Genomic DNA, 55,564 nt, shown 5'->3' on the forward strand with positions numbered 1-55,564 from the left:
GGTGATCAACTATACCGGCGGGACCTTCGTCGCCGGCCAGCGCTACACCATCCTGACCTCGACCGGGCTGACCGGCAGCTATGGCGGCGACCTGACGCTGTCGGCCTTCCTCAGCCTGCGCAACAGCAGCGACGCCACCAACGCCTATCTGACGGTGGTCCAGACCGCGACGGCCGGCAATGTCGGCGGCACCGGCAATGAGCAGGCGGTCGGCAATGCCGTCGACAGCCTGCCGAGCGGCAATGCCGTCCAGACCGGCGTCTACAACCAGCCGACGGTCGAGGCGGCGCGCGGCGCGCTCGGCCAGCTCGCCGGCGAGATCCATGCCTCGGCCCGCACCGTGCTGGTCGACGAGAGCTGGCTGCTGCGCTCGGCGGTGAACGATCGCCTGCGCTCGGCTTTCGGTGCGGTCGGCGCCGCCCCGATGGCGACGCTGTCCTACGGCTTCACCGCCGATCTCGCGCCGGCGGTGAAAGGACCGATGCCGAAGCCGCCTTCGGCCGAGCGCTTCGCCGTCTGGGGCCAGGGCTATGGCTCCTGGGGGCGCACGCGCAGCGATGGCAATGCCACCAGCCTCTCCCGCTCGACCGGCGGCCTGCTGGTCGGCGCCGATGCCGCCGTCTTCGACAATTTGCGCCTCGGCGTCGTCGCCGGCTTCAGCCACAGCAAGTTCGACGTCAACGGCCGGCTCTCCTCGGGCGAGAGCGACAACTACCATCTGGGCCTCTATGGCGGCGGCCAATGGGGCGCGCTCAGCCTGCGCACCGGCCTGAGCTACACCTGGCACGACCTCTCGACCCGCCGCAGCATCGTCTCGGCCGGGCTCGGCGACACCTTGCGCGCCGATTACGATGCCGGCACGGCGCAGGCCTTCGGCGAGCTCGGCTATCGCATCGATCTCGGCCAGACCGCCCTGGGCCAGGTCGCGCTCGAGCCCTTCGCGGGCCTGGCCTATGTCGTGCTGCGCAGCGATCGCTTCAGCGAGCGCGGCACCGGCGCTGCGGCGCTGTCGGGCGCGAGCGACGACACCAGCCTCGGCTACACCACGCTCGGCCTGCGTGCCGCGACGACGACCCGCCTCTCCGGCATGGATATGACCCTGCGCGGCGGGCTCGGCTGGCGCCATGCCTTCGGCGATGTCGATCCGAAGACGACGCTGGCCTTCGCCGGCAGCAACCCGTTCGCCATCGCCGGCCTGCCGATCGCCCGCGACGCCGCTCTGGTCGAGGCCGGACTCGATCTTGGGCTCGGCCCGAACGTCACCCTCGGCGCCTCCTACACCGCCCAGCTCGCACAGGACGCGCAGGACCACGCCTTCAAGGCAAACCTCGCCGTCAGGTTCTGAGAGGGAAACGCGAAAAGCGAGCGTCCGCTATGAGTCGATTGTGTTGAAAAAGTCCGGCTGACGCGAAACGCCTCGGATACCAATGCGGGCATAGAAGAACGTTCTTCACGCTCCGGAAGAATGGCCTCGATGCGGGGCTGTTCCGTCGGTGGAGGGATGAAATTTCCACGTTTCGGCCGGGCAATTTCACGCAAAGTATTGCTGCGGACTTTTTCAACACAATCGGTCGATAGCTGAGTTGCGACTTGTTTGAGAAAGCTACGTGCCTGCCTCCTGCCGATGTCTTCGGGAGGAGCATCATCCGGCTCACCCAGCCAGTATGAGCCTGATCCGCGTCATCCCATCCTCTCGCAACAAGGTCAGCTCACCCTTGTGAGCCCGCGCCACCTCCGCCGCGATGGCAAGGCCGAGGCCCGAGCCATGCGACGCTGCGCCCTTGGCGAAGGGCTGGGCCAGCTCCGCCAGCGAACCGCTGAAGCCGTCGCCATCGTCAGCGACCTCGATCCAGACATTGCTGTCGTCGGCGCCGACCGTGACGAGGAGGCGGCTATGGGAGCCATGGGCGAGGGCGTTGTCGATCAGGTTGCCGAGCGCCTCGCGCAGGCTGACGGCATCGCCGGGGATGATCGGCGTCGGCACGGCCGGTTCGAAGCTGATGTCGACCTCGCGCGGCAGCGACAGCGGCACTGACGTGCTGAGCACGGTTTTGGCCAGCGCGTTGAGATCGACCGGGGCGAGGGCGGCGGCATCGGCCCGGTGGATCACCATGGCATGGTCGAGGAGCTGGCCGGTCAGCCGGCCGAGCTCGGTGGTGCGCTCGCGGATTCTGCCGACCGTCTCGGTCTTGCGCCGTGATGGCGCGGTCGCCGAGAGGATCTCGACCTGCGCGTCGAGCGCCGCCAGCGGCGTGCGGATCTGGTGGGCGGCATCGGCGATGAAGCGCTGCATCAGCGCGACGCGGTCGGAGAGGCGGCGCATGAAACCGTCGATCGCCTCGACGAGGTTGCGGACCTCGACCGGCGGCTCGGCCTTGATCGGGCTGAGATCGTCCGGGGTGCGCCCTGCGATCTCCTGCTCGATGCGGGCGAGCGGCTTCAGCGCGAGCCGGACGGCAAAGCCCGTGGCGATCAGTGCGAGCGCGCTCATGATCGCGATGACGCCGAGCGCCTTCAAGGTCAGGTCGCGCGCCAGCGCCAGCCGCGCCTGGGTGGTCTGCGCGATCACGATGGTGGCCCAGCCGCCGGCGAGTGGATCGTCGAAGCGGCGCGACAGCGTCGCGATCCGGACCGGGTGGTCCTGATAGGTGCCATCCTCCAGCACGACGCCGTTGCGCGTGGCCTCCCAGGTCGCCTGCGACTGCAGGTCCTCATAGCCGGCGACGACGACGCCGCGGGGATCGACGACCTTGTAGAAGACGAGATCGTAGTCGGAGAGCGTCGCGATCGCCGAGGCCGGCGGATCGAGCGTCAGCACGCCGCCCTGGAGATAGACGTTCTCGGCGATCTGGACGGCGCCGCCGGAGAGCAGCCGGTCATAGGCCTGCTGGGCCGCGAGCCCCGCGGAATGCCAGGCGATCAGGCCGAGCGCCACCGCTCCGCTCGCGAGCACCGCCGAGAGCACGGCGATGATGCGGGCCCGCAGCGAGAGGCGCAGGTCAGAGAGCGGCAAGTTGGTAGCCCAGCCCGCGCAAGGTGCGGATTTCGATCGGCGCGTCGGCGAGCTTGCGCCGCAGCCGCGCCACGAACTGCTCGACGGCGTTGGGGCTCGCCTCCTGCTCGAAATTGAAGAGCTGCTCGACCAGCTCCTCCTTCGGCACGATGCGTTCGGGCCGGGCGGCGAGGATCTCCAGCACGGTGAGCTCGCGCCGCGTCAGGTTGAGCGGGCGCTCGCCGATGCTGGCGATGCGGCCGGCGCGGTCGATGACCAGCGGGCCCACGCGCAGGAGATTGTCCGATTGCCCGGCGCTGCGGCGCAGCAGGGCGCGGGCGCGGGCTTCGAGCTCGCCATAGTCGAAGGGCTTGATCAGGTAGTCGTCGGCGCCGAGGTCGAGCGCGCCGATGCGCTCGTCGACATGCGAGCGGGCGGTCAGCACCAGCACCGGCGTTTTGATCTTGCGGGCCCGCATGCCCTTGAGGATGGCGAGCCCGTCCTGGCCGGGCAGTGTCAGGTCGAGGATGACGAGGTCGTAGGTCTGGACCTCGATCAGCTCGGCGGCGGTCTGGCCGTCCTGTTCCCAGTCGACGGCGTGGCCGATCTTTTCGAGCCGCATCACGACGGCTTCGGCGATGTCGGCCGTGTCTTCGACGACGAGGATGCGCAAGCCCTGGGTCTCCGTTTCCCTGAGTCAGGTTGGTGTCAGCGGAGCAGGCTATCCCATCCCGCAAGCGCCCATAAGTGCGCTGGGAAACGAAGCAAGGGAGGGCTCATGCTAGCTCCGTTCGATGCCGCATCCGCGACACCGCTCCTCTCCGTCGAGGGCGTGACGCTGCAATACAAGACGCCCGACGTCGTGGTCACCGCGACGCGGCAGGTCTCGTTCGACGTCTACCCCTCCGACCGCTTCGTCCTGCTTGGCCCCTCCGGCTGCGGCAAGTCGACCCTGCTCAAGGCGATCGGCGGCTATCTGACACCAGTCGAGGGGCAGATTTCCCTGAAAGGACGCGCGGTCACCGGCCCCGGCCCGGACCGGATGATGGTGTTCCAGGAGTTCGACCAGCTGCTGCCGTGGAAGACGGTGCGCGAGAACGTCGTCTTCGCGCTGACGGCCTCGGGCCGGGCGTCGCAGGCCGAGGCCGAGGAGCGGGCGCGCTCCTATATCGAGAAGGTCGGTCTCGCCAAGTTCATCGACAGCTATCCGCACATGCTGTCGGGCGGCATGAAGCAACGCGTCGCGATCGCCCGCGGCATGGCGATGGAGCCCGACGTGCTGCTGATGGACGAGCCCTTCGCCGCGCTCGACGCGCTGACCCGCCGCAAGATGCAGGACGAATTGCTGCGGCTCTGGGACGACACGCGCTTCACCGTGCTCTTCGTCACCCATTCGATCGAGGAGGCGATCCGCATCGGCACCCGCATCCTGCTGCTCTCGCCCCACCCCGGCGAGGTCAAGGCCGAGCTCAACAGCGTGCCGCCCGAGGAGATGGGCACCGGCAAGCAGGCCGAGCTCGAAACCCGCATCAACGACATGCTGTTCGCACATCACTGAGCCGGAGGTGACCGACATGACCGATCTCGTCAGCTTCCGCCCCGAAATCATCCGCGAGGTCCATTCGAGCGACGCGCCCGTGGTGGCCAAGTCGATCGGCCTCGCCGAGCGGATCTATCGCATAGGCTTTGTCCGCAAGGCCTTCATCCTTGCCGTGCTCGCCCTGGCCTGGGAGCTCTATGGCCGCTGGCTCGGCAACCCGCTGCTGTTCCCGACCTTCGGCCAGACCGTCGAGGCCTTCGTCGGCAACATCGTCAACGGCGTCATTCCCCAGCGCATGCTGGTCTCGCTGCAGACGCTCGTGATCGGCTACGGCATCGGCATCGGCCTCGCTGCGCTGCTGACCACGCTGGCGATCGGCTCGCGCATCGGCGCCGACCTCTTGGAGACGCTGACCTCGATGTTCAATCCGCTGCCGGCGATCGCCTTGCTGCCGCTGGCGCTGATCTGGTTCGGGCTCGGCACCGGCAGCATCATCTTCGTGCTGGTGCATTCGGTGCTCTGGGCGATCGCGCTCAACACCCATGCGGGCTTCCGTTCGGTCTCGAACACGCTGCGCATGGTCGGCCTGAACTATGGCCTGCGCGGGCTGAAGCTGGTGCGGCTGATCCTGATCCCGGCCGCGTTCCCGGCGATCCTGACCGGCCTCAAGGTCGGCTGGGCTTTCGCCTGGCGCACGCTGATCGCGGCCGAGCTCGTCTTCGGCGTGTCCTCGGGATCGGGCGGCCTCGGCTGGTTCATCTTCGAGAACCGCAACCAGCTCGAGACCGCCAACGTCTTCGCCGGCCTGTTCACGGTCATCCTGATCGGCCTGTTCGTCGAGAACATCATCTTCGCCACCATCGAGCGCAAGACCATCCGCCGCTGGGGCATGCAGCACTGACCACCCGCATCAGAAGGCCGAACGGCCAAGGTTCAAAGGGAGAGACTCCAATGACGATCAAGACCTGTCTTCGTGCCGCGATCGCGGCCCTGGCGCTCGGCGCCGCCTTCATCGCCCCGGCTCGCGCCGAGGTCAGCGAGGTCCGCATCTCCAAGGGCTTCGGCATCCTCTATCTGCCGCTGATCGTGATGCAGGATCAGCAGTTCCTGGAGAAGCGCGCCAAGGCGGCCGGGCTCGGCGACGTCAAGGTCAACTGGCTGATGCTCGACGGCGGCAATGTCATCAACGACGCGATGATGGCCGGCACGCTCGACTTCGCCGGCACCGGCGCGCCGGGCTTCGTGACGCTCTGGGCCAAGGCCAAGGGTATTCCGGGCGTCGAGGTCGTCGGCGTCTCCGGCATGAGCTCGACCTCGCTCTGGCTGATGTCGAACAAGCCGGAGCTGAAGGCGCTGAAAGACTTCACCACGGCCGACAAGATCGCGCTGCCCGGCATCAAGACCTCGCTCGCCGCCGTGGTGCTGCAGATGATCGCGGCCAAGGAGTTCGGCGATGCCGCTTACGCCAAGATGGACCCGATGACGGTGAGTCTGCCGCATCCGGAGGCGCTGGCGGCGCTGATCGGCGGCAAGACCGAGATCAAGGCGCATTTCACCTCGCCGCCCTTCCAGTACATCGAGGCGAAGAGCCCCGGCATCCACCGCGTGCTCAACTCGGTCGACTATCTCGGCAATCTGACGCTCGACGTCACCTTCGCGCCGAAGAAGTTCGTCGACGCCAACCCGAAGATGACCCAGGCCTTCATCGACGCGATGGACGATGCCACCGCCCTGATCGCCAAGGACAAGAAGCTGGCGGCCGAGATCTTCGCCAAGAGCTCGAAGGTCAAGGTCGATGCGGCCGACGTCCAGGAGATGATCGAGGACAAGGATGCGCGCTTCACCGCGACGCCAGAAGGTGTGATGCAGTTCGCCGAGTTCATGCACAAGGCCGGCTCGATCAAGGTCAAGCCGACCAAGTGGAGCGATATGTTCGTGCCGCAGCTCGCCGGCCGTTCGGGCAGCTGACGCCCTCGCACGGCGACGACGACAAGGCGCCGCCGCAGGTCCTGCGGCGGCGTTTTCATGTGGGGAGACTCAGGCCTTCGGTTCGCCGCGGCCGGCTCTCGGTCCTTCCGCCAGCGACTTGAAGACGCCGCGCAGGGTGCGTGCCTCCTGCTCGGTCATGTCGAGGCGATGCAGGATGTCGCGCAGATTGGCGGTCATGATCGGCTTCTTGCCGGGCGGGAAGAAGCCGCAGCGATCGAGCTCGCCCTCGAGATAGTCGAACATCGAGAGGACGGTGGCGCGGCTCGCCGGCGGGGAGGGATTGTTCTCGCGGAAGGCCGGCTCACCGCCATTGGTCTTCAGCCATTCATAGCCGCAGAGCAGCACGGCCTGCGCCAGATTGAGCGAGGCGAAGGCGGGGTTGACCGGGAAGGTCAGGATCGCGTCGGCGAAGCTGATCTCCTCATTGGTCAGGCCGATGCGCTCGCGCCCGAACAGGATGCCGACGCGCTCGCCGGTCGCGATGCGCTCGCCGAGGCCGGGCATCGCCTCGGCCGGGGTGAAGACGCGCTTCATCTGGCCGCGCTCGCGCGCCGTCGTCGCCAGCACATGGTTGAGATCGGCGATCGCCGAGGCGGCATCGGGGAAAAGCCGGGCATTGTCGAGGATGTGGGTCGCGCCGGAGGCGGCCGCCGTCGCACCCTTCTTCAGGCCACCGCCACTCGGCCAGCCATCGCGCGGCGCGACGAGCCGCAGCTCGGTCAGGCCGAAATTCGCCATGGCGCGCGCGCACATGCCGATATTCTCGGCGAGCTGCGGTTCGACGAGGATGACGATGGGGGCCTGTCCCGCGATGGACGGGCGGGTGCGGTCGGTACCGGAACCGGTCATATGATGAAGGCTGCGTCCTGAAAGAGGGCGCAGCCATGCGCCGGCTGTACCGCTCCCGTCAACCGCTCAGCGGTGATCAAGCGCGGCGACGTTCGCGGTAAACGTCAACGGCGGGGCTGCCGCCATCATGCGTCCGGAACGCTGCGACCAGGCCGTTCAACCGCTCGATTTGCTGCGCCAGCGCCGTGGCCGAGGCGGCGCTCTGTTCGGCGAGGGCCGCATTCTGCTGGGTCATCTCGTCCATATGGGCGATGGTCTGGCTCATCTCGTCGATGCCGCTGGCCTGCTCGGACGAGGCCGACGAGACTTCGGTGACGGTCGTCGCGACGCGCTGCGAGGCCTCGACGATCTGGCCGAGCACGGCGCCGGCCGAGCGCACCAACTCGACGCCGTCGCCGATCTGCGTGTTCGAGGCCTTGATCAGCGCCGAGATGCTCTTGGCTGCCTCTGCCGAGCGCTGGGCGAGGGTTCGTACCTCGCTGGCGACGACTGCGAAGCCCTTACCGGCATCTCCAGCTCGCGCTGCTTCCACTGCCGCGTTGAGGGCGAGGAGGTTGGTCTGGAAGGCGATTTCGTCGATCACCGAGGTGATGTCCGAGATCTGGTGCGAGGCCTTCTCGATCCGGGTCATCGCCTGGACGGCATCGTCGACGATCGCGCCGCCCTTGCGGGCGATGCCGCTGGCTTCATGCGAGAGCTGGGCGGCCTGGCGCGAAGCGTCGGCCGCAGCCTTGACCGAGGCGGCGAGCTCCTCCGTCGTGGCGGCGCTCTCCTCCAGCGAGGAGGCCTGCTCCTCGGTGCGCTTGGAGAGATCGTCGGCGCCGCTGGTGATCTCGCGGCCGGCGGTCGCGACCTCGATCGAGGTCGCCTTGATCGCATCGACGGTCCCGGCGAGGCGCTCGATCGCGCTGTTGAAGTCCTGCTTCAGCGTCTCGTAATCCTGCGCGACCGCATCCTCGATCCGCACGGTGAGGTCACCCCGCGAGAGGCGGGCGAGCGCCTCGGCCAGGAGAGCGACGACCTCGCGCTGCTCGGCGAGCAGGGAGCCTTGCGCGGCGGCAGCCTCCTCGCGTTGCCTGACGATGGCGAGGTTCTGGCGCTCGGCTTCGGCCCGGCCTTCGCTGGTTTCGGCCTCCAGCCGCTGCACGGCGAGCCCGTTTTCCTTGAAGACCTGCACGGCCTGCGCCATCTGGCCGATCTCGTCGCGGCGCGACAGGCCGGCAATGGCGACCTCGTAGTCGCCGGCGGCAAGCCTGAGCATGGCGTCGCGCAGGCGGCGCAGGGGCACGGCGGTTGTGCGGCCGACGATGAAGGCGGCGATCAGGCCGAGCACCAGCGCGGCGGCGATCGTTCCCAGGATGATTGTTTGAGTCCAGCTCTGGGCCTGCGAGAGGCGGGCGCCGGCCTGGGCTTCCTCAGCGGAGAGGCGGGCTTCGAGCTCCTGCAGCGGCGGGGCGATCAGGTCGAACTCGCCAGAGAGCTTTTCGCCGGCGAGCATGAAGTCCTTCTCGGCCTTGCTCCAGACCGGGACGATCTCGGCATAGGCCTTGAAAGCCGGCTCGATCTCGGCCCTGGCCTCGGCGGGAACGCCCGGGCGGCCGAGTGCCCGCTCGAAGCGGCCCTGCTCGACCTCCCATTGCCCGAGCAGGCTTTCGTCGAGGGAGAGGCGATAGGCGGCGTCGATCCGGCGCAGCGCTGCGAGGATACCCGGGAGGCGCGCGAGGTCGGGCGAATCAGAGCCCATGCTGTTGGAGCGGACCTTGGTTTCGAGTGCTTCGGCGGCGTCTTCCAACTGGGCGGCGAGACCTTCCGGAGCAGCCGAACGCAAGGCGAGCTGCATCGCACTGATCGCCTTGAAGTCGGCTTCGATCGCTTTCAACGGGGCATCGAGCGCGGCGATGCCATCCCGCACGCGCTCGGCGCCATTGGCGCTGCCGAGGCGGGCGATCGCCTGCTTCAGTGATTCAAGACCGGTGCCGAAGTCCTTGATATCCGTCGTTTCCTGGCGGAACCGGACATCGCGGCTCAAGGCCTTCAGTGCGAAGCTCGCGGCACCAACCTCGCGCGAACGGGCGGCGAGGGCGGAATAAGCCTTGTGATCCTCGAAGGCGGCGGTGAGGCGACCGCTGCCGGTCCAGGACGCGATGCCGATCAGCACGAGGCCGAGGACGAAGACAACGCTGACGAGCGCGATCCGAAGCTGGATCGTCAGGCGCGATGCGGCCGAGCGCGATTGTGCGGTAGACAACGCCATGACCCTCACACCTGTCGAGATCGGGCGAAAGCGTGCCAAAACAGGCTTAATGTTCCGCTAAACGAAAAAAGGCGCGGCCCCGAGGCCGCGCCCGCTTTTTCCGAGACGGCCCGTGGGCCTCAGAACTCTTCCCAGCCGGACTCGTCCGAGCGGGTATTGGCCTGCCTGCGGGCCGGAGTCTGGCGCGGCGCTGCCTTTTTCTGCTCGGCGATCGCAGCCGCGAGCTTGCGCAGGCGTTCCGGCTCCGCGCCTTGGCCGTTCGCGATCGCTGCGAGGTCGGAGGTGCGCAGGGGCGGGGGAGCATAGGGAGCAGCCGGTGCCCTGGCGACCGGCGCGAGCTCGTCGCCGGTCCTGAACGTCGCGACCAGCGCATTGAGCTCGGCGATCTTGCCGGCGAGCGCATTGGCGCTGGCGGCGCTCTGCTCGGCGAGCGCTGCGTTGGCTTGAGTCATCTCGTCCATATGCGCGACGGTCTGGCTCATCTCCTCGATGCCGTTGGCCTGTTCGCTCGAGGCGGTCGCGACCTCCGAGATAGTGGTCTGGACGCCGCGCGAGGCCTCGACGATGCGGGTCAGGGCATCGCCGGCCTGGCGGACCAGCTTCACGCCGGCCTCGACCTCGCTGTTCGAGGAGGAGATCAGGCCGGAGATATCCTTGGCAGCCTCGCCCGAGCGCTGGGCCAGGGTGCGAACCTCGGAGGCGACGACGGCGAAGCCCTTGCCGGCATCGCCGGCGCGGGCCGCTTCGACCGCCGCGTTGAGCGCGAGAAGATTGGTCTGGAAGGCGATGCCGTCGATCACCGAGACGATCTCGGAGATCTTCTTGGAGGCCCCCTCGATCCGGGCCATGGCCGCGACCGCCTCGCCGGCGATCGCGCCGCCATCCTGGGCGACCTGCATGGCCTGGCCGGCCTGACGCACCGCCTGCTGCGAAGCCTGGGCGGATGCCTTGACCGAGGCGGCGAGCTCTTCTGTGGTCGCTGCGCTCTCTTCCAGCGAGGAAGCCTGCTCCTCGGTGCGCTTGGAGAGATCGTCGGCGCCTGTCGAGATCTCGCGGGCGGAGAGGCCGACATCGGAGGCGTTGGCCTGGATCGTCCGCATCGTGGTCGAGAGCCGTTCGGCGGTCTGGTTGATCGCCTCCTGCAGCGCGGCGAAGCGGCCGCGATAGCCGGTCGTCACGCGATGGGTGAGATCACCGCCGGCGAGCGACTGCATCGCGTCGGCGAATTCGGTGGTCGCGGCATCGACGACGGCGTTGATCTCGTTGACGCCCTCGACGAGCTCGCGCAGCGGGCCCTCGACATCGCCGGCCTCGGCCTGGCCGGAGAAGTCACCGGCGCGGGCGGCCGCGACGATCTGCGCGACTTCGCCGACGAGGGTGCGGACCTTGGCGGCCTGCTCGGCGTCGGCCAGCATGGCGACCTCGCGGTCGCGCCGGTTGGTTTCGAGCGCGAGCGCGTTCTGGCGGTAGTCCTCCAGCGCTTCGCTCAGCGTGCCGATCTCGTCGGGGCAGGGCGGGGCCGGTATCTTCTGGGCGAAGTCACCGGCCTGCATGCCGGCGAGTGCGGTCTGCAGCTGGACCAGCGGCCGGGTGATGCGGCGCTGGACGCCGCGCCAGCTCACGACGCAGATGGCGAGCAAAGCGAGGAAGAGGCCGCCGGTGATCGCAAGCCGGGTCCAGGCCCGCGTCAGCGTCGCCTGCGTCACGTTCTCCATCTCGTCGAAGGACTCGCCTACGGCGGCGAGAATGGTGTTGAACGGACCGTTGCACTGCTTGGTCCATTCCTCGGCGCCGACGACCGGGCTGCTGCCCTGGCCGACGCGGCCGATCTGCTCGTCCATCAGGCGGTTGGCGGCGGTGACCTCGCTGTTCATCGCGCCGATCTTGCGCACCAGCTCGGGGCTGACGCCCGGGCGCGCCGCGAGCTGGGCCAGCTGCGCGACGCTGGCGTCGGAGGCACCACGCATCTCGCCGAGCCGGCGCAACTGCGCCGCATCCATCGGCTTGTTGCTGCCGAAGACGGGACGGAGCACCGAGCACTGCGTGCCGTAGCTCGACCGCACGCGCCAGCCGGCCGCCTTGAAGTTCTGCAGGTCGGCGAGCGCCGGATCGGACATCCGGACCGCGGTCGAGGTCGCGTCGGAGGCCGTCGTCATCGCGGTCTCGATGTCGCCGACGCCATTATACCAGGGCATCGTCGCGGCGAGGCTGCGCTGCGGCTTCGGCTTGGCCGCCTCGGCATAGATCTCCGGCAGCTTGCTCGCGGTCGCCTTCTCCTTCTGGTCGATCGCGTCGGCGAGCGCCTTGCGGTCGGAAAGGTCGGTGCTGCGCAGCAGCGCCATGGCGCTGGCGAGCGCGTCGCGATTGGCTTGCTCGATCTTCTTCAACGTCGGTGCGGGATCGTCGGCGACCTGGATCGCGGTCTGGGCCTGGCCGCGATTGGAACGGATCGTGTTGCCGGCGTTGAGAAGAGCCTCGTCGGCCGCGACCAGCTCGACGAGGCGCCGGCTGGTCAGGACGTCCTCGACGGCCTGTTCCGCGAGAAAGGCGAGTGCGCCGAGACCGGGCACGCACAGGCATGCCATGGTGGCGACGAGGTAGTTCCTGATCGAAGCGGGAAAGAGATTCACGGGCGCTGTCCGGGCTGTTCTGGCGCGGACAGGGAGGAGTTAGCGCTCCATCCCCGTTCGCAATGTCGGGTCCGGCAGCGTTGTCAGCATACCCTTAAAATTTTGCCTCAATTTTGCCTTGTCGATTGCCGCGCTCAGCGCGCGGCAACACGCGCGACCGAGCGCATCAGGCGGAGCATGTTGCCGCCGGCGAGCTTGGCGAGGTTCTCGTCCGACCAGCCGCGCCAGACCAACTCGGCGATCACGCGCGGGAAGGTCGAGGCATCTTCCAGCCCCTCGGGATTGAGGCCGCCGAAGAAGTCGGAGCCGATGCCGATATGGTCGTGGCCGATCCGCTTGGCGAGATATTCGACATGGTCGCAATACTGCGCCAGCGTCGCCTTCGGGCGCGGGCCGGTGGTGCGGACGATCTCGGCCTCGGCCTTCTTGTAGTCGAGCCCCTCTGGCGTCTTGCCATACTGGTCCTTGGCCGGCCGATGCCAGTCGCGCGAGGCCTGGCTGATGAAGTCGGGCACGAAGGTCGCCATCACCAGCCCGTCGTTGCCGGCGACCCGGTCGAGCACGTCGTCCGGGACATTGCGCGGGTGGTCGCAGAGCGAGAAGGCGTTGGAGTGCGACCAGACCACCGGCGCCGTGCTGACGTCGAGCACGTCGTGCATCACCTTGGGCGCGACATGGGCGAGGTCGACGACCATGCCGAGCCGGTTCATCCGGCCGATCACCTCCTTGCCGAAAGCGGCGAGCCCATTGTGACGCGGCGCGTCGGTGGCCGAATCGCACCAGTCATGGGTGTCATTGTGGCAGAGCGTCATCAGCCGGACGCCGAGGTCCCAATAGGCGTCGAGCGCGTCGAGCTCGTTGTCGAGCGCCGAGCCGTTCTCGATCGTCATGAACAGGGCGATGCGGCCTTCCTTCTGCGCCGCTTCGACGTCGTCGGCCGAGAGGCCCGGCCTGAAGACGTCGGCATGGCGCTCCCAGATACGGCGCATCAGCGCGATCTGCGCCAGCGCGAAGCCGGCAGGCTTGGGGTGATTCGGCGGGACATAGGCCGCGAAGAACTGCCCGGCGAGCTTGCCGGCCTGCATGCGCGGGATGTCGGTGTCGGTCTCGGGATGGACCTTGCCGAGATCGTAGGCGGCAAGATCGCCCTTCGCCGTCCGGTCGAGCCGCACGACGAAAGGCAGGTCGTTGTGCCCGTCGATCAGCGGGACGCGGTCGAGCAGAGCGAGCGCCTTGTCATAGGCGGCGTCGGTAACGGGAGGGGCGGCGAGGACCATGGCGCACCTGGAAAGCGGGAAGCGGGATTCGCGGGGAGGGTGATCGTGGCAGCGCTCGGGCCGGCGCGCGAGGCCTAAAGCGCGGGCCCGGAGCGCGATTGGAGCCACCATTCCGGTATCTCGCGCTGGGGTAGTGCGACATCGGCGACAGCAAGGTCCGCTATCGCGGGATCGTGTACTGCATGCCGAGCAATCATCTTGCGCCGAATGCGCGCAGGGCCGCAGCATCGGCTGCCTATTGCATATGCAAAGTGACGCAGATTGCTTTTGACAGAAATGTGGCGCGGGGTGATTGTCGAGCGCGCAGACGGTTGGTAGCTCTGCGCCGTAATCGTATCCCGCATGCGTCGGTGTCATACCGCGCAAAAGAAGAACGGGTAATTGATTCGAGGGGTTAGGCGTCGTTCAATGGAAGTATTCGTCCAGCAGCTCATCAACGGGCTGACCCTGGGGTCAATCTACGGCCTCATCGCCATCGGTTACACGATGGTCTTCGGCATCATCGGCATGGTGAACTTCGCTCATGGCGACGTCTTCATGCTGTCGGCGTTCATCGCGTTGATCTTCTTCATGCTGATCTCGGCCTGGTTCGGGGCCGGCCTGATCGTGCTGGCGCTGATCTTCGTCCTGATCCTTGCGATGTTCTTCACCTCGCTGTGGAACTGGACGATCGAGCGCGTCGCCTACAGGCCGCTGCGCGGTTCGTTCCGCCTCGCGCCGCTGATCTCGGCGATCGGCATGTCGATCTTCCTGATGAACTTCGTCCAGGTCGTGCAGGGGCCGCGCAACAAGCCGATCCCGCCGATGCTGAACAAGTCGATCCTGCTGATCGACAGCTCGACCTATCCGGTCTCGATCTCCTACAAGCAGATCGTCATCATCGTGACCACGGTCGTGCTGCTCGCGGCCTTCTGGTACCTGGTGCAGAAGACGCCGCTCGGCCGGGCCCAGCGCGCCTGCGAGCAGGACCGCAAGATGGCCTCGCTGCTCGGCGTGGACGTCGATCGCACGATCTCGATCACCTTCGTGATGGGAGCGGCGCTCGCGGCGGTCGCCGGCGTCATGTATCTCGTGCTCTACGGCGTCGTGAACTTCGCCGACGGCTTCACGCCCGGCGTCAAGGCCTTCACTGCGGCCGTGCTGGGCGGCATCGGCTCATTGCCCGGCGCGGTACTCGGCGGGCTGCTGATCGGCCTGATCGAGGTGATGTGGTCAGCCTATTTCACCATCGACTACAAGGACGTCGCCGCCTTCTGCATCCTCGCGGTCGTCCTCGTGTTCATGCCCTCCGGCATCCTCGGCCGGCCGGAAGTCGAGAAGGTCTGAGCTTATGGCCATGGACGCAGCGACACCGGCCAAGCGCCAGGCTGACATGATGAAGGCACTGAAGGAGGCGGCGTTCGCGGCGCTGGTCACCTTCGGCCTGTGCATCCCGATCATCGCCTGGGGCACGCGCCAGAATCTCGACAACCAGCTCGTGCTCGATCCGCGCTGGGACGCGGTGGCCTGGGCCGTGGCGATCATCTTCGTCGGCCGCTTCCTGATGGCGCTGCGCCAGCAGAAGAGCGGCGAAGGCAAGGCGACGGTGCGGCTGCTGCCGCATGGCACGATCGGCTTCTTCCAGCGCCATTCGCGGATCTTCTCGCTGTTCGGCCTCGGCTTCCTGCTGACCTTCCCGATCATCGCGATCAACATCGCGGGCTGGGGCGGGGCGCTGAAATGGATCGACAATTTCGGCGTCCAGATCCTGATCTACGTGATGCTCGGCTGGGGGCTGAACATCGTCGTCGGCCTCGCCGGGCTGCTCGACCTCGGCTATGTCGCCTTCTACGCGGTCGGCGCCTATTCCTACGCGCTGCTGGCCAAGAATTTCGGTCTGTCCTTCTGGATCCTGCTGCCGCTCGCCGGCATCCTGGCCGCCTTCTGGGGCATGATCCTCGGCTTTCCGGTCCTGCGGCTGCGCGGCGACTATCTCGCCATCGTGACGCTTGCCTTCGGCGAGATCATCCGCCTCGTTCTGATCAACTGGACGGACTTCTCGAACGGCTATGCCGGCATTTCCGGCATCCCGCGGCCGAGCTTCTTCGGGATACCGTTCACGGCAGGCGATGACGGCTTTGCGGCCGTGTTCGGGCTCGAATTCTCGCCGCTCTACCGAACGATCTTCCTCTACTACGTCATCCTGTGCATGGCGCTCCTGACGGCCTATGTCAGCCTGCGCCTGCGGCGCCTGCCGGTCGGGCGCGCCTGGGAGGCGCTGCGCGAGGATGAGATCGCCTGCCGCTCGCTCGGCATCAACACCACGAACACCAAGCTGACGGCTTTCTCGCTCGGCGCGATGTTCGGTGGCTTCGCCGGCTCGTTCTTCGCGGCACGGCAGGGCTTCATCTCGCCTGAATCCTTCGTCTTCATGGAATCGGCGGTGATCCTCGCCATCGTGGTGCTCGGCGGCATGGGCTCGCTCTGGGGCTGCGCCATCGCCGCGATCGCGATGATCGGCGGTACCGAGCTGCTGCGCGAACTCGACTGGCTGAAGCAGATTTTCGGTCCCGATTTCGACCCGACCAAGTACCGCATGCTGATCTTCGGCTTCGCCATGGTGGTGATCATGATCTGGAAGCCGCGTGGGCTGATCTCAACCCGCGAGCCGACCGCCTTCCTCAAGGAGAAGAAGGTGATCTCGGCCGATATGGTCCAGGAGGGGCACGGCTGATGACGACCAAGCCGCTTCTCCAGGTCGAGCATGTCACCATGCGCTTCGGCGGCCTGACCGCCGTCAACGACCTCTCCTTCGAGGCCCGCAAGGGCGACATCACCGCCCTGATCGGCCCCAACGGCGCCGGCAAGACCACGGTGTTCAACTGCATCACCGGCTTCTACAAGCCGACCGAAGGCATGATGACGCTGACCCAGGACAGCGGTGACAGCTACCTGCTCGAGCGCATGCCCGACTTCCGCATCGCCTGGAAGGCCAAGGTCGCCCGCACCTTCCAGAACATCCGCCTGTTCGGCGGCATGACGGTGCTGGAAAACCTTCTGGTCGCGCAGCACAACCCGCTGATGATCGCCTCGGGCTTCACCTTCCTCGGCGTGCTCGGCATCGGCGGCTACAAGGCGCGCGAGAAGGAAGCGATTGAGAAGGCCAAGTTCTGGCTGGAGAAGATCAACCTGATCCATCGCGCCGACGATCCGGCCGCCGATCTGCCCTATGGCGACCAGCGGCGCCTGGAGATCGCGCGGGCGATGTGCACCGATCCGGTTCTGCTCTGCCTGGACGAGCCGGCCGCGGGCCTCAACCCGCGCGAGAGTCTCGACCTCAACACGCTGCTGCTCTCGATCCGCAGGGATCACGGCACGGCGCTGCTCCTGATCGAACACGACATGTCGGTGGTGATGGAAATCTCTGATCATGTCGTGGTGCTCGACTACGGCACCAAGATCGCCGACGGCACGCCGGCCGAAGTCCAGGCCGATCCGAAGGTGATCGCAGCCTATCTCGGCGTCGACGACGAAGAGGTCGAGCAGGTGGAAGCGGAGGTCGGCCTATGAGCGAAGCAGGAGCGCTTCTCTCCATCCGCGGCGTCAAGACCTATTACGGCAAGATCATCGCGCTGAAGGGTGTCGACGTCGACGTCCGCCAGGGCGAGATCGTGACCATGATCGGCGCCAACGGCGCCGGCAAGTCGACGCTGATGATGACGATCTTCGGCGCCCCGCAGGCGCGCGAAGGCAGCATCACCTATGAAGGGCGCGACATCACCAGGATGCCGAGCCATGAGATTGCGCGCCTGGGCATCGCGCAGTCGCCGGAAGGCCGGCGCATCTTCCCGCGCATGACCGTGTTCGAGAACCTGCAGATGGGCGCCGCCGTCGCCGGCATGCAGCATTTCGACGAGGACCTCGAGAAGATCTGCAAGCTGTTCCCGCGCGTGAAGGAGCGCCTGCAGCAGCGCGGCGGCACGCTCTCGGGCGGCGAGCAGCAGATGGTGGCGATCGCGCGTGCGCTGATGGCGCGGCCGAAGCTCCTGATGCTCGACGAGCCTTCGCTCGGCCTCGCTCCTCTGATCGTCAAGCAGATCTTCGAGGCGATCAAGGAACTCAACCGCAGCCAGGGGCTGACCGTGTTCCTGGTCGAGCAGAACGCCTTCCATGCGCTCAAGCTCGCCCATCGCGGCTATGTCATGGTCAACGGCGTCATTACCATGAGCGGCACCGGCAAGGAGCTGCTCGCCAATCCGCAGGTGCGGGCGGCCTATCTCGAAGGCGGACGGCATTGAGCGCCGCGAGCTTGAACGGAGCACGATGATGCAGGGCATTCTCTATGAGGAGCCGACCATCTGGCTCTTCCTGCTGGTGACGGTGGTGATGGGCGGCTGGGCCGCCTGGATGGCCGGCCGCGCCGTGGCGATCACCTGGCGCCCGCCGGTCCAGCTCGTCTTCTACACGCTGATCCTCGGGCTGGTGATCCGCTTCATCCACTTCGCCCTGTTCGAGGCGACGCTGCTGACGGTGCATTACTACATCGTCGACACGCTGGTACTGCTGGCCTTCGCCGTCGCCGGCTGGCGCTACAACCGGGCGCGGCAGATGACCACCCAATATCGCTGGCTTTATGAGCGCACCGGACCCTTCAGCTGGAGGGCTCGCGAGAGCTCCTGAGACCGCCGAAACACCACGAAAGTTCACCGGGCTTGCCGCGTGACAGCACCTCGAAAAAGCGCAAGACTGCGCATTCCGGTGGCACCACGCGCCGAGACGGGACGGCCAAGCCGACCCGTAATATACTCACAGGGGAGTCACAACGCATGAAGAAGCTGCTCTTGGGCGGTATTGCCCTTGGCGCGGTCCTCGCCTTTTCCGGCGTAGCGAACGCACAGATCAAGCTCGGCGTCGGCGGCCCGATCACGGGGCCGAATGCGGCGTTCGGCGCGCAGCTGAAGAACGGGGCGGAACAGGCTGCCGATGACATCAACGCCGCCGGCGGCATCCTCGGCCAGAAGATCCAGGTCGTGGTCGGTGACGACGTCTCGGATCCGAAGCAGGGCGTCTCGGTTGCCAACAAGTTCGTCGGCGACGGCGTCAAGATGGTGCTCGGCCACTTCAACTCCGGCGTCACCATGCCGGCGTCGGAAGTCTATGCCGAGAACGGCATCCTGATGATCAGCCCGTCGGCGACCAACCCGAAAATCACCGAGCGCGGCCTGTGGAACGTGTTCCGCACCTGCGGCCGTGACGATCAGCAAGGTTCGGTGGCGGCGGAATACATCGCCAAGAACCTCAAGGGCAAGAAGATCGCCGTCGTCCACGACAAGACGACCTACGGCCAGGGCCTTGCCGACGAGACGCGCAAGGGTCTGACCAAGGCCGGCATCAAGGATGTGCTCTATGAAGGCGTCAACGCCGGCGAGAAGGACTTCTCGGCGCTGATCTCGAAGCTGAAGTCGACGGGTGCCGACTACCTCTACTGGGGTGGCCTGCACACCGAGGGCGGCCTGATCGTGCGCCAGATGCGCGATCAGGGCCTGAAGACCGTGATGATCTCGGGCGATGGCATCACCACCGACGAGTTCGCCACGATCGGCGGCCCGGGCGTTGAAGGTACGCTGATGACCTTCCCGCCGGATCCGCAGAAGCGTCCTGAGGCGGCTGCGGTCCTGAAGAAGTTCGAGGCTCGCAAGTTCAAGCCGGAAGCCTATACGCTGTACAGCTACGCGGCTGTCCAGATCATGGCCGAAGGCGCCAAGCGCGCGAACTCGGTCGACCCGAAGAAGATCGCTGCGGCGCTGCATGGCGGCCAGCCGGTCGACACGGTCATCGGCAAGATCGGCTTCGACAAGAAGGGCGACATCACCCGTCCCGACTACACCGTCTACACCTGGAAGAAGGGTGCTGACGGCAAGATCGGTTACGTCGAGAACTGATCGCCTCTGATCGCCGCAAGGCATGAGACGAGCCCGCTCTGGAGCGATCCGGGGCGGGTTTTTCTTTGAAGCAGCCCGGCATCGGATCACGCGGCCGCTAGGCGGAAAAAGAACGCGCGTATTGTCGGGAGTCGCGATGGCTTTTCGTCCTTTGGATGCGAAGGCCTGCCAAGCAGTCCCTGGGAGCCGCCGATGACCACCACCATCACCGCCTTTGAACGCTCACCCGACCGTGGCAATGGCCTGGCGCGGGACATGCGCGTGCGCTGGGCGCTCGAAGAGGCCGGCCAGCCCTATGAGGTTCGCCTGCTGTCGTTCAAGACGATGAAGGAGCCCGCGCATCTCGCGATTCAGCCCTTCGGGCAGATCCCGACCTATGAGGATGGCGATCTCACCCTGTTCGAGTCTGGCGCTATCGTGCTCCATATCGCGGAGCGCCATGCCGGGCTGCTACCGGGTGAGGCGAAGGCCCGGGCCCGGGCGATCATGTGGATGTTCGCGGCGCTCAACACGCTGGAGCCGCCGATCTTCGATCGCAGCCTGGTCAGGATCCTCGATCGCGACAAGCCCTGGTACGAGGAGCGTCTCAAGGGCCTCGACGACATCATCCGCAAGCGGCTCAAAGGCCTCTCCAGCCATCTCGGCGATGCCGACTGGCTCGACGGCGCATTCAGCGCCGGCGACCTCCTGATGGTGACGGTGCTGCGCCGGTTGCAGGGCTCGGGCATGCTTGAGGAGAAGCCGAACCTCGCTGTCTATGTCGCCCGCGCCGAAGCGCGGCCGGCCTATCAGCGCGCTTTCGAGGCTCAGTTGGCGGTCTTCACGGCCTCATCGAGCGGCTGACAAGGAGCCGGCAGGCGTGTCGGAGGCCAGCGATCGCCGCCTCCCAAAGTCAAACGGACGAGCGCACGCTGTCCGTCATGAGCTTGAGGCCCAGGGCTCCGACCACCGCTCCGGCGGCACGATCGATCCAGATCTTCAAGCGCAGATAGGCCGCCTTCGGGGTGCGGGCCGAGAAGCCGACGGCCACCACCGTGTACCAGGCGAATTCGATCAGGAAGAGCATCGGCGGCAGGGCGAAATACATCCAGGACGGGGTCGGCGACGGCAGCAGGGCCGCGAACATCGAGGCGTAGAAGATTGCCGTTTTTGGATTGGAAAGCTGGACGAAGAGCGCCTTCAGCAACGACTTCCAGAGCGTGCCCGATCTCTCGCCGGCGGTGTCGGCAATCTCCAGCGGTTCGGGCGCTGCCCGCCAGATATTGATGCCGAGCCAGACGAGATAGGCGCCGCCGGCCAACCTGAGCGCCAGGTTGAGCCATTCGACCTGAAGCAGCAGCGCCGTCAGGCCGGCGACGGCGATCGTCGCGAAGATGAAACCGCCGAGCCCCATGCCGATCGCCGCCATCACGCCATCGGCGCGGGAGCCGGAGATGGCGATGCGCGAGACCACGACGAAGCTCGGGCCGGGGCTGATTGCGCCGAGCAGGAAGACGCCGAGGATAGAAACCAGAACAGCAAATTCATGCATGGCGACGCCTCGTGCTCTTTACCGGTGCAGCCGGCTGACGGGGCAATCTAGCGTTGGTGGCGGCCAAGGCAATCGCCAGCCGCCATGCCGATGCCGCCTTGGAACACCATTGCTTTGGCGTGCTCGCCATTGGTGGCAAGCACGGCCCTTCGCTTCTCACACCGCGGTCAGGTTCTTCATGAAGCCGGCGAAGCGCAGCAGCCCGTCCGGCCAGGGGCCGTGTCCGGATTCGGTGTTGAGATGGCCGCTGTCGCCGGCATCGACGAACTCCGAACCCCAGGCCTCGGCCAAAGCCTTGGCCTCCTCCGGCGTACAATAGGGGTCGGTCGCGCTGGCGATCAGCACCGAGCGGAAGGGCAGGGGCTTCAGCGGGATCGCGGCGAAATCGTCGGCCATGCCGGGGATGGCGCGCTTGGCCCGCTCGGAGGCCGGCGCGACCAGGAAGGCGCCGGTGACCTCATGCGGCTTCAGGTGCTCGGCTGCGTGCGCGACGGCGCTGCAGCCGGCCGAGTGGGCGACGATGACGACCGGCTTCGTCGCAGCGCGCACGGCGGCGACAATGCGATTCGCCCAGCCGTCGCGGGTCGGCTTGTACCAGTCCTCCTGCTCGACGCGGCGGGCGGTCGGCAGCTTCGCCTCCCAGCGGCTCTGCCAATGGTCGGGCCCGGAGCCCGACCAGCCGGGGACGATGAGGATATCGGTGTCGGAAGTTTTCATTGGTCGGGACGATCGGGTATCAGGGCGAAGCCGGTGGCGAGGGCGTGCGCCCAATCCGTCCGCCCGTTCGCAAGGGCCAGGTCGGCGGCAGCCGCCCAATCGTAAGGTAGGGCGTGAAACGAAAAGCGCCAGCCGCTGCGGCACTGCTCGGCAATGCCGTAGCGCGCGTGAGGACTCTGCGCCTCCATCACGTGCCATTCCGGCAGGTCGTCATCATAGGCCGGCAGGCCCACGCTGCCGGGATTGAAGATGTTGCGGCCATCCGGAAGCGTAACGAGGCGCGGAAGATGGGAGTGGCCGCAGAGGATCAACGAGGCGGCGACGCCGGCCAGTTCCTCGGCGATTTCACCCTCGGAGCGCCGGATATGCCCCCCTTGGTGGGGCCGTTCGGCGAGGTAGCGATTGTCGTTGGTAGGGGTCGCGTGAAAGAGCGTGACGCCATCGGCAGCCTGGGCTGAGAATGGCAGTGTGCGCAGCCAATCGAAATGGTGGGCCTGCAGTTGCTCGGCCGCGGCTCGATCCGAGCGAGGTAGCTCGTCGATGCTTTGCTCGACGAGATAGCGATCATGATTGCCGCAGACGGTCAGCCAGCCCTTGGTCAGCAACAAATCCGCCGTCTCGCGCGCCTTGAGCGGCCCGGAGAGGCAGTCGCCAAGATTGACGACAATGTCAGGCTTAGTCCGCTCCAGATCCTCGACGACTGCTTCCAGCGCGTCGAAATTACCGTGAATGTCCGCGAGAACGGCGATCCTCATCACGCTCCCCCGAACACCCGGCGGAAGATCGTGTCGACATGCTTGAAGTGGTAGCCCTCGTCGAACATCGCCTCCAGCTGCGCGACCGAGAGCTTCGCCGTGACGTCCTTGTCGGCCTTGAGGTTGGTGAGGAAATCCTCGCCATGCTCCCAGGTGCGCATCGCATTGCGCTGGACCATGGAATAGCTGTCCTCCCGGCTGGCGCCGGCCTGGGTCAAGGCGAGCAGGACGCGCTGCGAATTGTGCAGGCCGCCGAGCTTGTCGAGGTTCTTCCTCATGTTCTGCGGATAGATCAGCAGCTTGTCGACGACGCCGGTGAGGCGGGCCAGCGCGAAATCGAGGGTCACCGTGGCGTCGGGGCCGATCATGCGTTCGACCGAGGAGTGCGAGATGTCGCGCTCATGCCAGAGGGCGACGTTCTCCAGCGCCGGAGTGACCATGCCGCGCACGAGGCGGGCGAGACCGGTCAGGTTCTCGGTCAGGACGGGGTTGCGCTTGTGCGGCATAGCCGAGGAGCCCTTCTGGCCCGGCGAGAAATACTCCTCGGCCTCGTAGACCTCGGTGCGCTGGAGATGGCGGATCTCGGTGGCGAGGCGCTCGACTGACGAGGCGACGACGCCGAGCGTAGCGAAGAACATGGCGTGGCGATCGCGCGGGATGACCTGGGTCGAGACCGGCTCCGGCGTCAGGCCCATCTTCTCCGCGACGTATTCCTCCACCTGCGGGTCGATATTGGCGAAGGTGCCGACCGCGCCGGAAATGGCGCAGGTCGCGATCTCGGCGCGCGCCGCGACGAGCCGGGCGCGGCAGCGGTCGAACTCGGCATAGGCCTGGGCGAGCTTGAGGCCGAAGGTCACCGGCTCGGCATGGATGCCGTGCGAGCGGCCGATGGTCGGGGTCAGCTTGTGCTCGAAGGCGCGGCGCTTGATGGCGGCGAGCAGGGCGTCGACATCGGCGATCAGGATATCGGTGGCGCGCGCCAACTGCACCGAGAGGGTGGTGTCGAGCACGTCCGAGGAGGTCATGCCCTGGTGGACGAAGCGCGCCTCGGGGCCGACGATCTCGGCGAGATGGGTCAGGAAGGCGATGACGTCATGCTTGGTGACGCGCTCGATCTCGTCGATGCGGGCGACGTCGAAGGTGGCGTCCTTGGCCTTGGCCCAGATCGTCGCGGCGGCCTCCTTCGGCACGACGCCCAGCTCGGCGAGCTTGTCGGTGGCGTGCGCCTCGATCTCGAACCAGATGCGGAAGCGCGTCTGCGGCTCCCAGATCGCGACCATCTCGGGGCGGGAATAACGAGGGATCATAGCGGGCTCGCGAGGTGACGATGAAAGGCTCGCCGGCTCGCTAGCACGGACGGGCCGCTGACGGAATGCCGGAGGGCCACTGCTGACAGCTTCGGACCCATGCCCTGCCTAGCGTCCGCACCGGCTGGGCGGGGCGCTCTTCGGATTTGGAGCGCCGACAGACCCAAGGAGGAAAAGACCGATGTCCTATGTCGATGGTTTCGTTGCGGCCGTGCCTGCTGCCAATCGCGAGGCTTATACCGAGCACGCCCGCAAGGCAGCGTCGCTGTTCAAGGAGTATGGCGCGACGCGGATCGCCGAGAACTGGGGCGACGACGTCCCGCACGGCAAGCAGACCGATTTCCACCGCGCCGTCGCTGCCAAGGACGACGAGGTCGTGGTCTTCTCCTGGGTCGAGTGGCCGAGCAAGGAGGCACGCGATGCCGGCTGGCAGAAGATCATGGCCGATCCGCGCATGCAGCCCGAGGCCAATCCGATGCCTTTTGACGGGACGCGGCTGATCTATGGCGGCTTCGCCGCGATCGATCTCTAAGTCCTCAGACCCAGTCGCCGCGGGCGGTCTCGGCCGCCTTGCGGATGGCGGCGATGTTGCCGGCATAGGCCGACGGCCCGCCCTTGAACACGGCCGAGCCGGCGACGAGCGTATCGGCGCCGGCCTTGACGCAGAGCGGCGCCGTCTCCGGCGTGACGCCGCCGTCGATCTCGAGCGCGATCGGGCGCTCGCCGATCAGGGCGCGGACCTGTGCGATCTTCTCGACCACCGAATGGATGAAACTCTGGCCGCCGAAGCCGGGATTGACCGTCATCAGCAGGATCAGGTCGACATCGCCGATCAGCGGCTCGGCCGCGCTCGCCGGCGTGCCGGGGTTGAGCACGATGCCGGCCTGCTTGCCCTGCGCCTTGATCGCCTGCAGCGTCCGGTGCGGATGCGGGCCGGCCTCGACATGGAAGGAGATCAGGTCGGCGCCGGCCTTGGCGAAGGCCTCGATGTAGGGATCGACCGGCGCGATCATCAGGTGGACGTCGAAGAACTTCCTGGTGTGCGGGCGGATCGCCTTCAGCACATCGGGGCCGAAGGTGATGTTGGGCACGAAATGCCCGTCCATCACGTCGCAGTGGATCCAGTCGGCGCCGGCCTCGTCGACGGCTCGAACCTCCTCGCCGAGCTTGGCGAAGTCGGCGGAGAGGATGGAAGGGGCGATGCGGATCGTGCTCATAGCCGGCGTTTAGCCTGTTTCGCCTGATCGCGAAACCATGCTTGTGTCATCCCGGACAAGCCGCGTTAGCGGCGCCGATCCGGGATCCATTCCGGAGCCTTTCCGGTAGAAGGTTCCGGAATGGGTCCCGGGTCTGCGCTTCGCTACGCCCGGGACGACCGCGCTCTGGGCGTAAAGAGGAGAGGCTGGCCGCGCTACGCCCGTTTCAACGGAAACGACAGGCGCCGGTCCGCCTCGGCGATCTCGACGGCGGCCTGGGCGAAGGCGGGCCGCAGCTTCAGCCGCTCGAACCAGCGCGACAGGCCGTCGAACGGGGTGAGCGAGGGGCCGCCAAGGCGAAGCGAGAACAGCACGCTCATGAACAGGGCGATATCGGCGACCGAGACGGCGTCGCCGAAGAACTCGCGGCCGGCGAGCCGATCTTCAAGCTCGGCGTAGTGCTTCTCCAGCGCGCGCTCGGCGATCAGCGCGTCGGCCTCCAGCGCGAAGCGCCTGGTCTGGTCGGTGCTCGGCGGGCTGGTGCGATGCATCAGCGGCTTCAGCGCTTGCAGCATGATCTCGTCGGCATAGAGCTCGTCGAGCCGGCAGCGGGCGCGGGCGCCGGGGCAAAGCGGAAAGAGCGGTGGCTCAGGATAGGCGTCTTCGAGATATTCTAGGATCACGGTGGAGTCGTAGAGCACGATCCCGTCATCGTTCAGCACCGGGACCTGCCGCTTGGGGTTGATGGCGACGACTTCGGGATGCTTGGGGTCGTAGCCGGTCGTCTGGTTGAACGGCACCATGATGCGCTCGAAGGCGAGATTTTTTTCGCGCAGTGCGATCTCGACCTTGCGCGAGAACAGGCTGAGCGGCCCCGAATAGAGCGTGATCATGATGGGAACTCCGGCTTTGCTTGCTGGAATTCTGGCAAAGCTTTCAGTCAGCTCGCGTCAGCAGAGGCTTCCATGCGCCTGATCCGCGCCGCGACACCGCGCAGCAGCCAGGGCAGGAGGTAGATCGGGAACTGGGCCAGCGCGAAATAGAGATAGGTGGTCGGTGGCACGCCGGCGCCGAGCGCGGCGACCAAGAGGCCCATGTTCCGCTGGCCGGTGCCGTAGCCGATCATGAAGCGCTCGGAGACGGGAAAACGGCGCAGCACCAGCCAGGCGCTGGCGAGGCCGACCGTGGAAACCAGGAAAGCGACGGCCAGGAACAGCGCAACCTGGCTAGGGCGCTCCATCGCCGCCTTGGTGACGCCGTCCATCGCCGCGATGGCGAAGATGAAATACATCAGCACGCCGAAGCCATCGAGATTGGGCTTGAGCGCCCGGATGCGCTCGGCCCCGAGCCAGCGCCTTATCGCGAAGGCGACGACCATGCCGCCGCCGATGAACATCACGAGCCGCAAGGCCAGCGCCAGCCGGTCGAGCGGGACGGCGGCCCCCGCTAGCCAGTCGACCAGCAGCGGCGCAATGACCGGGCTCACGATGGTGGTGACGATCACGCCGGCGATGATCAGCGAGGGCTCGAAGCCGTAGAGGATCGCGACGGCGGGCGAGGACATGATCGGCGGCGCCGCGCCCATGATCGCGATGCCGAGCAGCAGGCCGGGATCGAGCGCCTCGCGTCCAAGCAGAGCGAGGGCCGCGGCGATCAGCAGCGCCGGGACGAACAGCAGCCAGAGGCAGGTCGCGATCAGCTTGCCCGGCCGGCGCACCAGCCCGGCGATGACGCGCAGGTCGGCGCGCATGAACACGACGGTGGTGAAGCAGAAGATCGTGATCGGCAGGAGCGGGCGCGCCGCCGCCGAGAACTGCGGCAAGGCGAGACCGAGGAAGATCGAGAGCGCAAAACCCTGCGTGCCGTAGCGGCCGAGCAGAGCGAGGGCGGAGGCGAGGGCGGCGAGCATCGAGACCGGAACAGCGAAACGGGGCGCCACATTGGCCGATCCGGCGCGCGGCGTCATCTGGCGCCGACGCGGGGCGGCCCGCCGTCATCGTGCGGGCTGCAGCACCTAGACGCTGCTCAGCAGCAGGCTGGTTTCGCTGTTCGCGATGCCGTCGATCATCCGTACCTCGCGCAGGACGCGGTCGAATTCGGCGAGGCTGCCGGTGCGGATATTGGCGACCAGGTCCCAATTGCCGTTGGTGGTGTGCAGTGTGTGGACCTCCGGCAGGCCACGCAGCTTGCGGATGACCTGCGTCGTCGACTTGCCGACGACCTCGATCATCATCACCGCATGCACCGCATTGGTATCGTAGTCGTCGCGGACGCGGGCGGTGAAGCCGAGCAGCGTTCCGGTCGCGATCAGCCGCTCCAGCCGGTTCTGGACAGTGCCGCGGGCGACCCCCAACACCGCCGCCAGCTTGGAGAGCGACGCGCGGCCATCGCCCCGCAGATGCGTGATCAGCGCCCGGTCGAGCGTGTCGGGGACATATTTGGCTATTTCAGCGGCCATCAAGCGTCCTGACGGAATGAGCAATTCAGGCGAACAATCTGTTCAATCTCATGACCGAAATAACACAGTTCTGATATTTCGGCCAACGTCCTGCTCACGGTAGAGTCCAGTCATAACAGCTTGGGACCTGGCGCTTCCGATGACCGCATTACCTCCCTCCGCCAAGGCGATGGTGCCTTTCGTCAGCGTCGACAACATGATGCGCCTCGTCCATCGGGTCGGCATCGAGACGATGCTGCGCGAGCTCACCGACCGCATCGAGGAGGATTTCCGTCGCTGGGAGAGCTTCGACAAGACGCCGCGTGTCGCCAGTCATTCGCGGGACGGCGTGATCGAGCTGATGCCGACCTCGGACGGCACCATCTACGGCTTCAAATACGTCAACGGCCATCCGAAGAACGTTGCCTCCGGCCTGCAGACGGTCACCGCCTTCGGTCTGCTCGCCGAGGTCGCCAGCGGCTATCCCGTGCTGCTCACCGAGATGACCTTGCTGACCGCGCTGCGTACGGCCGCGACCTCGGCCATGGCGGCGCGGCATCTGGCGCCGAAGGGCGCCCGCACCATGGCGATGATCGGCAATGGCGCCCAGGCCGAGTTCCAGGCGCTGGCGATGAAGGCGGTCGTCGGTATCGAGGCGGTCAGGCTCTACGATATCGACCCCATCGCGACTGAAAAGACGCTGCGCAACCTGCAGGGAAGCGGCCTCTTGGTCACCGCCTGCAGCACGGCGCAGGCTGCGGTCGAGGGCGCTGAGATCATCACCACCTGTACCGCCGACAAGCAGTTCGCGACGATCCTGACCGACAACATGGTCGGGCGCGGCGTCCACCTCAACGCCATCGGCGGCGACTGCCCGGGCAAGACCGAGTTGCACCGCGACATCCTGCTGCGCGCCGACACCTTCGTCGAATACCCGCCGCAGACCTGGGTCGAGGGCGAGATCCAGCAGATGGACAAGGACTATCCGATCACCGAACTCTGGCGCGTCATCACCGGGCAGGTCCCGGGCCGGCGTGATGCCACCCAGATCACGCTGTTCGACAGCGTCGGCTTCGCGATCGAGGACTTCTCGGCGCTGCGTTACCTGCGCGAGCGTATCGCCGGCACGGATCTCTACCAGAATCTCGACATGATCGCCGATCCCGACGAGCCGCGCGATCTCTTCGGCATGCTGCAGCGCGCCGCTGACTGACCCTGCAAGGATAGATCGTTCGATGGCACGCCAGCCCGCCTCTTCCGTCCAGGCACCCTCGGCCGTGGTCATGGTCCGGCCGCATCATTTCACGGTCAACACCGAGACCGCCGCCGACAATCATTTCCAGCGCCTGCAGGAGGAGGGAGATGATCTCGCTGAGCTCGCCTTCCAGGAGATCACCGAGGCGGCTGCGCTGCTGGAGCAGCATGGTGTCACCGTGCACCTGTTCGAGGACGAAGGCACGCTGACGCCGGATTCCGTCTTCCCGAACAACTGGTTCTCCACCCATGCCGGCGGCCATGTCGCGATCTATCCGATGAAGGCGGTGAGCCGCAGGCGGGAGCGCCGCAGCGACGTCATCGAGATGCTGAAGCGCCGCTACCGGGTCCAGGAGGTGATCGATTATTCCGGCCTCGAACCGGACGGGCTCTTCCTCGAAGGCACCGGCGCCATGGTGCTCGACCATATCGATCGCATCGCCTACGCCGCCAAGTCCGAGCGCACCGATCCGATCATCCTGGAGCGCTTCTGCACCCAGTTCAATTTCGAGCCGATGGTGTTCTCGGCCAGGGACGGCAACGGCGCGGACATCTACCACACCAATGTGCTGATGTGCGTCGCGACCGATTTCGCCATGATCGGCCTCGACATGATCACCGATGCGGAGCGACGTAGTGAGATCGTCGAGCGTTTCGAGCGTGCCGGCCGTCAGGTGATCCCGCTCAGCAACGCGCAGATCGAGACATTCGCCGGCAATGCCATCGAGCTCCAGGGCCGGAACGGGCGCATCCTGGCCTTGTCGACGACGGCGTTCGCCGCGCTGACGCCCGAGCAGCTCGCGATCATCGGCGAGAGCGCGCGGCCCTTGCCGCTGGCGATCCCGACGATCGAGCGAGCCGGCGGCTCGACCCGTTGCACCATCGCCGGTGTGCACCTGACGCCGCGCTCACTCCCCTCGCCGTAGTGACGGGGCTGCCCGCACGCAGAAAGTTGCGTGAGGGAAGCTCTGTTAGTGAGCCAGCCTGCTGCATTGCAGCAATGTCGGCATAAACTGCGAAACTTTGCCGGGTTACCCGCAATATTCGACGAAACGGCTGACAGCGCCGCCGCTGGCGCTATTCTTGCTGGCGGGAAAGGCTGGCGGAGGCAGGTCGGATGCGCACGGACGCGATCGTTGTTGGGGCGGGCATTGTCGGGATTTCGGTGGCGCTGCACCTGCAGAAAGCGGGCCGCTCGGTGCTGCTGGTCGATCGCGGCCAGCCCGGTGGAGAGACCAGCTACGGCAATGCCGGGCTGATCCAGCGCGAGGGCGTCTACCCCTACGGTTTCCCGCATGATTTCGGCGCGCTCATCCGCTATGCGATGAACAACACCATCGACGCGCATTACCATTGGAACGCGATCCCCAAGCTCGCGCCCTTCCTGTGGTCGTACTGGATGCATTCGCGCGCTTCGCAGCACGAGGCGATCGCCCACAAATATGCGACCCTGATCGAGCATTGCGTGACCGAGCACGACGCGCTGGCGCAGGAAGCTGGCGCGACCGAGCTGCTGCGCCGCAAGGGCTGGATGAAGGTGTTCCGGACCGAGGGCGAGCGCGATACGCGCCTCGCCGAGGCCGAGCGCTGGAAGCGCGATTTCGGCCTGAACCATCGCGCGCTAGACGCCGAGGCCCTGCGCGCCGAGGAGCCGCATCTCGACCAGAGCCTGATCGGCGGCCTGCACTGGACTGATCCGGTGACGGTGATCGATCCGCTCGGCCTGTCGAAAGCCTATCTCGCGCTGTTCGAAAAGCTCGGAGGCCGCTTCGCCCAGGGCGATGCCGGCACGCTCGCCCAGGATGGCGATCGCTGGAGCGTGACCCTCGCTGACGGCAGCAAGGCGCTCGGCACGGATGCGATCGTCGCGCTCGGGCCCTGGGCCGATGTGCTGACGAACCGGCTCGGCTATCGCCTGCCGCTCGCGGTCAAGCGCGGCTACCACATGCACTACAAGCCGCTCGGCAACGCCGTGCTGAACCATCCGGTGCTCGACACCGAGCGCGGCTACTTCCTGGCGCCGATGCGCCAGGGCGTGCGCCTCACCACCGGCGCCGAATTCGCCAATCGCGGCGCGCCGAAGACGCCGGTGCAGCTCGCCCGTGCCGAGCCGATCGCGAAAACCCTGTTCCCGCTCGGCGAGCGGCTCGATGCCGAGCCCTGGCTCGGCAACCGGCCGTGCACGCCCGACATGATGCCGATCATCGGCCCGGCGCCGAAGCACCGGAATCTGTGGTTCTCCTTCGGCCACGCCCATCACGGGCTGACGCTGGCGGCGGTGACCGGCCGCATGGTCGCCGAGATGGTGAGCGGGCAGAAGGTCTTCGTCGACCCGACGCCGTTCGCGCCGGCGCGGTTCGCCTGATCGTCAGGCGGGACGCAAAGCCGCGTTCCGCCGCACCAGCCAGACCGCGAAGGCCGAGGCGGTCACATACATGATCAGGCTGTAGATGCCGGGCACCACGGCGGCAGCCGGATTGCGCAGCACATTGAGTGCGATGAAGATCGCCAGTGCGGCATTGTGGATGCCGATCTCCATGGCGATCGCCACCGCCTGGCCCTTCGGCAGGCGCAGCGCCAGCGGCGCGAGATAACCGGCCAGCATGCTGACGAGGTTGAAGGCGAGGCAGGCGCCGCCGACCGCAACCAGGCTCGGCAGCAGTGCCTTGCGCTCGATATAGATGGCGCCGGCGATCAGCATGGCGAGGACCAGGATCGAGAATATCTTGATCGGCCTCTCGGCGTGGATGGCGAAGCGCTCGGCTCGAGCGCGGATCAGCATGCCGAGAGCGACCGGGATCAGGATGATCGCGCCGACCTCGATCACCTTGCGGTGGGGCGGAGGCACATAGTGCTCGGCGTCGAGGAAATAGGCGAGCGAGAGGTCGAGCGCGATCGGCAAGGTGAACAGGCAGAGCAGGCTGTTGACCGCCGTCAGGGTGATGTTGAGCGCGACGTCGCCGCGGGCGAGGTGGCTGTAGATATTGGCCGTCGCGCCGCCCGGCGCGGCCGCGAGCAGCATCAGGCCAACGGCATGGTCGGCCGAAAGCTTCAGGCCGATCGCGATGGCGAAGGCGGCCAGGGGCAGCAGCAGGACCTGCAGGAAGAGGCCGAACCCGACCGCGAGCGGATACCGCGCGACGCGGCGGAAATCCTCGATCGTCAGGCTGAGGCCCAATCCGAGCATGACGATGCCGATGGCAAGCGGCAACAGCAGATCGGTCAGGATCGAACCCTGCATCGGCGTTTCCCCTTGTCGGCATTTTCTATGCCGTAGCGTCAAGCTAGTTGAGGCAGGCTGGCTACGCCACTGACGTCGCGGAGTTTTTTCGCGACAGGGTTTCCACTTTCCTCGCCTGGGCGATCTAACGTTAGAACGAAGCGCAGGCCGGCTTCAGGATGAGCCCGACCGATTGCTGATTGAAGCGGCGCTTGTACGCTTCGGCGATGGCGGTGAGCTTGTCGCGGTTGCCGGCCTCATCAGGCAAGGCGATGAGGACGAGCTTGCCCGGCTCGCGGATCAGCCTGCCGTGCTCGCGGTCGCGATACTGCCCCGTCGCGTCGAGGATGGTCAGCCCGTCTGGGAAGCGCGGGGTTACGTCTTCATCGATGAAGCGGCGGAAGTCGGTTTCGCTGACACCGACACGGTCGCCGATCTTGCGACCGAAGAGCAGTTCGGCTGACAGCATTGCCTGCTGGCCGGGGGCGCAGGACTGTGGCGCGAGGCTGGCGCAACCGGAGATCATGCCGGCGAGAAGGAGGGCAAAGCCGAGTCGAATCATGATGTTGCCCCTGTCGGTTGAGAGATCGATTCAGTGCTGGATCGATCGTTCATCGTGCTCCGGCAACGTTACAATCAATCCGAACCGTCATTCCGGACAAGCCGCGCCAGCGGCGCAGCTCCGGAATCCATCGAAGGGCCCGAGCTCTACGATGGATTCCGGCACTCCGCTTCGCTGCGGCCGGAATGACGGTGCCGGTTGAACGAGAGGCGTGTCAGAAGCGCTGCGGGCTGAAATGGCCCATGTCGATCGCGGGCGCTCGGCCGGCGATCAGTGCGGCGACGAGACCGGCCGTCGCGGTCGACTGGGTCATGCCGTAATGGCCGTGGCCGAAGGCGTAGACGACATTGGGGTTGCGGCTCGCCTTGCCGATCACCGGCAGCGAATCCGGCAGGGAGGGCCGGAAGCCCATCCAGAGCTTGCCGCTGTCGAAGGCAGGCAAACCGTCCACCAGCTTCGTGGCCTTGTCGTAGAGCGCCCTGGTGCGGGCGTGGTTGGGCGGAGCCTGCAGGCCACCGAACTCGACCGCTCCGCCGATGCGCAGGCCGCTTTCCAGCGGGGTCATGACGAAGCCGTCATCCTTGAAGCCGATCGGGCGGCTGGTCAGCCCGGTCACGCCGGGGAAGCTGACATTGTAGCCGCGCTCGGTGTCGAGCGGGATGGCGTCGCCCATTGCCGCCGCCAGGGGCTTCGACCAGGCGCCGGCCGCGACGACGACGCGATCGACGACGCGCTGCCAGCCATCGGGGCCGATGAGGGCAGGGCGCTCGCCCAGCGAGATGTTGATGACCTCGGCCTTCTCATAGGTGGCGCCGCGCGCCAGCGCCGTTTCGAACAGCGCCATGGTCAGTGCGAGCGGGTCGCTGATATGGGCGCAATCGGGGTGGAAGGCAGCACCGGCGAAGCGATCCCTGAGCGCCGGCTCGAGCTGGCGCAGTTCCTGCGGCTGCAGCATGTCGACGGCGATGCCGGCAGCGCGCTGGCGCTTGGCAAGCTCTTGGAGGCCGGCGGTGTCGCCGGGATTGCGATAGGTGTAGAGCGCGCCGCGGCGATGGATATGGCCGCTGATCCCGGCCTTCTCGGCGCGCGCCAGCCAGGCCGGCAGGGCAAGCTGCTGGATGGCGATGATGCCGGCGATCGAGCGCTCATAGGCGGCGGGACGCGCCGCGAGCAGGAAGCGCGCCAGCCAGGGCAGCAATTGCGGGAGATAGCCGAGGCGGATCGCGAGCGGCCCGAGCGGGTCGAGCAGGAAGCCGGGCACCTTGCGCAGCATGTTCGGGCTGGCGATCGGCAGCACGTCGGTATGTGCGATGATGCCGGCATTGCCGCGCGAAGGGCCGAAGGCCGGCCCCTCCTTGTCGAGGATCAGGACCTCGTGGCCCTCGTCGAGCAGAGCGTGGGCCGTGGCCGTGCCGACGATGCCGGCGCCGATGATCGCGATCTTCATGTCGTCGGCAGGAGCTTGAGGGCCGCCGGCTGCTTCACCTCGATCTCGACGAAGGCGATCGGGTGGGGCGAGCCGTTCATCACATCGTGCTGGATGCCGGCCTGGCGCATATAGGCCTGGCCTTCCGCAAGCGGCACGTCGGTCTCCTTGGCACCGTCATGGATGCGCAAGGTTCCGGCGACCAGCATGATCACGAAATAGGGCCAGCCATGGCTATGCCAGCCGGTGACCGCGCCGGGTTCGAAGTCCCAGCGCGTGATCCTGACGGTGTCGTCGTCCTGCTGGAGCGTGGCGACGGCGGGGATCGTGCAGGTGAACGCCATGTCGCCTCCATGCGCGGATTCTTAACCGCCGATCGGCCGGCTTGCCTGTCTTGCGGTCTTGTTGAAAGTCCTGATATATCAATGCTATCCGAAGCGTCAAGCATCGCAGGTGCCGTTCATGACCGAGGATGCCCGCGTTCCCGGTGAGGATTCCGTCGGCGCCCGCGCCTCCGCCAGCCTGTCCGACCTGGCCTATCGCCGCCTCGAGGAGGCGATCGTGACCCTGTCGCTGCGGCCGGGCGCAGTGCTGACCGAGGCGCAGATGATCGAGCTCGTCGGCGTCGGCCGCACGCCGGTGCGGGAGGCGCTGATCCGGCTGGCTCAACAGGGGCTGGTCGAGATCCTGCCGCGCAAAGGCGTCGCCGTCACTGCCATCGATGCGATCGACGTGATGGCGGCGCTCGACGCGCGCGAGGTGCTGGAGCGCCTGATCGCGGCCGAGGCGGCCAGGCGCGCCGGTCCGGCTGAGCGCAGCGCCATCCTGGCCAAGGCCCGGGCGATGCGCGAGGCGGCGCAGGCGGACGACGTCAACGCCTATATGCGCCTCGACAAGGAGCTCGATACGCTGGTCGCGGCGGCGGCGCGCAGCCCCTATGCCAGCCGGGCCGTCGAGCCGCTGCAGGCGCTGATCCGCCGAGCCTGGTACTTCTTCGACCGGCAGGTCGATCTGGTGCCGGCCGCCCAGCACCATGTGATCCTTGCCCAGGCGCTGGTTGCGGGCGAGCCGGGGGCGGCGGCCGAGGCGAGCGATGCGTTGATGGGGCACCTGCGTGCCGGGCTGCTCGCGGCCCTCAGGCGCGACTGAGCGAGCCGTGCCGCCGTGATATATCTTAACCTTGCTGCAGAATCGCCGGGAATGTCGACAATTGATGCAACTGGCCTTTTACCCCTGCGCGCTTAGATAAAAGGCAGTAACCTCGCGCAGAGTTGGGCGATGAACAGCATGGTCGATGCCGCCTTACGCGCCGCGCTTCCCGATGCGCACGCTTTTCGCGAGGCGATGGCGCAGGTGGCGAGCGCCACTCATATCGTGACGACCCTGGGGCCGGCAGGCCGTTCGGGGCTGACGGCGACTGCCGTCAGCTCGGTCTCGGTTTCGCCCCCGACCGTGCTCGTCTGCATCGAGGCCGCCAGCCGGACGCTGGCGGCGATCGAGGAGAGCGGCATCTTCTGCGTGAACACGCTGGCGGCTGCCGATCACGAACTCGCCACGGTGTTCTCGGGCCGGCGCGGCCTGACGGGCGAGGAGCGCTTTGCCATGGGCGAATGGGGCGAGCTTTCGACCGGGGCGCCCGTGCTGGCGAGCGCGCTCGCCAGCTTCGATTGCCGGGTGGCGGCCGTTCATCGCGTCACCACCCATCGCATCCTGATCGGCCAGGTGGTCGCGATCGGCGGCGGCGGCTCCGGCCCGGGGCTGGTTTACCGCCATCGCCGTTTCGGCGGGTTCTGAAGCAGGCCTCCCCGGACTTTGGCTGCAGGCTTAGCCGCGCCGCCACGCCCCCGATCCGGCCGCGCGTTCAGCCATTGCCGCCCATATATTCCCGCTCCTCCTCGTAGAGCACGAGGATGCGGTCGATGATCGCGTCGGTCGCGCCGCGATAGGTCGTCGGGTCGAACAGGTCGTCGAGATCCTCGGAGGTGAGCTTTCCGGCGAGCTTCGGATGCTCGGCCAGGACCTCCCTGAGATGGCGGCCGCTGGCGAGGCAGTCGCGGCTGGCCTCCTCGAGCAGGTGATGGGCCTCGCCGCGGCCGATCGTCTGCGCCAGCGCCAGCGAGACGCGCTCGGCCATGACGAGGCCGTTGGTGAGGTCGAGATTGTATTGCATCTGCTCCGGGAAGACCTGGAGCCCCTCGACCAGGGCGACCGCATGGTCGAGCGCGCCGCCAGCGATCAGGAAGAGCTCGCGCAGCGTCGGCCATTCGCCATGCCAGCCGCCCATGGCGCGCTCATGCTCCTGCGGCATGGCTGCGAGCATGGTCGCGACCAGCCCCGGCGCACGCTTGGCCGCGGTCAGGATCAGCGTGCACAGCACCGGGTTGCGCTTGTGCGGCATGGCGGAGGAACCGCCCTTGCCCGGCGCCTCGGGCTCGGCCAGTTCGCCGATCTCGGTCTGCGCCATCAGGGCGATGTCACCGGCCATCTTGCCGAGATGGCCGAGCAGCAGGCCGAGCTCGGTCGCGATCCGGGCCGGGCGCCGGCGCTGCGTGTGCCAGGGCACGCGCACGGCGCCGATCGAAGGCATGATGCGGGCGAAGGCTTCCGAGACCGCATCGGCCTTGTCGCCGAGCGAGGCGAGGCTGCCGGCGGCGCCGCCGAGCTGATGCGCCGATTCCCCCCAGATCATGAAGTCGTCGTGGAAGGAGACGATCGGGCTCAGCCAGTTGGCGGCCTTGAGCCCGAAGGAGATCGGGACAGCATGCTGGAGGAAGGTGCGGCCGATCATCGGGGTGCGGCGATGATCGCGGGCGAGGGCCGCGAGCGCATGGGCGAGATTGGCGGAGCGGGTGAGGATAAGCTCCTGCGCGGCCCGGTACTGCTGGGCCTGGCCGGAATCGATCACGTCCTGGCTGGTTGCGCCGTAATGCACCCATTTGGCCGCTTCGGCATCGGCCGCGGCGACGCGGGCCGTCAGCGCCTTGACCAGCGGGATCGCCGGATTGCCGGCGAGCGTCGCAGCCTTGCCGATTGCGGCGATGTCGTAGAATTCGGCCTTGCACTGTGCGGCGATCGCCTCGGCTGCCGCAGCGGGGATGATGCCGGTCTCCGCTTCCGCCCGGGCGAGGGCGGCTTCGAAGTCGAGCATGCCCTGCAGCGCGGCGCGATCGTCGAGGACGGCCGCCATCTCGCGGTCGGCGAAGAGCTCGCCATAGAGGCCGCCTTCAGCCATGTCGCGGCACGCCCTGGTGCGGAGCGGTCGTTGCAACCCACATCCCAGCTTCGTCCTCTTGTGCGCACCGGTCATTTCCGGCCATGGATTAAGGGAACTTGGATAGACCCGAGGCGGGCCGGGCTGCAACATGTCAGTGGCCTCGGAGAACGGTGAGGAACGACGCCATGGCGATGACGATGAACGGCGAGGCGACGCTGCCCGCAGCCAAGCAGGTGGTCTGGGAAAAGCTCAACGACGCCGAGGTGCTGAAGGCCTGCATCCCCGGCTGCGAGCAGCTCAACAAGGATGACGACACGCATTTCTCGGCGGTGGTGAAGATCAAGCTCGGCCCGGTGAAGGCGACCTTCAAGGGCAAGGTCGAATTGCAGGACCTCGACCCGCCGAACGGCTATCGCATCGTCGGCGAGGGCGAGGGCGGTATCGCCGGCTTCGCCAAGGGCGGCGCCAAGGTCACGCTCGAAGATGCCGAAGGCGGGCAGACCCTGCTGCGCTACGAGGTCGACGCGCAGGTCGGCGGCAAGCTGATGCAGCTCGGCTCGCGCCTGATCGATTCGGTCTCGAAGAAGCTGGCCGACGAGTTCTTCGCCAATTTCGCCAAGGCGGTCAGCGAGGGCTGACGCTCACGAGGCGCGCCGCAGTGCGGCGAGCGCCTCACTGACCGTCGCTTCCGCCGCGCCGACCTGGAGGGCAATGTCGGCGGCGGCGGTGTTGGCACGCTCCAGTGCCTTCTCGGTCTTGCCGAGGCTGTCGTTGACGCGGGTTGCGCTGCCGATCGCTTCGTCCGAGCCGTGCGCAACCTCGGCGGCGTGCCGGGCGATGCCGCCGGTGACGCTGCTCTGCTGTGCGACCGCGTCCGAGATCGCTTCCGAATCCGACTTGATCTCGCCGATGGTCGCGCCGATCGAGGCGGCACGGACGCCGCAGGCTTCGGCGCTGGCCGAGAGTTCGGCGATCTGGGCGGCGATCTCCTGCGTCGCCGAAGCGGTCTGTGTCGCCAGCGACTTCACCTCGGCCGCGACCACGGCGAAACCCCGGCCGGACTCGCCGGCGCGGGCCGCCTCGATGGTGGCGTTGAGGGCGAGGAGATTGGTCTGTGCGGCAATGTCGGCGATCATGCCGACCACGGTGCCGATGCTGCTGGTGACGTGGCGCAGCCGGGCGATCGCCTCGTCCATCGCCTCGGCATCGGCGACGGCACGGTTGGCGATCTCAAGGCTCTGGCGGGCGCGCTGGCCGATCTCGGCGATGTTCGCCGACATTTCCTCGGTCGCAGCCGCAGTCTGCATCGCCTTCTCGCGGACGAGTAGCGAGGTCTGGGCGACCGAGCCGACCTGGTCCTTGATGAAGCTGCTGGCCGCCGAGGTCTCGCCGGCGGTTTCGACGAAGAGATCGACCGCCTTGCTGATCGCGCCGTCGAGTTGGCCGATGCGCGAGGTCAGCGTCGCGGCGACCTCGTCGAGCGCGACGCCGCGACGGCGGGCTTCCGTCGCCTCGAATTCGCGGTCGAGCGACATGGCGGTGTTGACGTCATAGGTCAGCACCCGCTCGATGATGAAGAGATCGTGCGGGATGTCGCGCCGCGAGAAGACGAGGCGCGTGCGGCTGTCCTCCAGGATCATTCGGAACAGGGTGAAGGCGATCGAGGCGCGGGCGCGGGCGCCGACCTGACCGTGCCGTTCGAGCAAGGTGAGCCGTTCGAGCGAGTCGCAGTAACTCTGGTCGAAATCGCCTTCGAACAGCAGGCGGAAATGGGCGGCTTCTGCGGCGAAAAGCTCGACTGCAACCGGCTCGACCGCCGGTTTCAGCATCGGGTGGATCGAGAATGCACGGTCGAAATCCTGGGCGACCAGCTCGACGATGACTCGATCGACGAGGGCGCGATAGCGGCGCAGGCGCCGGCGCTGGCGTTCGTCGAAGCCGATCGCCGTCAGGCGGCGCTGGACGTGTTCGAGGATCGTGGCCAACCGCGCCATCCGTGAGCGCGACGATCGGAGATCGTCATTTCAGCCGACGAGGTTGCATGGGCGTAGTTAAGATTCGGCAAAGGGGTCGGGTGCGCTGGTTGTGCGCTGCGAGGCTCTCCTCCGGCGCCGCTCGCCAAAACCATGCAAAAACATCGCCAAACAGGGCCGCTTTCGGAATGGCTGCCCGCTTGACCGCGGAAAATCCCGGGTCCACACTGCTTTTTGAAGTTGTTCCAAGGAAATTCTCCGCTGGCTCCGTGACGGGCTGGCGCATGGATCGTGCTGCCTTCGAGATGTCGTCGGCCGTACAGAAAACAGGCTTTCGGAGGAGTGCCCCATGGCCAATCTGTCCATGACGGTGAACGGCAAGTCCGTCACCGCGAATGTCGATCCGCGCACCCTCCTGGTGCAGTTCCTCAGAGAAAATCTCCGGCTGACCGGAACGCATGTCGGCTGCGACACCAGCCAATGCGGCGCCTGCGTCGTGCATCTCGACGGCAAGGCGGTGAAATCCTGCACCACGCTGGCGCTGGCCTGCGAAGGCGCTTCGGTGACGACGATCGAGGGGCTGGCCAATGGCGGGGCGCTGCATCCGATGCAGGAGGCGTTCCGCGAGCATCACGGCCTGCAATGCGGCTTCTGCACGCCGGGGATGATCATGTCGGCGGTCGATATCGTGAACCGGCGCGGCAACCACCTCGACGAGAAGACGATCCGCGAGGACCTCGAAGGCAATATCTGCCGCTGCACCGGCTACCACAACATCGTCAAGGCGATCGCAGCCGGCGCCGAGGCGATGGGCGCGGGTGCCAAGCCGGCCCGGCAGGCCGCCGAATAGCGCGTTCCCGAGGCTGCGCGGCTGATGCCGGCGCTGCCCTTTTTTCCGATGTGATCCCCGAAACATGCTGATAGCGCCCGCCAAGAGGCGCCACGCCAGGAGGAATCCATGTCCGCCACCGGAATCGGCGCTCCCGTCCGCCGCAAGGAAGACCATCGCTTCATCACCGGCCAGGGCCGTTATACCGACGACATCAACCGGCCGGGCCAGGCCCATGCCTATTTCCTGCGCTCGCCGCATGCCCATGCCACGCTGAAGAAAATCGATACGAAAGCCGCCGCGGCGATGCCGGGCGTGCTGGGGATCTTCACCGGCGACGACCTCGCTGCCGACAAGGTCGGCGGGCTGATCTGCGGCTGGATGATCCACAACAAGGACGGCTCGCCGATGAGGGCCGGTCCGCACCCGGCGCTGGCGCAGGGCAAGGTCCGCTATGTCGGCGACCATGTCGCGGTGGTGGTGGCCGAGACGCTGGCGCAGGCGCGCGACGCGGCCGAGGCGATCGCCGTCGATTACGGCGTGCTGCCGGCAGTGGTCGACACGGCGGGCGCTGCGAAATCGAAGACGCAGATCCATGCCGAGGCGCCGGACAATACGGTGTTCAACTGGCATCTCGGCGACAAGGCTGCGACCGATGCGGCCTTCAAGGCGGCCAAGCACGTCACCAAGCTCGACATCGTCAACAACCGGCTGGTGCCGAATCCGATGGAGCCGCGCGCCGCGGTCGGCGATTACGATCAGGGCGAGGGCGCCTTCACGCTCTACACCACCAGCCAGAACCCGCACGTGGCGCGCCTCGTGCTCTCGGCCTTCATCGGCATCGCGCCGGAGAACAAGCTGCGCGTGATCGCCCCCGATGTCGGCGGCGGCTTCGGCTCGAAGATCTTCATCTATGCCGAGGAGACGGTCTGCGTCTGGGTGGCGAAGAAGGTCGGCCGTCCCGTGAAATGGACCTCGGACCGCACCGAGGCCTTCCTCTCCGATGCGCATGGCCGCGACCACGTCACCCATGCCGAGCTCGCCATGGACGGCGAGGGCAAGATGCTGGCGATGCGGGTGCATACCACCGCCAACCTTGGCGCCTATCTCTCGACCTTCTCGTCGTCGGTGCCGACCTATCTGTATGCGCCGCTGCTCTCGGGCCAGTACGACATCCCGGCGATCTATTGCGAGGTCGATGCGGTCTACACCAACACGGCTCCCGTCGATGCCTATCGCGGTGCGGGGCGTCCGGAAGCGACCTTCGTGGTCGAGCGGCTGGTCGAGGTCGCGGCGCGCGAGCTCGGCAAGGACCCCGCCAAGTTCCGCACGCAGAACTTCGTCAGGAAGTTCCCGCACCAGACGCCGGTCATCATGATGTACGACACCGGCAATTACAGCGCCTCGCTGAAGAAGGCGCTGGAGACGATTGATTACAAAGGCTTTCCGAAGCGCCGCCGTGACTCAGGCCGTGCCGGCAAGCTGCGCGGCATCGGCTTCTCCGCCTATATCGAGGCCTGCGGCATCGCCCCGTCCGCTGCGGTCGGCTCGCTCGGCGCCGGCGTCGGCCTGTGGGAATCGGCCGAGGTGCGGGTCAATCCGATCGGCACGATCGAGGTGCTGACCGGCTCGCACAGCCATGGCCAGGGCCATGAGACCACCTTCGCCCAGCTCGTCTCCGACCGGCTCGGCGTGCCGCTGGAGAACGTCTCGATCGTCCATGGCGACACCGACAAGGTGCAGATGGGCATGGGCACCTATGGCTCGCGCTCGGGCGCGGTCGGCATGTCTGCGATCTTCAAGGCGATCGACAAGGTGATCGCCAAGGGCAAGAAGGTCGCGGCCTATGTGCTGGAGGCCGACGAGGCCGATATCGACTTCAAGGACGGCAACTTCACAGTGAAGGGTACCGACCGGAAGCTCGATTTCGGCTCCTGCGCGCTGCAGGCCTATGTCGCCCACAAGTTCAATGGCCAGGATCTGGAGCCGGGGCTGAAGGAGGGGGCGTTCTACGACCCGACCAACTTCACCTTCCCGGCCGGCGTTCATGTCTGCGAGCTCGAGATCGATCCGGACACCGGCGTGACCCGGATCGAGCGCTGGGCCGCGGTCGACGATTTCGGCAACGTCATCAATCCGATGATCGTCGAGGGCCAGGTCCATGGCGGCATCGCCCAGGGCGTCGGCCAGGCGCTGCTGGAAGGCGCCCGCTACAATGCCGACGGCCAGCTCGTGACCGCGAGCTTCATGGACTACTGCATGCCGCGCGCCGACGATTTGCCGTCCTTCGAGGTCGGCATGACGGTGACGCCGTGCCCGTCGAACCCGCTCGGGATCAAGGGCTGCGGCGAGGCCGGCGCCATCGCCGCGCCCCCCGCGGTCATCAACGCCATCACCGACGCGCTCGGCCATGAGGACATCGCCATGCCGGCGACGCCGCAGGCCGTCTGGCGCGCCGCGCAGAAAACGCTCAGCCGCATGGCTGCCGAGTGATCTGAAAGGACGAGACGATGTACGCCTTCACCTATCACCGCCCGGCGACCGCGCGTCAGGCCGCCAGCCTCCTCGCCAAGAAGGAGGACGCCAAGCTGCTCGCCGGCGGCCACACCTTGCTGCCGACGATGAAGCAGCGCCTGGCTTCGCCCGGCGCGCTGGTCGACCTCTCCTCATGCGCCGACCTCAAGGGCATCGCCCGCAAGGGCCGCAATCTCGTGATCGGCGCGATGACGACCCATGCCGAAGTCGCGTCCTCGCCCGATGTGCAGGAGGCGATCCCGGCGCTGGCCTATCTCGCCAGCCATATCGGCGATCCGCATGTGCGCCATCGCGGTACGATCGGCGGCTCGGTGGCCAATAACGACCCGGCGGCAGACTATCCGGCGGCGCTGCTGGCGCTCGGCGCGACGGTGGTGACCAACAAGCGCAAGCTGCCGGCGGAGGAGTTCTTCAGCGGCCTCTACGAGACGGCGCTCGACGAGGGCGAGATCATCGTCAAGGTCTCGTTCCCGGTCGCCTCCAAGGCGGGCTACGCCAAGTTCCGCAACCCGGCCTCGCGCTATGCGCTGGTCGGCGTCTTCGTCGCCAAGCGCGGCGGCGAGATCGCCGTCGCGGTGACCGGGGCGGGCGAGGGCGGCGTCTTCCGCTGGCCGGAGGCGGAGGCGGCGCTGAAGGCGCGCTTCGCGGGCAAATCGCTGGATGGTCTCAAGCACACCGCCAAGGGCATCAATGGCGATATCCACGCCGATGCCGAATACCGCGCCCATCTGATCGGCGTGATGGCCGGGCAGGCCGTGGCGCAGGCGACGGGGAAGGCTTGAGGGCAGCAGCGCGTCATGCTCGGGCTTGACCCGAGCATCTCAGGTCCGAGAGGGCGCCAGCCGGCGCCTTCTCGTCACGAGCTTCCCGGGTCTGCGCTTCGCTTCGCCCGGGAATGAGGCAAGAAGCGTCAATAAAAGAACCGCTCCTCGGCGATCTTGCCATCCTTCACGGTGTAGAGCCCGATTTCGTGCATCTTGCGGCGCTCGCCGCTCTCCTTGACGGTGACGTCGAAGTAGAAGTGCACGGCGAACTGGTCACCGTTGAGATAGGGGCCTGCGGTGGTGAATTCGTGGACCTCGTGATTGTTGGTCCACCATTCGCCCTTGCCCTTCACTGCCTGCTTGCCGTGACACTGCGCCATCGGCCCCGGCATGTTCTCGTAGCTGGCGATGTCTTCGGCGTTGTAGGCGCGTGCGGCGTCCTCGTGCTTGCCTTCCTTGAGCAGGGCGACGAAATCCGCGGCGAGTTCGGCTGTGCTGGTCATGGCTTGTCCTCCGCCCGCAATCTGGCGGAGCCTGCGACCAGAACCCGGCAGCAGGGTGACGTCTGTTCTAGCCGCTCAGTGCAGATCGCGCGTGTAGACGAATTTCGGCATGCTCCAGTTGAAGCGCAGCGCCAGCAGGCGCAGCATCAGCCCGACGGTCATGGCGAGCACCGTGACAAAGTCATGCGGCAGCTCGACACCGAGCCCGGCGACGTAGACGAGCCCTGTCACCACCGAGACCGTCGCGTAGAGCTCGCTGCGGAAGAGCAGGGGAATGTCGGCGCAGAGCATGTCGCGCAGCACGCCGCCGACGCAGCCGGTGATCAGCCCGGCCGCGATCACGATGATGAAGGGCTGCTGCATCTCCAGCGCGACATTGCAGCCGATCACGGTGAACAGCACGAGGCCGATCGCATCGAGCAGCAGGAAGATCTTGCGCAGCCTGTGCATGAAGCGGGCGAGGCCGATGGTGACGAGCGCCGCGCCGGCGGTGATCAGCAGGTAATGCGGATGCTTGACCCAGCTCAGCGGATAATGGCCGAGCAGCATGTCGCGCACCGAGCCGCCGCCGAGCGCCGTGATGCAGCCGAGCATGCAGACGCCGACCCAGTCCATGCTCCGGCGGCCGGCCGCCAATGCAGCCGACATGGCTTCGACGACGATCGCGACGATGTACAATACCGTGAGCACGCCGAAATCTCCGCTCGCTATCGCTTCGGCCTGTTAGGGACTAAGGAAAGCAACAGGTCAAACCGGCCTTGTGGGGCTGGCGCCGCTGCGACATCTGCCAAGACCGGGACCGCATGACCACTGCCTCACTGCCGACCTCCATCGACGCCACGCTGTCCCTGCTGCAATCAGAGGGCTATGTCTCCGACCGGGCGCTGGCGACCGTGCTCTTCCTGGCGCTCAGGATGAAGCGGCCACTGCTGCTCGAAGGCGAGGCGGGCACCGGCAAGACCGAGATCGCCAAGGTGCTGTCCGCCGCGCTCGGGCGCCGGCTGATCCGCCTGCAATGCTATGAGGGGCTCGACCTCGCCTCCGCCGTCTACGAGTGGAACTATGCCGGCCAGATGATGGCGATCCGCCTCGCCGAGGCCGGCGGCGTCGCGGGGGATCGCGCGCAGCTGGAGAGCGACCTGTTCTCCGAGCGCTATCTGGTCAAGCGCCCGCTGCTGCAGGCGCTGGAGCCGCAGGAGGGCGGCGCACCGATCCTGCTGATCGACGAACTCGACCGCACAGATGAGGCCTTCGAGGCCTTCCTGCTCGAAGTGCTGGCCGATGCGCAGGTGACGATCCCCGAACTCGGCACGATCAAGGCCGCCGAGCCGCCGATCGTGATCCTGACCTCGAACCGCACCCGCGAGATCCATGACGCACTGAAGCGCCGCTGCCTCTATCACTGGGTCGGCTATCCCGACGCCGCCCGCGAGCTCGCCATCCTGAAGGCGAAGACGCCCGCTGCGCCGGCCAAGCTGGCCAAGCAGGTCGTCTCCTTCGTGCAGGCGATCCGCAAGGAGGAATTGTTCAAGGCGCCGGGCGTCGCCGAGACTCTGGACTGGGCGAGCGCGCTGGTCGAGCTCGACGCGGTCGCGCTCGACCCGGGAATAGTCTCCGACACGCTGGGCGCGCTGCTGAAGTACCAGGACGATATCCAGGCGATGCAGGGCTCGAAGGTCGGCGAATTGCTCGACCAGGCCAAGCAGGCGGCGCGGGGGTGAGCTTTCGCCGTCATTCTCGGGCGAAGCGAAGCGCAGTCCCGAGAATCTCAGGACAAGAAGACACTGGTTTCCGAGATGGTCGGCTCAAGGCCGACCATGACGCTCAGCGGGAGGCATCATGAACGACGACATCAAGGCGATCGAGGCCGCGACCTGGACCTATCTCGACGGGCTCTACGAGGGCAATGTCGACAAGCTCGCCGCGGTCTTCCATTCCACCAGCGCGCTGACGCAATCGCTCGACGGCGAGCTCAAGGTCGTGCCGCGCGAGCAGTGGTTCGAGGCGGTACGGGGCCGCAAGTCGCCGAAGGAGACCGGGCTGGAGCGCGGCGACCACATCCTCGCGATCGACCTGGTCGGGCCATCCATGGCGCTGGTCAAGGTCAAGTGCCAGATGCCGCCGCGCTATTTCACCGATCTGCTCTCGTTCCTGAAAGTCGACGGCAAATGGGTCGTGGCCCAGAAGGTGTTCATGACCGAGACGGTGGCGTGACCTTGGTCACGCCCAGGATGAAGGGTGCGGGGAACCCCTCTCCCGGATGGGAGAGGGGCAGGGGTGAGGGCCCGCCGCTGGTTGTTGGGGCAAGGCGGCTGCCGCTGTACCTTCTGCGGCAAGGGCAGGCCCTCATCCGGCGCTCCGCGCCACCTTCTCCCATCCGGGAGAAGGAAGGGGGCGTCGCGAACTTCATCGGCGGCGCAAGACGTGGATGCTCGCCACAAGGGCAAGCATGACGGAAGAGGCATGACCGGCAAGCTCCCCGAGAACATCGCCTACTTCGCCCGTGCTTTGCGCGGTGCTGGCCTGCGCGTCGGGCCGGGCGCCGTGGTCGAGGCGGTCGAGGCGCTGGCCGATGGTGCGCTTGGGCAGCGCGACGACGTCTATTGGGCGCTGCATGCGATCTTCGTGAAAAAGCACGAGGACACGGCGGTCTACGACCAGGCCTTCCGGCTGTTCTGGCGCCGGCGCGGGCTGATCGAGAAGCTGATGGCGCAGATGTCGCCGGTGACGCCGCGGGTCGACAGCGCGCCGCAGAAGCCGGAAGCGGGGGCGCTACGCGTTGCCGAGGCCTTCACGCCGCCGCCACGCGAGGAGGAGCCGCCAGTCGAGCTAACCGAGCTTTCGGCGAGACTCACCGTCTCCGAGCGCGAGACGCTGAAATCGCGCGATTTCGCCCAGATGAGCGCGGCGGAGATCGCCAAAGCGCGCCAGCTGATCGCAGAACTCAGGCTACCGAACGACGCCGTACCGACGCGGCGCTTTCAGGCAGCCCATGTCGGGGCGCGGATCGATCCGCGCCGCACTTTCCGCCGCTCGCTCAGGGGTGGCGGCGCCTCGATCGATCTGGCCTTCCGCGAGCGGGCCGAAGTCCATCCGCCTGTCGTCGCGCTCGTCGACATCTCCGGCTCGATGGCGGAGTATTCGCGCATCTTCCTGCATTTCCTGCACGCGATCACCGAGCAGCGGCGGCGCGTGCATTCCTTCGTCTTCGGCACGCGCCTGACCAATGTCACGCGCATGCTCCGCGCCCGCGATCCCGACGAGGCGCTGGCGCTCGCCGGTAAGGCGGCGCCGGACTGGGAGGGCGGCACGCGCATCGCCTCGGCACTGCACGCCTTCAACCGGGTCTGGTCGCGCCGGGTGCTGGCGGGCGGGGCGGTGGTGCTGCTCTTCACCGACGGGCTGGAGCGGCATCTCGGTCCCGATCTCTCCTTCGAGATGGACCGCCTGCATCGCTCCTGCCGGCAATTGACCTGGCTCAACCCGCTCCTGCGCTACGACGCCTTCGAGGCGCGGGCCAGCGGCATCCGGACGATGCTGCCGCATGTCGACCAGTTCCGGCCGATCCACAATCTCGCGGCGATGGCCGATCTCTGTGCCGCGCTGTCATCCGACGCACGGCAGATCACCGATCCGCGCCAGTGGTTGAAGAAGGCGGGATAGCGGCCGAAGCTTCGGTCGGGTCGACGCATCCCTTGTCGAAGCGACCATGCTCGAGGAAGTGCAGCGCCTGCCGGACAGCCTCGCGATTGCGCATGATCAGCGGGTGAGTGGCGTGCAGGGTGAGGTGATCGCTCATGCCAGCGACCTGCGTGCGCGCCACTGAGACGCGGCCGTCATTTGGGCGCGGAAGGAGCAGCGACGACAGCGGATAGAGCGAACGATCGCCGGCGATGACGCCAAGCGGGTAGTCGACCTCGCCGAGCAACTGCCGCAGGCCATCCTGTCTCGTCGTCGTCAGCTCCGCGCCGGCTGGGCCGAAGAAGGCGCGGTAGAGTGGATTGCGGTGCAAGAGGTCGGCGATCTCGCTGCCTTCGTTCGGCGGCGCCAGCATCACGACATGGCCGAGCACCTGCGGGCGGTGTTGCGCGATATAGGCGCGTGCGACCAGCCCGCCCATCGAGTGGGTGACGAAATGGAGTCTGCCTTCCAGGCCATCTGCGAAGCGGGCGATCGGTTGATACAGCCCCGCTGCGATCTGCTGCAGATCGGCCCGGCGGGCAGGATAGTCGAGGTTCAGCGTCGCATAGCCAGCCGAACGGAGACCATGTTCGAGGCCGGCGAGCGAGCGCGCGTGTCGCGCGATGCCATGCAGGAGAACGACACCATCCATGACCCGTGAGATAGCGAAGCCCGCCGCTCCGGTCGAGAAATCATACGCTCTGCCATGCTCCGGATGCTCACAATGTGCGGCAGCCATGCTTAAGTAGGCAGGGCTTTTGGACGACGCCTGCATATGATGCTCGCCGCCCGCATCAGGAACTGGCCATCATGATCAGCACCGATACCGACATCCTCGCCGCCGCCGAGGCCTGGGCCAAGGCCGGGCGCGGCGTTGCGCTTGCCACCGTGGTCGAGACCTGGGGCTCGGCCCCGCGCCCGGTCGGCTCGCATCTCGTCATCGACGGGCAGGGCAATTTTCTCGGCTCTGTCTCGGGCGGCTGCGTCGAGGGCGCGGTGGTCGCCGAGGCTGGCGATGTGATCGCCGACGGCAAGCCGCGCACGCTGGAGTTCGGCGTCGCCGACGAGACGGCCTGGCAGGTCGGCCTGTCCTGCGGTGGCCGGATCAAGGTCTATGTCGAGCCGGTCAAAGCTTAAGGGAGCCTATCGATGCCCTCCTGGGAAACGCTCCTCGCCTTCGCGACGGTGACGCTGGTCATCGCCTATTTCCCCGGCCCGGCGCTGCTCTATACGGCGGCGCAGACCATCGCCCATGGCCGCAAGGCCGGGCTGATGGCGATGCTCGGCATCCATCTCGGCTGCTATGTCCATGTCGTCGCCGCGGCCTTCGGCCTGTCGGCGGTGTTCAAGCACGTGCCTGAGCTCTACGTCGCGGTGAAGATCGTCGGCGCGCTCTATCTGGTCTGGCTCGGCATCGGCATGATCCGCTCCAAGCTCGGCGGAGAGGTCCAGGCCGTGGCGCCCGCCAAGACCGTTCGGCGCGCGCTGATCGATTCCTTCATCGTCGAGGTGTTGAACCCGAAAGTCGCGCTGTTCTTCATCGCGCTACTGCCGCAGTTCGTTGATCCCGCGGCGGCGCTGCCGGTCTGGGCGCAGTTCCTGATCCTCGGCACCATCGTCAATTTCGCCTTCTCCTCGGCCGATTTGATCACCGTCCTCGCAGCCAGCCTGGTGATGAAGACGATGAAGGCGAGCCGGGCCGGCTTCGCTTTCGGGCGCTGGCTCGGCGGCTCACTGATGATCGGGCTCGGCCTCAAGCTCGCCACCGACAAGGGCTGACTCGTGGATCTTCAGCTTCTTTCCGCACTCAACATCGAGCGCGCCGCCCGGCGCGCGACCGTGCTGGTAACCGATCTCGGGTTAGGGGAGCAGCGCCTGGTCAAGGAGGTCGACCTTGCCGGCGATCCGTTGGCTGAGGCACTCGACAAGCAGTTGCGCAGCGGCAAGAGCGGCAATGTCGAGGTCGACGGCAAGGCCTATTTCCTGACCGTGCAGGCGCCGCCGCCGCGCATCGTCGTCACCGGCGCGGTCCATATCTCGCAGGCGCTGGCGCCGATGGCCAAGCTCCTCGATCTCGATATCGTGGTCATCGACCCGCGCACCGCCTTCGCCACGCAGGAGCGCTTCCCGGAGGTGACCCTGCTGGCGGAGTGGCCGGAAGAAGCGCTGCAGAAGGTGCCGTTCGATGGCTACACCGCCTTCGTCGCGCTGACGCATGATCCGAAGATCGACGATCCCGCCTTGCAGGCGGCGCTGCGCTCGACCTGCTTCTATGTCGGCGCACTCGGCAGCCGGAAGACGCATGGCAAGCGGCTGGAGCGGCTTGCCGCGGCCGGCTTCGGCGAGGCCGATGTGCAGCGCATTCATGCTCCGATCGGGCTCGACATCGGCGCGGTTTCCCCGGCCGAGATCGCGCTCGCCATCCTCGGAGAGATCGTGCAGGCCCTGCGAGGCCCGCGCCGCAAGCCTGTTTGAGAGACTATGCCTGATGAAGTTCGGTCCCATTCCCATCGCTGAAGCCGCCGGTGCGGTTGCGGCCCATACGGTCCGCGCCGGAGAGGCGATCGTGCGCAAGGGCGCGACGATCGGCGAGGACGACGTGCGCAAGCTCGCCGCCGCCGGCCTGAGCGAGATCGTCGCGGTGCAGCTCGAGCCCGGTGACATCGATGAGAACGCCGCCGCCGAGCAATTGGCGCGGGCGCTTGCCGGCCGGGCGGTGGTGACCGAGGCGCCGTTCACCGGCCGGGTCAACCTGTTCGCCGCGGCGCCGGGCATCCTGCAGATCGATACGGGCGTGATCGATGCGCTGAACGCCGTCGACGAGGCGATCACGGTCGCGACCCTGCCGGCGCTGAAGCCGGTCGTCGCGGGCGAGATGGTCGGCACGGTCAAGATCATCCCCTATGCCGTGCCGGAGAAGCGCATCGCCGAGGCGCTCGAACGGCTCGGCGCCGACAAGCCGATCGCGATCGCCGAATACAGGCTGAAATCGGTGGCAGTGGTCTCAACGCTGCTGCCCGGCCTGAAGACCAGCGTGGTCGACAAGACCTTGCGCACCATGGCCGAGCGGCTAGAGCCGGCCAGCGCCGCGATCGAGCGCGATGCCCGGGTCGCGCATGAAAGCCCGCCATTGGCGAAGGCGATCCGCGAGGCGGTTGCCGGGCCGGCCGAGCTCGTCGTCGTCTTCGGTGCCTCCGCCATCACCGACCGGCGCGATGTGGTGCCGAAAGCGCTGGTCGAAGCCGGTGGGACGGTCGAGCATCTCGGCATGCCGGTCGATCCCGGCAATCTGCTGATGCTGGGTACGCTCGACGGCAAGCCGGTGATCGGCGCGCCGGGCTGTGCCCGCTCGCCGAAGGAGAACGGTTTCGATTGGGTGCTGCAGCGCAGCCTCGCCGGCGTGCCGGTGACGCGCGCCGAGATCCAGAAGATGGGTGTCGGCGGGCTGCTGATGGAGATCGTCTCGCGGCCGCAGCCGCGTGCGCCGGGCCATGGCGAGGCCGCGCCCGTGGCCGGGATCGTGCTGGCAGCCGGTCGCTCGACCCGGATGGGTGCCGGCAACAAGCTGCTGCAGGAGGTGCGCGGCAAGCCGCTGGTGCGCCACGCCGTCGAGGCGCAGATCGCCTCGCGCGCCGCGCCGGTCATCGTCGTCACCGGTCATCAGCAGGACGAGGTCCGCGCCGCGCTCGCGGGGCTCGACGTGACCATCGTGCATAATCCGGCCTTCACTGAGGGGCTCGCCGGCTCGCTCAGGGCTGGGCTCGCGGCGCTGCCGAGGGAGGTGCCCGGTGTGGTCGTCTCGCTCGGCGACATGCCGAACGTCACCGCCGGCGTGATCGACCGGCTGGCGCAGGCCTTCGCCGACCGGCCGGATGCGCTCGCGGTCGCGCCGACCCTGCTCGGCCAGCGCGGCAATCCGGTGCTGCTGGCGCGAAAACTCTTTCCGGAGGTCGCCAAGCTTGATGGCGATCAGGGCGCGCGCCGTCTGCTCGACGCGGCAGGCGACGCGGTCGAGGAGATCGCGCTCGACGATCCCGCCATCGCCCTCGACATCGATACGCCGGAGGCGCTGCGGGCGTTGACGGGGCAGGGGCCGCGCTGAGGGCTCACCGCTTCCAGAGCAGTCCGAGCGTGACATAGGCGCCGGCCTTCTCGTCGCGCGTCTTCTGGACGCCGCCGGCCAGGCGCCAGTCGAGGCCGAACAGGTGCAGGCCGGTGAGATGCAGGCCGAGCCGCAGCTTGTGATAATCGCGCTCGCGATAGCCTTCGATCTCGGGGCCCAGATAGAGTTCGTGGATCAGTCGCCAGCCTCCGGCGAGACGCCCCCAATAGCGACCACGATCGGAAGGGATCGCGTAGGCATTGGCCTGCAGCAGCCAGTTCTCGGCCAGTTTCGACCAGAGATCGGCCTGCAGGCGCAGCATGCCGCGCTGTTCGAAGCTGCGTTCGCTGCGGTTCTCGCTATGGCGGGCTTCGATCTCGGGGCCGGCCGAGAGCGACAGGAAGGTATCGTCGATCCGCCATTCATAGCCGAGCAGCGCGTTGAACTCGGTCTTGTAGAGGCGCCCCTGCGTCGGCTTGCGCTGGGCCGGCTCGACGCTCTCGCCCCATTTCAGGCCGAGGCGGAAGCCGCTGGCATCGAGCCCGCCGCTGTTGCCGAACGCCCATTTCAGTCCCACCGAGCCATAGGTCTTGCTGGCATCGGCTTCGAGCGAGCCGAAAATCGCCAGCGAGAGCGGGCTGCGCTCCATGAGGGCAGGGTCGGCCCTGGCGAGCGCTGGCGCGAGCGCTATCGCCGCGCCGATGGCGCGCGCGAGCATGCCCGAACGCTTCGCGACCCCCCACGCCACGCCAACGCCCCTTCCGTCCCGTTGGACGGCTCCCCACATGTCATGAGTGTGGCAGTTGGAGAAATTCCCGCAAGTGTTTGTTAACCATCGCGGCGCAGCCTGAAGGCAGCCGGCTCATCGTCTTCCTGGATCAAGGAGCGTATCGGTCATGGTCTCGCAGGATTTCCTCCGCCAACTGGCTGGTTACGGGCTGACGACCGCCAGGATCCTCTACCGCATGCCCGACCATCCCGACTTCCTGCAGGCTTACGTCTGGCAGGAATACGACCTCGCCCCGCGCTTTCCGGAGCTGCACAAATTCCTCGATTTCTGGCGGCGCGAGCTCGACGGACCGCTGCATTCGATCACCGTGGCGCATTCGCACCTCATCCGCCCGGCCGAGATCGTCAATGTGAACGGCGTGCTGACCTTGCACTGACGGGCATGCAGCCGGTGGGGTTGTTGGTCCGCTGCGGGGCATGCTAGGCCGCAGGCCCTGCTCATCGCCTGGCGAGCCTGCTTGTCCTCCCCCTTGCGCACCTCCGGACTGCTGATCGCGCTCGCCCATCTGCCGGGCCCGCGCGTCGCCGTCCGCGACATCGTCGCGGCGCTGCGTGACCGGGCCTATGCGCTGCTCGTCGTGCTGCTCGGCTTGCCGAACTGCCTGCCGATGCCGCCGCCGATTCCGTTGGTCTGCGGCCTCGTCCTCGCCTTCGTCGCTGCGCAGATGCTGATGGCCCGGGCGACGCCCTGGCTGCCGCACAGGCTGCTCGACCGCAGCATCGCCCAGGCGGACCTTGCCCGCGCCGTCGAACGTGCCTTGCCACCGCTGATCCGGCTCGAGCGCTTCTCGAAGCCGCGGCTGACCATGCTGGGCGGTCCCTATGCGCTGCCGGTTCTCGGCGCAGTGCTGCTGTTCCTGGCACTCGGGCTGATCGTGGCCGCGCCCTTCATCGGCCAGATCCCGCTTGGGCTCGCGGTCTGTCTGGTCGGGCTCGGCCTGGTCGAGCGCGACGGCGTGCTGATCATTGCCGGGGCCGTGGTCGGCGCCGTCGGCCTCGTTTTGTCGGCCGGGTTCGCCTATGCGCTGGTGAGTTGGCTGGCGAGCTTCTTCTGAGTTCTGCCGATCAGGCGGCGAGCGCCTGCTCGAACGGCCGGTCGAGTGTCAGCAGGCGGTCGATCTCCTCGGACGGCACGCCCTTGGAGAACAGGAAGCCCTGCAGTTCGTGACAGCCGATAGCCTGCAGGAAACGGTGCTGCTCGGCCGTTTCGACACCCTCGGCGCAGACGCGCAGGCCAAGAGCCCGGCCGAGATGCACGACCGAATGGACGAGGATCGCCGATTCACCGGTCGCTTCCATGTATTCGAGGAAGGAGCGGTCGATCTTGATCTTGTCGAAGGCGAAGCGACGCAGATAGATCAGGCTCGAATAGCCGGTGCCGAAATCGTCGAGCGCCAGGCTGACGCCATGGGCGCGCAGGTCCATCATCGCGGCCTCGGCCGCATCGGCATCCTCGACCACGACGCCCTCGGTCAATTCCAGCTCGAGCCGCTCGGGGTCGAAGCCGGTCTCGTCGAGGACGCGGATCACGCTCGCGACGAAATCCTTGTGGCGGAACTGGATCGGCGAGACGTTGACCGCGAGCTTGATCCCCGGCCATTGCCGGGCCTGCTCGCAGGCGCGGCGCAGCACCCATTCGCTCAGCGGCACGATCAGGCCGCGCTCCTCGGCGATGCCGATGAACTCGGACGGAGGGATCATCCCGTGCTCGGGATGCGGCCAGCGCACCAGCGCCTCGACGCCGACGATGCTGGCGCCGTCGATCGAGACCTGCGGCTGGTAGTGCAGCAGCAGCTGGTCGCGGGCGATGGCGTTGCGCAGGTCCTCCTCGACCATGCGCTTGAGATGCAGCGCCCGGTTCATCTGCGGCTCGAAGAAGGAATAGCGGTTCCGGCCTTCGTTCTTGGCCTGGTAGAGCGCGGTGTCGGCCAGGCGCAGCAGCGTGCTGCGGTCGGCGCCATCGCGGGGCGCGTGGGCGATGCCGATCGAGCAGCCGATGCTGACGGCGACGCCGCCGATCTCGAAAGGCTCGGTCAGCGCGTCGAGGATGCGCTGACCGAGCGTGGCGCTGGCGTTGGGCGCTTCCATATGGGTCTGGATGATGCCGAACTCGTCGCCGCCAAGGCGAGCCACCGTGTCGCCTAGCCGCAGGGCGGTGGTCAGGCGCTTCGCGACCTGGCGGATCAGCTCGTCGCCGGCATTGTGGCCGTAGGTGTCGTTGACGGCTTTGAAGCGGTCGAGGTCGAGCAGCAGCACGGCGAGCCCGCTCTTGGTCCGGCCGAGCTGTGCGATCTCCTGGTCGAGCCGGAGGTCGAAGGTGCGGCGGTTGGGCAGGCCGGAGAGTTCGTCCTGGCCGGCGAGGCGATCGATTTGGCTCTCGCGCGCGGAGATCTGCTCGGCGGCACTCCGCAGGCGATGGAGGACATAGGCGAACAGGGCGACGAAGAGGGCGCTGACTGCTCCGAGCGCCCAGGCGAACTGGCTGATCATCGCATCGCCGGGGCGTTCCGGCGTCCAGCTCAGCCAGGCGCTCACCGTGCCGTCGGGCGAGGGGATGTCGCGCCGGTTCAGCGGATTGGCGGGGCGTTCGGTTGCGATTTCCAGCCGGGGCAGGCGATAGCGCAGCGCGAGCTCGTCGAGCTGGGTCTGCGTCACCTTGCGATAGCCGACGATCAAGGCGGCGGCCTCGGGAGACATCGAACGGGGCGCCGGCTCGCTCTTGCGCAGGTCGGCGGCCATGACGCCGATGGTGTCGGAACCGTTCTGGAGCAGCATGGCGGTGACCGGACCGTCGCCGAGGCCGCGCGGCTCCGCCGGCGCCGCGCCGCCGGGCAGGTCGGGCTTGAGGCGGGCGAGGGCGTCGTAACCGGCTTGCGTTGCGGTTTCGCCGCGCTCGATGCCGGCGAGGACGTGGCCGGAAGCGGTGACGAGATAGGTGCCGTCGAAATCGAGGAAGCGATTGCTGACCTGGGCAAAGGCCCATTGCAAGGTGACGCTGGGCAGGGAGCTGTTGAGCATCGGCTGCAACACGCCGGCGGCCTGCAGATTCTCGAAGCGCAGCCGGCGCAGATGCGCCTGCGTCGTCAATGCTGTCTCGACGCGGTCGCGCTGGCGGGTCGCTTCGAGCTGGTTGGTGTCGCTCACCATCGCCGACATCACGCCGAGTACCGCCGCCAGGACGAGCGCGAACGCGCCAGCCAGTGTCGCCAGCGTGCGTGTCAGCATGCGTGCCGATGATTCGGTGTTCGTCATCTTAACGTTAGTCGGCAAGACCCAGACCTGTAGCGGCACGCTGACAGCGGACCTTGGCAGGGGAA

54 protein-coding genes and 1 pseudogene are annotated in these 55,564 nt (G+C 67.0%); 30 read left to right on the forward strand and 25 right to left on the reverse strand.

Annotated features, from left to right (window positions below):
- The coding region (locus VGV58_RS26640) for an autotransporter outer membrane beta-barrel domain-containing protein (protein ID WP_326877083.1) at positions 1 to 1,345 on the forward strand (1,345 nt) is incomplete at its 5' end.
- Between the two features lie 306 nt (positions 1,346 to 1,651).
- On the opposite strand, the gene VGV58_RS26645 is transcribed toward VGV58_RS26640, so the two are convergent.
- Positions 1,652 to 3,013: a sensor histidine kinase gene (locus VGV58_RS26645; protein WP_326877084.1), complete on the reverse strand. Its 1,362-nt coding sequence runs from the start codon at positions 3,011 to 3,013 to the stop codon at positions 1,652 to 1,654.
- Positions 3,000 to 3,665 carry a response regulator transcription factor gene (locus VGV58_RS26650; protein WP_326877085.1) on the reverse strand — a complete coding sequence of 222 codons (666 nt, stop codon included), beginning with the start codon at positions 3,663 to 3,665 and terminating at the stop codon, positions 3,000 to 3,002. Before VGV58_RS26650 ends, VGV58_RS26645 begins: the two co-directional genes overlap by 14 nt.
- Positions 3,666 to 3,770: 105 nt before the next feature.
- On the opposite strand from VGV58_RS26650, the gene VGV58_RS26655 reads away from it, so the two are divergent.
- The 3 genes from VGV58_RS26655 to VGV58_RS26665 are packed head-to-tail and all read left to right on the forward strand — an operon-like array spanning position 3,771 to position 6,500.
- Positions 3,771 to 4,550 (forward strand): ABC transporter ATP-binding protein, encoded by a 780-nt coding sequence (locus VGV58_RS26655; protein ID WP_326877086.1) that lies wholly within the window; start codon positions 3,771 to 3,773, stop codon positions 4,548 to 4,550.
- A 16-nt stretch (positions 4,551 to 4,566) separates the two neighbouring features.
- On the forward strand, positions 4,567 to 5,433 hold the full coding sequence (locus VGV58_RS26660) for an ABC transporter permease (RefSeq protein WP_326877087.1): 867 nt from the start codon (positions 4,567 to 4,569) through the stop codon (positions 5,431 to 5,433).
- A 50-nt stretch (positions 5,434 to 5,483) separates the two neighbouring features.
- Positions 5,484 to 6,500: an ABC transporter substrate-binding protein gene (locus tag VGV58_RS26665; protein ID WP_326877088.1), complete on the forward strand. Its 1,017-nt coding sequence runs from the start codon at positions 5,484 to 5,486 to the stop codon at positions 6,498 to 6,500.
- Between the two features lie 69 nt (positions 6,501 to 6,569).
- Here VGV58_RS26665 and VGV58_RS26670 read toward each other — a convergent pair whose 3' ends face one another.
- The 4 genes from VGV58_RS26670 to VGV58_RS26685 all read right to left on the reverse strand — a co-directional run bounded on the left by VGV58_RS26670 (position 6,570) and on the right by VGV58_RS26685 (position 13,531).
- Complete coding sequence (locus VGV58_RS26670) at positions 6,570 to 7,370, reverse strand: RNA methyltransferase (RefSeq protein ID WP_326877089.1); 801 nt, start codon at positions 7,368 to 7,370, stop codon at positions 6,570 to 6,572.
- 76 nt (positions 7,371 to 7,446) lie between these two features.
- Complete coding sequence (locus VGV58_RS26675) at positions 7,447 to 9,624, reverse strand: methyl-accepting chemotaxis protein (RefSeq protein WP_326877090.1); 2,178 nt, start codon at positions 9,622 to 9,624, stop codon at positions 7,447 to 7,449.
- 119 nt (positions 9,625 to 9,743) lie between these two features.
- The gene (locus tag VGV58_RS26680) at positions 9,744 to 12,254 is read right to left on the reverse strand and encodes a methyl-accepting chemotaxis protein (protein WP_326877091.1); all 2,511 of its coding nucleotides are present in this window, start codon (positions 12,252 to 12,254) and stop codon (positions 9,744 to 9,746) included.
- A 134-nt stretch (positions 12,255 to 12,388) separates the two neighbouring features.
- Positions 12,389 to 13,531: a dipeptidase gene (locus VGV58_RS26685; RefSeq protein ID WP_326877092.1), complete on the reverse strand. Its 1,143-nt coding sequence runs from the start codon at positions 13,529 to 13,531 to the stop codon at positions 12,389 to 12,391.
- Positions 13,532 to 13,939: 408 nt separating this feature from the next.
- On the opposite strand from VGV58_RS26685, the gene VGV58_RS26690 reads away from it, so the two are divergent.
- From VGV58_RS26690 to VGV58_RS26720, 7 genes and pseudogenes are all read left to right on the forward strand, one after another.
- Entirely contained in the window at positions 13,940 to 14,857 is a 918-nt protein-coding gene (locus tag VGV58_RS26690) for a branched-chain amino acid ABC transporter permease (protein WP_326877093.1), read from the forward strand.
- 4 nt (positions 14,858 to 14,861) lie between these two features.
- Complete coding sequence (gene livM, locus VGV58_RS26695) at positions 14,862 to 16,244, forward strand: high-affinity branched-chain amino acid ABC transporter permease LivM (RefSeq protein ID WP_326877094.1); 1,383 nt, start codon at positions 14,862 to 14,864, stop codon at positions 16,242 to 16,244.
- Positions 16,244 to 17,050, forward strand: a pseudogene (locus VGV58_RS26700) (ABC transporter ATP-binding protein); the annotation flags it as partial. The gene livM and the pseudogene VGV58_RS26700, both read left to right, overlap by 1 nt.
- Positions 17,051 to 17,076: 26 nt before the next feature.
- Positions 17,077 to 17,808 (forward strand): ABC transporter ATP-binding protein, encoded by a 732-nt coding sequence (locus VGV58_RS26705; RefSeq protein ID WP_326877095.1) that lies wholly within the window; start codon positions 17,077 to 17,079, stop codon positions 17,806 to 17,808.
- 28 nt (positions 17,809 to 17,836) lie between these two features.
- Positions 17,837 to 18,190 (forward strand): DUF6867 family protein, encoded by a 354-nt coding sequence (locus VGV58_RS26710; RefSeq protein WP_326877154.1) that lies wholly within the window; start codon positions 17,837 to 17,839, stop codon positions 18,188 to 18,190.
- A 146-nt stretch (positions 18,191 to 18,336) separates the two neighbouring features.
- A complete protein-coding gene (locus VGV58_RS26715; RefSeq protein ID WP_326877097.1) occupies positions 18,337 to 19,452 on the forward strand; it encodes a branched-chain amino acid ABC transporter substrate-binding protein in 1,116 nt (371 codons plus the stop codon).
- Positions 19,453 to 19,644: 192 nt separating this feature from the next.
- Positions 19,645 to 20,295, forward strand: a complete 651-nt coding sequence (locus VGV58_RS26720; RefSeq protein WP_326877098.1) for a glutathione S-transferase family protein — start codon at positions 19,645 to 19,647, stop codon at positions 20,293 to 20,295.
- Positions 20,296 to 20,344: 49 nt separating this feature from the next.
- Here VGV58_RS26720 and VGV58_RS26725 read toward each other — a convergent pair whose 3' ends face one another.
- From VGV58_RS26725 to purB, 4 genes are all read right to left on the reverse strand, one after another.
- Positions 20,345 to 20,983, reverse strand: coding sequence for a LysE family translocator (locus VGV58_RS26725; RefSeq protein WP_326877099.1), 639 nt, complete (start codon positions 20,981 to 20,983; stop codon positions 20,345 to 20,347).
- 156 nt (positions 20,984 to 21,139) lie between these two features.
- Positions 21,140 to 21,700, reverse strand: coding sequence for an RBBP9/YdeN family alpha/beta hydrolase (locus VGV58_RS26730; RefSeq protein WP_326877100.1), 561 nt, complete (start codon positions 21,698 to 21,700; stop codon positions 21,140 to 21,142).
- Entirely contained in the window at positions 21,697 to 22,455 is a 759-nt protein-coding gene (locus VGV58_RS26735; protein ID WP_326877101.1) for a metallophosphoesterase family protein, read from the reverse strand. Before VGV58_RS26735 ends, VGV58_RS26730 begins: the two co-directional genes overlap by 4 nt.
- Positions 22,455 to 23,762: an adenylosuccinate lyase gene (purB, locus tag VGV58_RS26740; protein WP_326877102.1), complete on the reverse strand. Its 1,308-nt coding sequence runs from the start codon at positions 23,760 to 23,762 to the stop codon at positions 22,455 to 22,457. Before purB ends, VGV58_RS26735 begins: the two co-directional genes overlap by 1 nt.
- A gap of 181 nt (positions 23,763 to 23,943) precedes the next feature.
- Here purB and VGV58_RS26745 point away from each other — a divergent pair, with 181 nt between their 5' ends.
- Positions 23,944 to 24,294 carry a DUF1428 domain-containing protein gene (locus VGV58_RS26745; RefSeq protein ID WP_326877103.1) on the forward strand — a complete coding sequence of 117 codons (351 nt, stop codon included), beginning with the start codon at positions 23,944 to 23,946 and terminating at the stop codon, positions 24,292 to 24,294.
- A gap of 4 nt (positions 24,295 to 24,298) precedes the next feature.
- Here the strand turns inward: VGV58_RS26745 and rpe are convergent, their stop codons facing one another.
- The 4 genes from rpe to VGV58_RS26765 all read right to left on the reverse strand — a co-directional run bounded on the left by rpe (position 24,299) and on the right by VGV58_RS26765 (position 27,416).
- Positions 24,299 to 24,979: a ribulose-phosphate 3-epimerase gene (gene rpe / locus VGV58_RS26750; RefSeq protein WP_326877104.1), complete on the reverse strand. Its 681-nt coding sequence runs from the start codon at positions 24,977 to 24,979 to the stop codon at positions 24,299 to 24,301.
- A gap of 194 nt (positions 24,980 to 25,173) precedes the next feature.
- Positions 25,174 to 25,851: a glutathione S-transferase family protein gene (locus VGV58_RS26755; RefSeq protein ID WP_326877105.1), complete on the reverse strand. Its 678-nt coding sequence runs from the start codon at positions 25,849 to 25,851 to the stop codon at positions 25,174 to 25,176.
- A gap of 47 nt (positions 25,852 to 25,898) precedes the next feature.
- Positions 25,899 to 26,897 carry a hypothetical protein gene (locus VGV58_RS26760; protein ID WP_326877106.1) on the reverse strand — a complete coding sequence of 333 codons (999 nt, stop codon included), beginning with the start codon at positions 26,895 to 26,897 and terminating at the stop codon, positions 25,899 to 25,901.
- Between the two features lie 75 nt (positions 26,898 to 26,972).
- Positions 26,973 to 27,416: an Lrp/AsnC family transcriptional regulator gene (locus VGV58_RS26765; protein ID WP_326877107.1), complete on the reverse strand. Its 444-nt coding sequence runs from the start codon at positions 27,414 to 27,416 to the stop codon at positions 26,973 to 26,975.
- Positions 27,417 to 27,555: 139 nt separating this feature from the next.
- On the opposite strand from VGV58_RS26765, the gene VGV58_RS26770 reads away from it, so the two are divergent.
- The 3 genes from VGV58_RS26770 (at position 27,556) to VGV58_RS26780 (ending at position 31,014) form a co-directional block, all read left to right on the forward strand.
- Complete coding sequence (locus tag VGV58_RS26770; protein WP_326877108.1) at positions 27,556 to 28,608, forward strand: ornithine cyclodeaminase; 1,053 nt, start codon at positions 27,556 to 27,558, stop codon at positions 28,606 to 28,608.
- A 22-nt stretch (positions 28,609 to 28,630) separates the two neighbouring features.
- On the forward strand, positions 28,631 to 29,575 hold the full coding sequence (ctlX, locus tag VGV58_RS26775; RefSeq protein ID WP_326877109.1) for a citrulline utilization hydrolase CtlX: 945 nt from the start codon (positions 28,631 to 28,633) through the stop codon (positions 29,573 to 29,575).
- 191 nt (positions 29,576 to 29,766) lie between these two features.
- The gene (locus VGV58_RS26780) at positions 29,767 to 31,014 is read left to right on the forward strand and encodes an NAD(P)/FAD-dependent oxidoreductase (RefSeq protein ID WP_326877110.1); all 1,248 of its coding nucleotides are present in this window, start codon (positions 29,767 to 29,769) and stop codon (positions 31,012 to 31,014) included.
- Between the two features lie 3 nt (positions 31,015 to 31,017).
- Here the strand turns inward: VGV58_RS26780 and VGV58_RS26785 are convergent, their stop codons facing one another.
- The 4 genes from VGV58_RS26785 to VGV58_RS26800 all read right to left on the reverse strand — a co-directional run bounded on the left by VGV58_RS26785 (position 31,018) and on the right by VGV58_RS26800 (position 34,201).
- A complete protein-coding gene (locus VGV58_RS26785; protein ID WP_326877111.1) occupies positions 31,018 to 31,890 on the reverse strand; it encodes a bile acid:sodium symporter family protein in 873 nt (290 codons plus the stop codon).
- Between the two features lie 130 nt (positions 31,891 to 32,020).
- Positions 32,021 to 32,431: a DUF3574 domain-containing protein gene (locus VGV58_RS26790; RefSeq protein WP_326877112.1), complete on the reverse strand. Its 411-nt coding sequence runs from the start codon at positions 32,429 to 32,431 to the stop codon at positions 32,021 to 32,023.
- A gap of 214 nt (positions 32,432 to 32,645) precedes the next feature.
- Positions 32,646 to 33,878: an FAD-binding oxidoreductase gene (locus VGV58_RS26795; RefSeq protein WP_326877113.1), complete on the reverse strand. Its 1,233-nt coding sequence runs from the start codon at positions 33,876 to 33,878 to the stop codon at positions 32,646 to 32,648.
- Positions 33,875 to 34,201, reverse strand: a complete 327-nt coding sequence (locus VGV58_RS26800; RefSeq protein WP_326877114.1) for a cupin domain-containing protein — start codon at positions 34,199 to 34,201, stop codon at positions 33,875 to 33,877. The genes VGV58_RS26795 and VGV58_RS26800 overlap by 4 nt, the downstream gene beginning before the upstream one ends.
- A gap of 118 nt (positions 34,202 to 34,319) precedes the next feature.
- Between VGV58_RS26800 and VGV58_RS26805 the strand changes: the two genes are divergently transcribed.
- Entirely contained in the window at positions 34,320 to 35,006 is a 687-nt protein-coding gene (locus VGV58_RS26805; protein WP_326877115.1) for a GntR family transcriptional regulator, read from the forward strand.
- A 129-nt stretch (positions 35,007 to 35,135) separates the two neighbouring features.
- Complete coding sequence (locus tag VGV58_RS26810; RefSeq protein WP_326877116.1) at positions 35,136 to 35,651, forward strand: flavin reductase; 516 nt, start codon at positions 35,136 to 35,138, stop codon at positions 35,649 to 35,651.
- Between the two features lie 67 nt (positions 35,652 to 35,718).
- On the opposite strand, the gene pcaB is transcribed toward VGV58_RS26810, so the two are convergent.
- A complete protein-coding gene (gene pcaB, locus VGV58_RS26815) occupies positions 35,719 to 37,089 on the reverse strand; it encodes a 3-carboxy-cis,cis-muconate cycloisomerase (RefSeq protein ID WP_326877117.1) in 1,371 nt (456 codons plus the stop codon).
- Between the two features lie 167 nt (positions 37,090 to 37,256).
- Between pcaB and VGV58_RS26820 the strand changes: the two genes are divergently transcribed.
- Positions 37,257 to 37,709 (forward strand): SRPBCC family protein, encoded by a 453-nt coding sequence (locus VGV58_RS26820; RefSeq protein ID WP_326877118.1) that lies wholly within the window; start codon positions 37,257 to 37,259, stop codon positions 37,707 to 37,709.
- Between the two features lie 3 nt (positions 37,710 to 37,712).
- On the opposite strand, the gene VGV58_RS26825 is transcribed toward VGV58_RS26820, so the two are convergent.
- A complete protein-coding gene (locus tag VGV58_RS26825) occupies positions 37,713 to 39,056 on the reverse strand; it encodes a methyl-accepting chemotaxis protein (RefSeq protein ID WP_326877119.1) in 1,344 nt (447 codons plus the stop codon).
- A 337-nt stretch (positions 39,057 to 39,393) separates the two neighbouring features.
- Between VGV58_RS26825 and VGV58_RS26830 the strand changes: the two genes are divergently transcribed.
- The 3 genes from VGV58_RS26830 to VGV58_RS26840 all read left to right on the forward strand — a co-directional run bounded on the left by VGV58_RS26830 (position 39,394) and on the right by VGV58_RS26840 (position 43,190).
- Positions 39,394 to 39,894: a (2Fe-2S)-binding protein gene (locus VGV58_RS26830; protein ID WP_326877120.1), complete on the forward strand. Its 501-nt coding sequence runs from the start codon at positions 39,394 to 39,396 to the stop codon at positions 39,892 to 39,894.
- 108 nt (positions 39,895 to 40,002) lie between these two features.
- Positions 40,003 to 42,366 (forward strand): xanthine dehydrogenase family protein molybdopterin-binding subunit, encoded by a 2,364-nt coding sequence (locus VGV58_RS26835; RefSeq protein WP_326877122.1) that lies wholly within the window; start codon positions 40,003 to 40,005, stop codon positions 42,364 to 42,366.
- Between the two features lie 17 nt (positions 42,367 to 42,383).
- Positions 42,384 to 43,190, forward strand: a complete 807-nt coding sequence (locus VGV58_RS26840; RefSeq protein WP_326877123.1) for an FAD binding domain-containing protein — start codon at positions 42,384 to 42,386, stop codon at positions 43,188 to 43,190.
- A 128-nt stretch (positions 43,191 to 43,318) separates the two neighbouring features.
- On the opposite strand, the gene VGV58_RS26845 is transcribed toward VGV58_RS26840, so the two are convergent.
- Both VGV58_RS26845 and VGV58_RS26850 read right to left on the reverse strand, forming a co-directional pair.
- Positions 43,319 to 43,675, reverse strand: a complete 357-nt coding sequence (locus VGV58_RS26845; protein WP_326877124.1) for a nuclear transport factor 2 family protein — start codon at positions 43,673 to 43,675, stop codon at positions 43,319 to 43,321.
- Between the two features lie 75 nt (positions 43,676 to 43,750).
- The gene (locus tag VGV58_RS26850; protein ID WP_326877125.1) at positions 43,751 to 44,365 is read right to left on the reverse strand and encodes a trimeric intracellular cation channel family protein; all 615 of its coding nucleotides are present in this window, start codon (positions 44,363 to 44,365) and stop codon (positions 43,751 to 43,753) included.
- Positions 44,366 to 44,478: 113 nt separating this feature from the next.
- Between VGV58_RS26850 and VGV58_RS26855 the strand changes: the two genes are divergently transcribed.
- The 3 genes from VGV58_RS26855 (at position 44,479) to VGV58_RS26865 (ending at position 47,338) form a co-directional block, all read left to right on the forward strand.
- Positions 44,479 to 45,396, forward strand: a complete 918-nt coding sequence (locus tag VGV58_RS26855; RefSeq protein ID WP_326877126.1) for an AAA family ATPase — start codon at positions 44,479 to 44,481, stop codon at positions 45,394 to 45,396.
- A gap of 118 nt (positions 45,397 to 45,514) precedes the next feature.
- A complete protein-coding gene (locus VGV58_RS26860; protein WP_326877127.1) occupies positions 45,515 to 45,889 on the forward strand; it encodes a nuclear transport factor 2 family protein in 375 nt (124 codons plus the stop codon).
- 249 nt (positions 45,890 to 46,138) lie between these two features.
- Positions 46,139 to 47,338, forward strand: coding sequence for a vWA domain-containing protein (locus VGV58_RS26865; RefSeq protein WP_326877128.1), 1,200 nt, complete (start codon positions 46,139 to 46,141; stop codon positions 47,336 to 47,338).
- Here the strand turns inward: VGV58_RS26865 and VGV58_RS26870 are convergent.
- A complete protein-coding gene (locus VGV58_RS26870) occupies positions 47,301 to 48,008 on the reverse strand; it encodes an esterase/lipase family protein (protein ID WP_414644132.1) in 708 nt (235 codons plus the stop codon). The two genes, VGV58_RS26865 and VGV58_RS26870, sit on opposite strands and share 38 nt — an antisense overlap.
- A 158-nt stretch (positions 48,009 to 48,166) precedes the next feature.
- Here VGV58_RS26870 and VGV58_RS26875 point away from each other — a divergent pair, with 158 nt between their 5' ends.
- The 4 genes from VGV58_RS26875 to VGV58_RS26890 are packed head-to-tail and all read left to right on the forward strand — an operon-like array spanning position 48,167 to position 51,458.
- Positions 48,167 to 48,493, forward strand: a complete 327-nt coding sequence (locus tag VGV58_RS26875; RefSeq protein WP_326877130.1) for an XdhC family protein — start codon at positions 48,167 to 48,169, stop codon at positions 48,491 to 48,493.
- Between the two features lie 12 nt (positions 48,494 to 48,505).
- Positions 48,506 to 49,135 (forward strand): LysE family translocator, encoded by a 630-nt coding sequence (locus VGV58_RS26880; protein WP_326877131.1) that lies wholly within the window; start codon positions 48,506 to 48,508, stop codon positions 49,133 to 49,135.
- Between the two features lie 3 nt (positions 49,136 to 49,138).
- Entirely contained in the window at positions 49,139 to 49,831 is a 693-nt protein-coding gene (locus VGV58_RS26885) for an XdhC family protein (protein ID WP_326877132.1), read from the forward strand.
- Between the two features lie 13 nt (positions 49,832 to 49,844).
- Positions 49,845 to 51,458: a molybdopterin-binding/glycosyltransferase family 2 protein gene (locus VGV58_RS26890; protein ID WP_326877133.1), complete on the forward strand. Its 1,614-nt coding sequence runs from the start codon at positions 49,845 to 49,847 to the stop codon at positions 51,456 to 51,458.
- 4 nt (positions 51,459 to 51,462) lie between these two features.
- Here VGV58_RS26890 and bcsS read toward each other — a convergent pair whose 3' ends face one another.
- A complete protein-coding gene (gene bcsS, locus VGV58_RS26895) occupies positions 51,463 to 52,176 on the reverse strand; it encodes a cellulose biosynthesis protein BcsS (RefSeq protein WP_326877134.1) in 714 nt (237 codons plus the stop codon).
- Between the two features lie 178 nt (positions 52,177 to 52,354).
- On the opposite strand from bcsS, the gene VGV58_RS26900 reads away from it, so the two are divergent.
- Both VGV58_RS26900 and VGV58_RS26905 read left to right on the forward strand, forming a co-directional pair.
- Entirely contained in the window at positions 52,355 to 52,624 is a 270-nt protein-coding gene (locus VGV58_RS26900) for an usg protein (protein ID WP_152012701.1), read from the forward strand.
- 81 nt (positions 52,625 to 52,705) lie between these two features.
- A complete protein-coding gene (locus VGV58_RS26905; protein WP_326877135.1) occupies positions 52,706 to 53,302 on the forward strand; it encodes an exopolysaccharide biosynthesis protein in 597 nt (198 codons plus the stop codon).
- Positions 53,303 to 53,312: 10 nt separating this feature from the next.
- On the opposite strand, the gene VGV58_RS26910 is transcribed toward VGV58_RS26905, so the two are convergent.
- Positions 53,313 to 55,499: a putative bifunctional diguanylate cyclase/phosphodiesterase gene (locus tag VGV58_RS26910; protein WP_326877136.1), complete on the reverse strand. Its 2,187-nt coding sequence runs from the start codon at positions 55,497 to 55,499 to the stop codon at positions 53,313 to 53,315.
- Between the last annotated feature and the right edge of the window lie 65 nt (positions 55,500 to 55,564).

It is taken from the genome of Allobosea sp. (assembly GCF_035944895.1).
GTDB lineage: Bacteria > Pseudomonadota > Alphaproteobacteria > Rhizobiales > Beijerinckiaceae > Allobosea.

Coding starts and splice junctions, on each gene's coding strand:
- VGV58_RS26675 (WP_326877090.1), bottom strand. CDS start 9,624: ATGGCGTTGTCTACCGCACAATCGCGCTCGGCCGCATCGCGCCTGACG.
- VGV58_RS26765 (WP_326877107.1), bottom strand. CDS start 27,416: ATGGCCGCTGAAATAGCCAAATATGTCCCCGACACGCTCGACCGGGCG.
- VGV58_RS26715 (WP_326877097.1), top strand. CDS start 18,337: ATGAAGAAGCTGCTCTTGGGCGGTATTGCCCTTGGCGCGGTCCTCGCC.
- VGV58_RS26870 (WP_414644132.1), bottom strand. CDS start 48,008: ATGGATGGTGTCGTTCTCCTGCATGGCATCGCGCGACACGCGCGCTCG.
- VGV58_RS26835 (WP_326877122.1), top strand. CDS start 40,003: ATGTCCGCCACCGGAATCGGCGCTCCCGTCCGCCGCAAGGAAGACCAT.
- VGV58_RS26860 (WP_326877127.1), top strand. CDS start 45,515: ATGAACGACGACATCAAGGCGATCGAGGCCGCGACCTGGACCTATCTC.
- VGV58_RS26865 (WP_326877128.1), top strand. CDS start 46,139: ATGACCGGCAAGCTCCCCGAGAACATCGCCTACTTCGCCCGTGCTTTG.
- purB (WP_326877102.1), bottom strand. CDS start 23,762: ATGATCCCTCGTTATTCCCGCCCCGAGATGGTCGCGATCTGGGAGCCG.
- VGV58_RS26770 (WP_326877108.1), top strand. CDS start 27,556: ATGACCGCATTACCTCCCTCCGCCAAGGCGATGGTGCCTTTCGTCAGC.
- VGV58_RS26910 (WP_326877136.1), bottom strand. CDS start 55,499: ATGACGAACACCGAATCATCGGCACGCATGCTGACACGCACGCTGGCG.
- VGV58_RS26745 (WP_326877103.1), top strand. CDS start 23,944: ATGTCCTATGTCGATGGTTTCGTTGCGGCCGTGCCTGCTGCCAATCGC.
- VGV58_RS26780 (WP_326877110.1), top strand. CDS start 29,767: ATGCGCACGGACGCGATCGTTGTTGGGGCGGGCATTGTCGGGATTTCG.
- bcsS (WP_326877134.1), bottom strand. CDS start 52,176: ATGCTCGCGCGCGCCATCGGCGCGGCGATAGCGCTCGCGCCAGCGCTC.
- VGV58_RS26820 (WP_326877118.1), top strand. CDS start 37,257: ATGGCGATGACGATGAACGGCGAGGCGACGCTGCCCGCAGCCAAGCAG.
- VGV58_RS26660 (WP_326877087.1), top strand. CDS start 4,567: ATGACCGATCTCGTCAGCTTCCGCCCCGAAATCATCCGCGAGGTCCAT.
- VGV58_RS26785 (WP_326877111.1), bottom strand. CDS start 31,890: ATGCAGGGTTCGATCCTGACCGATCTGCTGTTGCCGCTTGCCATCGGC.
- VGV58_RS26705 (WP_326877095.1), top strand. CDS start 17,077: ATGAGCGAAGCAGGAGCGCTTCTCTCCATCCGCGGCGTCAAGACCTAT.
- VGV58_RS26855 (WP_326877126.1), top strand. CDS start 44,479: ATGACCACTGCCTCACTGCCGACCTCCATCGACGCCACGCTGTCCCTG.
- VGV58_RS26875 (WP_326877130.1), top strand. CDS start 48,167: ATGATCAGCACCGATACCGACATCCTCGCCGCCGCCGAGGCCTGGGCC.
- VGV58_RS26810 (WP_326877116.1), top strand. CDS start 35,136: ATGAACAGCATGGTCGATGCCGCCTTACGCGCCGCGCTTCCCGATGCG.
- VGV58_RS26845 (WP_326877124.1), bottom strand. CDS start 43,675: ATGACCAGCACAGCCGAACTCGCCGCGGATTTCGTCGCCCTGCTCAAG.
- VGV58_RS26655 (WP_326877086.1), top strand. CDS start 3,771: ATGCTAGCTCCGTTCGATGCCGCATCCGCGACACCGCTCCTCTCCGTC.
- VGV58_RS26800 (WP_326877114.1), bottom strand. CDS start 34,201: ATGGCGTTCACCTGCACGATCCCCGCCGTCGCCACGCTCCAGCAGGAC.
- VGV58_RS26755 (WP_326877105.1), bottom strand. CDS start 25,851: ATGATCACGCTCTATTCGGGGCCGCTCAGCCTGTTCTCGCGCAAGGTC.
- rpe (WP_326877104.1), bottom strand. CDS start 24,979: ATGAGCACGATCCGCATCGCCCCTTCCATCCTCTCCGCCGACTTCGCC.
- VGV58_RS26900 (WP_152012701.1), top strand. CDS start 52,355: ATGGTCTCGCAGGATTTCCTCCGCCAACTGGCTGGTTACGGGCTGACG.
- ctlX (WP_326877109.1), top strand. CDS start 28,631: ATGGCACGCCAGCCCGCCTCTTCCGTCCAGGCACCCTCGGCCGTGGTC.
- VGV58_RS26725 (WP_326877099.1), bottom strand. CDS start 20,983: ATGCATGAATTTGCTGTTCTGGTTTCTATCCTCGGCGTCTTCCTGCTC.
- livM (WP_326877094.1), top strand. CDS start 14,862: ATGGCCATGGACGCAGCGACACCGGCCAAGCGCCAGGCTGACATGATG.
- VGV58_RS26795 (WP_326877113.1), bottom strand. CDS start 33,878: ATGAAGATCGCGATCATCGGCGCCGGCATCGTCGGCACGGCCACGGCC.
- pcaB (WP_326877117.1), bottom strand. CDS start 37,089: ATGGCTGAAGGCGGCCTCTATGGCGAGCTCTTCGCCGACCGCGAGATG.
- VGV58_RS26670 (WP_326877089.1), bottom strand. CDS start 7,370: ATGACCGGTTCCGGTACCGACCGCACCCGCCCGTCCATCGCGGGACAG.
- VGV58_RS26720 (WP_326877098.1), top strand. CDS start 19,645: ATGACCACCACCATCACCGCCTTTGAACGCTCACCCGACCGTGGCAAT.
- VGV58_RS26840 (WP_326877123.1), top strand. CDS start 42,384: ATGTACGCCTTCACCTATCACCGCCCGGCGACCGCGCGTCAGGCCGCC.
- VGV58_RS26690 (WP_326877093.1), top strand. CDS start 13,940: ATGGAAGTATTCGTCCAGCAGCTCATCAACGGGCTGACCCTGGGGTCA.
- VGV58_RS26665 (WP_326877088.1), top strand. CDS start 5,484: ATGACGATCAAGACCTGTCTTCGTGCCGCGATCGCGGCCCTGGCGCTC.
- VGV58_RS26710 (WP_326877154.1), top strand. CDS start 17,837: ATGCAGGGCATTCTCTATGAGGAGCCGACCATCTGGCTCTTCCTGCTG.
- VGV58_RS26685 (WP_326877092.1), bottom strand. CDS start 13,531: ATGGTCCTCGCCGCCCCTCCCGTTACCGACGCCGCCTATGACAAGGCG.
- VGV58_RS26735 (WP_326877101.1), bottom strand. CDS start 22,455: ATGAGGATCGCCGTTCTCGCGGACATTCACGGTAATTTCGACGCGCTG.
- VGV58_RS26890 (WP_326877133.1), top strand. CDS start 49,845: ATGAAGTTCGGTCCCATTCCCATCGCTGAAGCCGCCGGTGCGGTTGCG.
- VGV58_RS26805 (WP_326877115.1), top strand. CDS start 34,320: ATGACCGAGGATGCCCGCGTTCCCGGTGAGGATTCCGTCGGCGCCCGC.
- VGV58_RS26730 (WP_326877100.1), bottom strand. CDS start 21,700: ATGAAAACTTCCGACACCGATATCCTCATCGTCCCCGGCTGGTCGGGC.
- VGV58_RS26880 (WP_326877131.1), top strand. CDS start 48,506: ATGCCCTCCTGGGAAACGCTCCTCGCCTTCGCGACGGTGACGCTGGTC.
- VGV58_RS26830 (WP_326877120.1), top strand. CDS start 39,394: ATGGCCAATCTGTCCATGACGGTGAACGGCAAGTCCGTCACCGCGAAT.
- VGV58_RS26790 (WP_326877112.1), bottom strand. CDS start 32,431: ATGATTCGACTCGGCTTTGCCCTCCTTCTCGCCGGCATGATCTCCGGT.